This window comes from Hydrogenophaga sp. PML113 (assembly GCF_001777155.1).
Lineage (GTDB): Bacteria > Pseudomonadota > Gammaproteobacteria > Burkholderiales > Burkholderiaceae_C > Hydrogenophaga > Hydrogenophaga borbori.
This window is the reverse complement of the sequence record NZ_MIYM01000002.1, coordinates 501,187-556,835: the sequence shown is the minus strand read 5'-3', so window position 1 is coordinate 556,835 and position 55,649 is coordinate 501,187. Positions and strand designations below refer to the sequence as shown.

Genomic DNA, 55,649 nt, shown 5'->3' with positions numbered 1-55,649 from the left:
CGCTGGGCCACCGCGAGGTCGGCGTCGCTCAGGGAGACGTCGGTGTCTTCGTCGATTGGCGTCGCTTCTTCCACGGCCTTGGCCGCGGAGCGGGCCAGGGGCGCGCGTTTCTGGGTCGGTGTCTGGGCGGCGGAAGCGAGCTTGGCCGCGGGTTGGGGCGCGGGGGCCTGTGCCCGCGCGGCGGGCGCCAAGGCCACGGCGCTCAGGGAGACCAGGAGGGGGAGGGGCTTCATGGGTCGCGTCAGGTGGTGGGGGGCAGCGCGCAGTCTGCGCGCAGCGCCGGCGAAAGGGTGTTCGCAGATGTTTCCGCGGGGGCCGCGCCCCTGTCAGCGCCCCTGGACGCGAGCGCCATCCGGGTTTATATAATTCGTATATGTTTCATATATACACTGATCCATGGGCATCGTGAAAATCTCGGACCGGATGCACGAGAACCTGCGCGTGGCGAGCAACGCCCTCGGCCGCTCCATCAACGCGCAAGCCGAACACTGGATGCGCGTGGGCATGTTGGCCGAGCTGCACCCGGACCTGGACCACCAGGCGATTGCGCAGTTGTTGGTCCGGGCCGAACTCGAGGGGGGGCTGGACATCGCGGTGGCGGTCACGCCCGAGGGCAAGGGCCGCCATTCCCGCGCGCCATCGAACGGAAAACGCGGATGACCCGGGGCGTCACCATCCAGTCCGCCGAGGGCATCGAGAAGGCGCGGCGCGCCGGCCAACTGGCGGCCGAGGTGCTGAGCGCTGTTGCGCCCCACGTGGTGCCGGGCGTGAGCACCGAGGCGCTCGACCGCATCTGTCACGAGCACATCGTGAACGTGCAAGGCGCCATCCCCGCGAACCTGGGCTACCACGGTTACCCCAAGACCATCCTCACCTCCGTCAACCAGGTGGTCTGCCACGGCATTCCCTCGCCCGACAAGATCCTGAGGAAGGGCGACATCGTCAACATCGACGTCGCCGTCAATCAGGACGGCTGGTTCGGTGACACCAGCCGCATGTATTTCGTCGGCGAGCCCGGCATCCTGGCCCGCCGTCTGGTGGACGCGACCTACGAGGCCATGGTGGCCGGCATCCGCCAGGTCCGGCCCGGTGCGACGCTGGGCGATATCGGTCATGCCATCCAGTCGGTCGCGCACCGCGAGCGCTTCAGCGTCGTGCGCGAGTACTGCGGGCATGGCATCGGGCGGGTCTACCACGACAAGCCGGATGTGCTGCACCACGGCCAGCGCGGGGAAGGGCTGCGGCTGGAAGCGGGCATGGTGTTCACCATCGAACCGATGCTCAACGCCGGCCGGCGCGAGACGCGCACCCTGGCCGATGGCTGGACCGTCGTGACCAAGGACCGCTCGCTGTCGGCGCAGTGGGAGCACATGGTGGCGGTGACGCCCGAGGGATATGAGGTGCTGACGCGTTGGCCGGACGGCACGGGGGCGTACGCGCCGGTGTGAGCGCCACGCGGGCCGGGTGCCGGCAAGCTCGCTAAGCTGCGCGCCCATGGACTCCCTCATCGCCGCCGCCGCCCGCGCGCTCGCCGCCGGCGATCCGCTGGGCGCGCTGCAGCGCGTGGCGCTGCGCGAGGACCCGCCCGCGCTGGCCCTGCGCGGCACCGCGATGGCGCAGCTGGGCGAGTACCCGCGCGCCCGCGAACTGCTGCGGCGCGCGGGCAAGGGGTTCGGACCGCACGAGGCCCTGGCCCGCGCGCGCTGCGTGGTGGCCGAGGCCGAAGTGGCGCTGGCCCAGCGCGAGCTGGGGGGCTCGCCGCGCGCGCTGTTGGCCGCCGCGAAGGCCCTGGCCGCGCGCGGTGACAGGGCCAATGCCTGGCGGGCGCAGCTGATCGCCGCGCGCTGGCCGCTGCTGATGGGGCGGCTGGACGAGGCCGCCGCGCAGCTGGCGCCGCTGAATGGCCAGGCCCTGCCGCCGCCACTGGCCGCCCTGGCCCACCTCACGGCGGCGGAGCTCGCGCTGCGCTCGCTGCGCACCGGCCCGGCGCGCCAGGCGCTGGCGCGCGCGGCGCAGGCGGCCGAGCGCGCGGGCGTGCCCGCGCTGCGGGCCGAGGTGGACGAGGCCCGCGCGGCCCTGGACCGCCCGGCCGCGCGCCGCGTGGGTGGTGGTGGTGAGCAGGTGCTGCGCCTGCAGGACGTGGAGGCGCTGCTCGCGTCGCGCGCCCTGGTGGTGGACGCCTGCCGGCGCGGCCTCAGCGCGGGCGCGGCATGGCAGTCGCTCGCCAGCCGCCCGGTGCTGTTCGCGCTGGCGTTCGCGCTGGCGCAGGCCTGGCCCGGCGACGTGGACCGGCAAGCGCTCATCGCGCGCGCCTTTCGAACGAAGCACCCCGACGAGACGCACCGCGCGCGGCTGCGCGTGGAGATCGGTCGCCTGCGCGCCATGGCGGCGGGCGTGGCCGACATCACGGCCACGCCGCGCGGTTTTCGGCTCGTGCCCCGGGACGAGCGGCCCGTGATCGTGCTGGCGCCGCCGATCGAGGGCGAGCAGGCCGCGCTGCAGGCGCTGCTGTCCGATGGCGCGGCCTGGTCCACGTCGGCCCTGGCCCTGGCGCTGGGCGCCAGCCAGCGCACGGTGCAGCGCGCCCTGGCGGAACTCCAGGACCAGGGCCGTGCGCGCGCCATCGGGCAGGCCCGCGCGCGCCGATGGCTGGCGCCGCCGCTGGCGGGATTCACGACGATCTTGTTACTCCCCGCTTCGCTGCCGCTTGACTAGAGTGCACCTCAAGGCGCCGCGTGTGGCGCCCTCAAGGAGCAACCGATGAAGAGCAAGCCATCGATCCAGCCCGCCGAGGTCGTGCGCGAGTACGGCCCCTTCGACGGCGCCACCCAGGTCCACGGCGTGAGCTACGACGGCCGCCACGTGTGGGCCGCCACCGGCCCGCGCATCGTGGCCTTCGATCCCGCCAGCGGCGAGACCGTGCGCCGCATCGAGCAGCCGTGCGACGCGGGCACCGCCTTCGACGGCACGCACCTCTACCAGATCGCCGAGTCGCGCATCGACAAGATCGACCCGGCCACGGGGAAGGTGCTGTCGTCGATTCCCGCGCCGGGCCAGGGGTACGACTCGGGCCTGACCTGGGCCGAGGGCAGCCTGTGGGTGGGCCAGTACCGCGACCGCAAGATTCATCAGATCGACCCCGAGACCGGCGCGATCCGCCGCACCATCGAATCGAACCGCTTCGTCACCGGCGTCACCTGGGTCGACGGCCAGCTGTGGCACGGCACCTGGGAGGCCGACGACAGCGAGCTGCGCCGCCTCGACCCCGCCAGCGGCGAGGTGCTGCAGCGCCTGCGCATGCCGGCGGGCGAGGGCGTGAGCGGGCTGGAGTCCGACGGCGCCGAGCTGTTCTATTGCGGTGGCGGCGCCAGCGGCAAGGTGCGTGCCGTGCGCCGGCCCAAGTCCCTTCAATCCTGAGACAGGAGCGTCACATGAACCCGACCACCACCACCGACCGAGAGCAATGGCTGGCGCAGCGCCTCGCGCTGCTCGCCCGCGAGAAGGAGCTGAGCCGCCTGGGCGACGAACTCGCCGAGGCGCGCCGCGCGCTGCCCTGGGTGCGCATGGACAAGCGCTACGTGTTCGACACGCCCGAGGGCCCGCGCGGACTCGCCGACCTGTTCGACGGACGCAGCCAGCTGCTGGTGCAGCACTTCATGCTCGGTCCGGACTGGGAGGAGGGCTGCAAGAGCTGCTCGTTCATGGCCGACCACACCGACGGCATGCTGGCGCACCTGGCCGCGCGCGACGTGGGTTTCGTGGCGATCTCGCGCGCGCCGCTGGAGAAGATCGAGCGCTTCCGCCGCCGCATGGGCTGGAACTTCCGCTGGGTGTCCTCGCACGGCAGCGATTTCAACCGCGACTTCGGCGTGAGCTTCACGCCCGCCGAGGTGGCCGCGCAATCCATGCACTACAACTTCGCGCAACGGCCCTTCGCCAACGACGAGATGCCCGGCGTGAGCGTGTTCGCGAAGAACGGCGCCGGCGAGGTCTTCCACACCTACTCCACCTACGGACGCGGGGTGGAGGTGATGATGGGCACCTACCGGCTGTTGGACCTCACGCCGCGCGGGCGCCACGAAGACGGCCTGGACAACACCATGGGTTGGGTGCGGCACCACGACCGCTACGAGAGCGCACCGGCGGCCAAGGCGGGTGGATCATGCTGCGGCTCGCGCGCCTGATGGTGCTGCTGGCGCTCGGGCACATGCCCTGCGCGGGTCCAATGGTGGCGGCCGCCGTCTGGGTGCCGCTGCTGGAGCCGCTGTGTTCAGCTGCGGTCTTGTAGCGCGTCCACGCCCGACTCGCGCGCGCAATGCGCGCAGCAGAAGATGCGCTCGCCATCCTGCACGCCGTGGCCAATGACCTTGCAGCCGCAGTGCGCGCACGCGGGCGCGCAGGCGTGGATGCCGCATTCGAAGCTGTCGACGGTGACGGTCCGGTCTTGGGTGACGATCTGGAAGGAGCGGTCGTAGTCGTTGCCGCAAACGTCGCATCGGGCCATGTGATACCTCCTTGAAATGGGGGAAAGCCGCGCGGCGGCAAGCCGCGTGCCCAGCCTATCCGGAACGGATTGCGCCGACCCGGCCGAAATTGCGCGGAAGCTGGGCCGCGCGCTCCGGTGATGCCCACCAGCACCGCTGGCCTGACATACCTTCGCTCCCCGTTCGACCCGCCCGGGTCTTGTGGCAACGACGAGGAGACTTCCCATGAACCTGAACCGCCGCGCCTTCACCGGCTCCCTGGCCTCCGGCCTGCTGGCCGCTCCGCTCGCGGGCCTGTCTTCCCTGGCGCGTGCCCAGGGCAATGAGATCGTCATCGGCAGCATCCAGGACATGTCCGGTCCGCTGCAGCCCTTCGGGCGCGGCAAGAGCAACGTGCTCAAGTTCGGCGTGGCCCAGATCAACGCGGCCGGCGGCTTGCTGGGCCGACCGCTGCGCATCGTCGAGTACGACACGCAGTCGAACAACCAGCTTTACGCGCAGTTCGGCCAGCAGCTGGCGCTGCGCGACAAGGCCGTGGTGGCCTTCGGCGGTGTGACCAGCGCCGCGCGCGAGGTGGTGCGCCCCGTGCTGCGCCGCGCCAACGTGCCCTACTTCTACAACATGCCCTACGAGGGCGGCGTGTGCGACCGCAATACCGTGCTCACCGGCGTGACGCCCAGCCACGCGCTGCGCACCATCGTGCCGCACCTGATCAAGAACCACGGCAAGAAGCTCTACGTGCTGGGCGCGGATTACAACTTCGGCCAGCTCTCGGCCAAGTGGATCCGCCGGCTCGCGGCCGAGCACGGCGGCGAGGTGGTGGGTGTGGAGCTGTTCCCCATGGACGCGGCGAACTTCAACACCACCATCGCCAAGATCCAGGCCGCGGCACCCAACGCCATCATCAACAGCTTCGTCGGTCCGGCGCACGGCAGCTTCTACGGCCAGTGGGCGGCCTCGGGCATGAAGGGCAAGGTCGCGTTGGCCTCGCAGACCTTCGGCGACGTGGGCGAGCACCTGCTCATGCCCAAAGAGATCACCAACGGCGTGATCGTCTGCACCAACTACTTCGAGGAGCTGGACATGCCCTCGAACAAGGCCTTCATCAAGGCCTACCGCGACGCGGGCCACAAGGATTACGTGAGCAACACCACGATGAACGAGTACGTGGCGCTGCGGCTGTGGGCCGCCGCCGTGGCCAAGGCCGGCAGCCTGGACCGCAACGCGGTGCTCAAGGCGCTGGAGTCGAACCTGTCGATAGACGCGCCGCATGGCCAGGTGGCGCTGGACCCCGCCACCCACCACTGCACCTACGACATGTACCTGGCCGAGGTGCGCGACGGCGGCTACCGCGTGCTGGACAAGAGCCGCGCGGTCACGGCCATCGACATGGTGGGCCAGTGCGACCTGGTGAAGAACCCGAACACCAACCAGCAGTTCGAGCCGCGCATCTGATGGACTACGCGGTCCTGTCCTTCCACCTCGTCTACGCCATTGCCCTACTGGTGCTCACCAGCCTGGGCCTGGCCATCGTCTTCGGGATGATGCGGGTGGTGAACTTCGCGCACGGCGAGTTCCTCATGATCGGCGGCTACACGTTGGTGCTCAGCGTGCAGGCTGGCCTCAACATCTGGCTGGCCATGTTCGTGGTCGCGCCGGCGGTGGTGGGGCTGGTGGGCTACGCGCTGGAGCGGCTGATCATCCGACACCTCTACGGGCGCATGCTCGACACCATCCTCGCCACCTGGGGCGTGAGCCTGGCGCTCATCGGCCTGGCAACCTGGGCCTTCGGCTTCCAGCAGCGCGGCGTGGTCGCGCCGTTGGGCAGCTTCACGCTCGGCGGCTACCGCGACTCCTGGTACAGCGTGCTGATCATCGCGGTCGCCACCGCGCTGGTGCTGGGCACCTGGTGGGTGCTGCGCCACACGCGCACCGGCCTGCTGGCGCGCGGCACCATGCAGAACGCGCCGATGGCCGAAGCCCTGGGCATGAACACCTCGCGCGTCTACGCCTGGACCTTCGCGGCCGGCGCGGCCATCAGCGGCCTGGCGGGCGCGGTGATGGCGCCGCTGACCGGCGCGGTGCCCACCATCGGCACTGCCTACGTCACGCGCGCCTTCATCACCGTCATCACCGGCGGGGCCAACGCGATCACGGGCACGGTGGTGGCGAGTTCGCTGTTCGGCACGTTGAGCGAGCTGGTCACGCGCTGGGCCACGCCGGTGGCCGGGCACGTGGCGCTGCTGGCGCTGGCCGTGGTGCTGCTGCGCCTCATGCCCTCGGGCATCACCGGCCGTTTCTTCCGGAGGTCGCTGTGAGCGCGCGCATCGCAGGCTTCAAGCCGCTGGCGTGGGCGCTGGCGGTGGTGGCGCTGTTCGGCGTCGCCTGGCTGGTGGACCTGGCCACGCTGGTCACGCTCAACGTCTACGTGATCTTGTCCATCCTGGCGCTGAGCATGGCGCTGGTGTGGGGCGTGGCGGGCATCTTCAGCTTCGGCCAGTCGGTGTTCTTCGGCTTGGGCGCCTACGCCTACGCGGTGCTGGCGCTCAACGGCCAGGGCAGCGCGATCGCCCTGGGCGCCGCCTTGCTGCTGCCGGTGGCGGGCGCGGCGCTGATGGGCTACTTCCTGTTCTACGGCCGCATCAGCGACGTCTACCTGGGCGTGATCACGCTGACCGCTTCGTTGATACTGTTCCACCTGGTCAATACCGTGTCGGGCTCGGATTTCCGCCTCGGCGCGGTGGCGCTGGGCGGCTACAACGGCATCCCAGGCGTGCCGCCGATCGCGCTGTTCGGGCAGGAGCTGGACTTCGCGCAGCTCTATCTGCTGAGCGCGGCGCTGCTGGTCCTGGTCTATGCGGGCCTCAAGGGCCTGGTGCGGTCGCGTTTCGGGCAGGTCGTCGCAGCGATCCGCGAGCACGCGCTGCGTGCCGAGCTGCTGGGTTACGACGCGCGCGCCCACAAGCTCGGCGTGTTCGTGATCGGCGCGGCCATCGCCGGCCTGGCAGGCGCGCTGCACGCAGCCTGGGGCGGCTTCGTCGGACCCGATGTGTTACCAACCTGGTGCTGGGCACGATCTTCGTGCTGTGCGTGCTGCTGCTGCCCAAGGGCCTGTTGCCCTGGCTGCGCGAGCGCGTACCGGGCCGCCACGGGGGCACCGCATGAGCGCCCCGGCATCCCCGCAGGACCTGGCCATCCACACTGAAGACCTGAGCGTGCGCTTCGGCGGCGTGGTGGCGGTGGACCGGGTGAACCTGTCCGTGGCGCGCGGCGAGCTGCGTTGCCTGATCGGCCCCAACGGCGCGGGCAAAAGCACGCTGTTCAAGACGCTCACGGGCCAGCAGGCGCCGAGCGCGGGCCGCGTGCGCATCCTGGGCCGCGAGGTCAATGGCTTCGAGCGCCACGAGATCGCCCGGCTGGGCGTGGGCGTGAAGACCCAGGTGTCCAGCGTGTTCGACGGCCTCACGGTGGACGCCAGCCTGCGCGTGGCCGCCGGCCGCCACCGCGCGCGCCGCCCGGTGGGTTCGGTGGTCGACGAGGTGCTCGATCAGCTGCGCCTGGGCGCGGTGCGCCGGCGCCAGCTGGGCGCGCTCTCGCACGGTCAGCGCCAGTGGGTGGAGCTGGGTATGGTGCTCGCGACCGACCCGCGGCTGGTGCTGCTGGACGAGCCGGTGGCCGGCATGAGCGAGGAGGAGACCGCGCGCACGGCCGAGCTGATCCTGTCCATGCGCGGCGCGGGCCGCGCCATCGTGGTGGTGGAGCACGATATGCGCTTCGTGCGCCGCATCGCCGAGCGTGTGACAGTGCTGCACCGCGGCGCCGTGCTGCGCGACGGGGCCGTGGACGCGGTGCTGGCCGACCCCGTGGTGCGCGACGTCTACCTGGGCCGAGAGGAGCATGTGCGTGCTTGAACTGCAAGGCATCCGTGGCGGCTACGGCCGCATCAACGTGCTCGACGGCGTCTCGCTGTCGGTGGGCGAGGGCGAGTTCCTCGGCGTGCTGGGGCACAACGGCATGGGCAAGACCACGCTCATGCGCGCCATCGTGGGCGAGATCGCGCTGACGGCGGGCACGCTGCGCTGGCGGGGCCAGTCGATCGCGGGCCTGCCCACGCACCGGCGCGTGGCGCTGGGCATCGGCTACGTGCCGCAGGGCCGGCGCATCTTCCCGCTGCTGTCGGTGCGCGAGAACCTGCTGTTCGCGGCCTCGGTGCACGGGCGGCGCGAGGCGGCGCGCGTGGTGGACGAGGTGCTGGCCGACTTCCCCGCGCTGGCGCGCCTGCTGGAGCGCCCCGGCGGCCTGCTGAGCGGCGGCGAGCAGCAGATCCTGGCGCTGGCGCGTTGCCTGTGCACGCGGCCCACGCTGGTGCTGCTGGACGAACCCACCGAGGGCATACAGCCCTCCATCATCGAGGACATGGTGGTGCTGCTGCGCGCGCTGCGCGAGCGCCACCGCCTGTCCATCGTGCTGGTCGAGCAGAACCTCGACTTTCTGCGCGCCCTGTCCGACCGCATCGTGGTGCTGGAGAAGGGCCGCACCGTGCGCGAGGCCCGCGCCAGCGACGCCGCCGCGATGGCGGCGCTGGTCGAGTCGGCCGAGTTCGCGGGCTGAGGCGGCGCGACCAGCGCCCGCCGATCTCCAACAAGACTTTCAAGGGAACACCATGGCATTCCATCTGCCGAACAAGGACCGCCTGCGTTACCTGGGCGAGGAACTGGGCATCGACGTCGACGCCGACTACGCGCAGACCGTGCTGGACATGCTGGCCCCGCTGGTGCCCGAGTTCCGCACCGTCGACCGCCTGCCCGACCAGACCCTGCCCGTGCGCTACCCGCGCGCCGGCGGCACGCGGCCCGAGGCGAAGGACAACCCCTGGGGCGCCTGGTCGGTGCGCTGCGACATCCGTGGCGCGGCCGAGGGTCCGCTGGCGGGCAAGACGGTGGCGATCAAGGACAACGTGCAGATCGCCGGCGTGCCCATGATGAACGGCGCCTCGCTGCTGGAAGGCTATGCACCCGAGGGCGACGCCACGCTGGTCACGCGCATCCTGGACGCGGGCGGCCACATCGTGGGCAAGTCGGCCTGCGAGTACTTCTCCTTCTCGGGCGGAAGCGCCACGAGCGCGGGTGGCCCGGTGAACAGCCCGCGCAATCCGGGCCACACGCCGGGTGGCTCCACCACCGGCAGCGCCGCGCTGCTGGCGGCGGGCGAGGTGGACTTGGCCATCGGCGCCGACCAGGCCGGCTCCATCCGCATCCCGGCCTCGTTCTCGGGCATCGTGGGCCTCAAGCCCACCTATGGCCTCGTGCCCTACACCGGCGTCATGGGCCTGGACCACAGCATCGACCACGTGGGGCCTATGGCGCGCGACGTGGCCGGCGTGGCCTTGCTGCTGGAGGCGATCGCGGGCGAGGACGGCATCGACGGCCGCCAGCGCGGCGTGCGGGTGGAGCGCTACACCCAGGGCCTGGACCGTGGCGTGAAGGGGCTGCGCATCGGCGTGGTGAAGGAGTCCTTCGGCTGGCCCGAGTCGCACCCGGGCACCGACAGCGCCGTGCGCGCGGCCGTCGAGGCGCTGCGCGCGGCGGGCGCGGTGGTCGACGAGGTCTCGGTGCCCTGGCACCGCCATGGCTTCGCGATCTGGAGCGCCATCGCCAACGAAGGCACTTACCACACGCTCTACGGCGGGCAGGGTGCGGGTCACCTCACCACGGGCGCGTACCCACTGTCGCTGATGACCGCGCTGGGCGGCCTGCGCGCGCGTGCCAACGAGATGCCGCACACGCTGAAGATCGGCATGCTGCTCGGCGCTTACCTGCACCAGCAGTACCAGGGCCGTTTCTACGCCAAGGCGCAGAACCTGCGCCGGCGCCTGCGCGCGGCCTACGACGAGGCGCTGGCCGGCCGCGAGCTGTTGCTCATGCCCACCACGCCCTTCCCCACGCTGCCCATTCCATCCGACGATGCGCCGGTGGCCGAGGTGATCCAGCACAGCTGGACCATGCTGGCCAACACCAGCCCCTTCGATCTCACCGGCCACCCCGCGGTCAGCGTGCCCTGCGGCGAGGCGGACGGCAAACCGGTGGGCCTGATGCTGATCGGTCGCCACTTCGACGACGCGCTGGTGCTGCGCGTCGCGGCCGACCACGAGCGCCGCCACGCGGGCTGAGGCTACGCGGACGGCGCCTTCAGTGCTGGCGCCGTCCGCCCACGCCGCCCAGCGCGGTGCGGTAGGCGCGCGGCGACAGGCCCGTGGCCTTGCCGAAGGCGCGCGCCAGGTGATCGGCGCCGGAAAAGCCGCTGTCGCGCGCCACCGTGTCCATGGGCAGGGTGGTGCGCTCCAGCAGGCGGCGCGCGTGCGCCACGCGCAGGTCACCCACGTACTGCAGCGGCGAGCGGCCGGTGGAGGCCTTGAAGCAGCGCAGGAAGTGAAACTTGGAGAAGCCCGTGATGGCAGCGAGCTCGTCCAGGCTCAGGTCCTGCGTGAGGTGTTCCTTGATGTGGTCGATGAGCCGCTTGAGCACGGCCGGCGGCAGCTTGCGCACCGCCGGGCCGGCGCGCCCGCGCGCGCCCCACTGCTGGCCAAGCTCGTTGGCGATCACGGCGCAGTAGCTGTCCACCATCAGCCGCGGGCTGGCGCTGGAGGCGTGCTGCATGAACTGCGTCACCAACTGGTAGATGGTGGGGTTGGCGAAGCCACGCTGCGACAGCTGCCACAGCCCATCGCCGGGGTTGCGGTGGCCCAGTTCGTCGAGCAGGCCATTCAGGTCGTCGGCCGACAGCGCCAGCAGTGTGACGTCGGCATAGCCGTCCTTGCACCAGCGATAGGCGTTGCCGGCGGGAAAGACGTGCAGCGGGTGCGGGTGGCTGCTGAAGTGGTCGCGAAAGCCCCAGCCGAAGTCGAACAGCGCGCGCTTGAGCCGGTACTCGTTGGCGGCCAGCAGCACCACCTCGTCCAGCGGCGGGATCTCCACCGTGTGCGCCTCGAAGGTGCAGTGGATCAAGGTGCCGCGGCAGCGGCCCGCGAGGGGCGTGACCTGGTCGAGGCGGTAGCTGGGCGAGCGCGACAGCACGCTCGCCAGGGGGGTGGCCGGGGCGCCCACGGGCTCAGCCGCGGGCCTTGTTCGCCGCCACGAAGGCGGCGAAGGCCTTCATGTAGTTGCGCAGGAATTCCTCGGTGCTGGCATCGGTGACGCGGCCGTCCTCGGCCACCAGGTCCTTCTTGAACTGGATGTAGGCCTCGGGCTGCATCATCTGCGGCGCGTTGCAAAAGTTGAGCACGGCGCGCAGGTGCGCCTGGGCCAGCGCGGTGCCGATGGCGCCCACCGAGGCGCCGATGACGCCCGAGGGCTTGCCCGTGAACGAGTTCTTGCCCCAGGGGCGCGACCCCCAGTCGATCGCGTTCTTCAGGCCGCCCGGGATGGAGCGGTTGTATTCGGGTGTGACGAAGAGCAGGGCGTCGGCGTCGGCGATGGCCTGCTTGAAGGCCGTGGCCACGGCCGGGTAGCTGGCGTCGTGGTCGTGGCTGTACAGCGGCAGGTCCTTGATCGGGATCTCGTGCATCACCAGTTCCGCCGGCGCGAGCTTGACCAAGGCCTTGGCGAGCTGGCGGTTGATGGAGGCGCTGGCGAGGCTGCCGATGATGTAGCCGACCTTGTGCTGGGCCATGGAGGATCTCCTGCGGGGTGGATGGGCGCGTGGCCCGGGTGGTCGGGGCATTGTTGGTCAGCGCCCAATCCCGACCAAACGATGGGGGCTCGGCGCGCGCCCTCCCGGTCCGGGGATTGCCTACACTGGCCGCTCCGTTCGCGACCCGACGAGGCCTTCCATGCTCCAGCTGCGACCCCCTTGCGAGCGCTGCCGCGCCGACCTGCCACCCGAGGCGCGCCACGAGCGCGTGCTCCAGCCGCGGCGCTGCGCGGCATCCCGTTGACGAAGGGGGCCCGCGTGTTCTCCCACATCCACCTCGGCGTGAGCGACTTCGATCGGGCGCTGGCCTTCTACCGGCAACTGATGCCCGTGCTCGGCATCCGCGAGCGCTTCTGCGAGCCCGAGCGGCCCTGGGCCGGCTGGCAGTCGGCGCCCGGCCTGCGCCCGCTGTTCCTCATCGGTCGCCCGCACGACGCGCAGGCCCACGCGGTGGGCAATGGCCAGATGGTGGCCTTCCTGGCCGAGCGCCGCGCCACCGTGGACCGCGCCCACGCCGTGGCGCTGGCCAGCGGCGGCTCCTGCGAGGGCCCGCCCGGGCCGCGCCCCGAGTACCACGCCCACTACTACGGCGCCTACTTCCGCGACACGGAGGGCAACAAGCTCTGCGTGGCTTGCCACTCGCCGGTTTGAACCTTGCCCCCCGGGAGCCCCCCATGCCCGACTTCCGTCCCCTTTGGCCGCCTCGCTGCGGTTGGCACCCGTATGCCGAGGGCACCGACCCCCAGGGCCATGCCATGGCGGCGATCAACCTGCGCTGCGTGGAGGGCATCGACCTCGCGGCGATTCCGGTGCAGCACTTCGACGGCCGGTCGGCCTGAGTGGGGCGCGCCCGCCGCTCAGGCCAGGGTCTTGAGCCCCAGCCAGGTGAGCAGCAGCGAGCCGAGCAGGTGCAGCGAGGCCACGCCCAGGGCCAGCGCCAGCCGGCCCTGCTGCAGCAGCGTGACCACCTCGACGGAGAAGGTGGAGAAGGTGGTGAGCGCCCCCAGCAAACCGGTGACGATGGCCAGGCGCCAGACCGGGTCGATGTGTGGGTTGGCTTGGAACACGGCCACGACCAGGCCGATGGCGTAGGCGCCGATCCAGTTGGCCGCCAGCGTGCCCCAGGGCAGCAGGCTGTGCGGCTGGCTCAGCCACAGCCCGAGGCGCCAGCGCAGCAGCGCGCCGGCGCAGGCCCCGAGGCAGATGGCGAGCACCGAGGCCATGTTCAGAACGGCGCGTCGTCGCTGGCGCTGGCCGGGGTGGCGTCGGAGGCGGGCGCCGCGCCGGCCGGCGCGGGCTCATGCCCCGGCACCTGGCCGGGTTGCAGCTCGCCGCCCAGCGCCGCGATGAGCGCGTCGAGCACGCCGCGCAGCTCGCCCGTGCCGATGGCGACGTTGCTGTCGAAGCTCTGCTCTTCCTTGCCCTGGTTCTCTTCGAACACGCCTTCGAGGAACTGGATTTTCTTGAGCGCCATGCTTTCGGTGAGCGTGAAGCCGACGCGGCCTTCCCAGTTGAGCGCCAGGCGCGTGGGCAGCTTGCCTTCGCTGATGTGGCGGCGCACCTCGTCGTTGAAGAGGTGGTGGCGGGTGAACTTCACCACCGATTTTTCCTCGTCGCTGGAGCGCAGCTCGCAGTCGCGCTCCACGGCCAGGCCCTCGGGCCATTCCTCGGCGTCGCTGGCGCTGAGCCACTGCGTCATGGCGCTCTGCGGCGTCTGCTGCGTATTGAAGAGCGTGAGCACCAGGCCGTCGAAGGCGCGCACCAGGGCGGTGACCAGGTCGTCGAGCTTGCCCTGGCTGCTGGCGTCGGTGGCGAGCCAGCCGCGCTCGGGGTCGATCCACACCCAGGACGTCTGCTGGCGCGAGAAGGCCTGGGGCAGCAGCGAGAGCAGGGCGTCTTCGCGCAGGGCCTTGGTTTCCTTCTTGCCGGGTTTGCGGCCGGTGGTGGCCTCGATGTGGTCGGCCGCCTCCTGGGCCTTGCGGCGCACCACGGCACCGGGCACCGACTTGGTTTCGATCTGCAGCTTGAGGATGCGCTGGCCGGCGATGGCTTCCACCAGCGGGCCGTGGGCCTCGCCGCGCGGCTCCACCCAGCCGACCGATTTGTCCTGCGTGGCGGGGCAGGGCACGAAGCGCTGGCCGTCCAGGGCCTTCTCCATCGCCTCGGGCGTGGGCGCCCAACCGGGGCCGATGCGGTAGAGCGTGAGGTTCTTGAACACGAAAGGGATCTCCGGAAAAACGAACCCCGCGCACCTGGGCGGTGGCGGGGTGTGCATCTTAGCGGCGGTGGACTAGGGCGGCGTCAGCGGCGCGCGGGTGGTGGCCTCGGCCAGCAGGCGTTCGATCGATGGGCTGTGCAGGCGGGCCAGGTGCCGCGCGAGGCGCTCGACCGAGGCGTACTCGAAGAACAGCGCCATGGACACGTCGGCGCCCAGCCGGGCCGCCAGCGCATGGCAGGTGTGCACGGCGATCAGCGAATCGGCGCCGAGCCGCGCGAACGGCACCGAGCGGTCGGCGCACCGGATGCCGTGCGACGCGAGCTCGGTCTCGATCCAGTGGGCCACGGTGTCTTCGGCCAGCGGGCTGGCGGGTGGTGGGGCGGCCGGGGGGCTGGCGATGGCGGTGACGGTGGTGGTGCCGGGCGCGGTCCGCCGGTTGGCTTCCTCCGCGTTGGCGGCCCGCGCGGGGGCGCAGCGCTGGCCGTCGGGGCCCGCGGCGCTGGCGCCGGGCGGTCCGCCGGCCCGCTCGCGCGCCGCGGGCGCGGGCTGCCCCCGCGTGTCGGGTGAGCTGCCCGGCAACCAGTACGCGCGGCGGGTGAAGGGGTAGGTGGGCAGGGGCACGATGCGCGCGCCGCTGCCGCGAAAGTGCTCGTTCCAGTCGACGGGTTCGCCGCGCAGCCAGCGCTGGCCCAGCGCCACCAGCGCCGCCAGCCCCTCGTCGCCGGGCCATGCCCGCGGTCCGTGCCGCAACTGTTCGATGGCGTCCCGCACGCCGCAGACCACCAGGCATTCGCGCAGCCTGAAGGCTTCGCGCCCCGCGCAGCGGGTGTACGACAGGTCGAGCATCGACAGGTCGGGTTGTTCCAGCAGTTGGTCGAGCAGGCGGGAGCGCACCGCCAGCAGTTCCTCGCGGTTGCGCGCCGACAGGCACAGCAGGTGGTGCGATCGCGTGGTGCGCGCGCGGGCGGCGGGCAGCGGCGCGTCGGACACGATCGCGTGCGCGTTGGTGCCGCCGAAACCAAAGGAGCTGATGCCCGCGTGCCGCGGGGCCACGCCCCGGGGCCAGGGCGCGGCGGACAGCACCGGCCAGAACGGCGTGTGCTCCAGGCGCAGGTTCGGGTGCGGCTTGCGCAGGTTCAAGGTGGGCGGCAGCAGCCCGTGCCGCAGGGACAGCAGCAGCTTGATCAGCCCCGCCACGCCGGCCGCGGCCATGGGATGGCCGATGTTGGCCTTGACCGAGCCGATGCCGCAGTACGGCGCGCCGGTCGGCTCGCCGAAGACGTTGGTGAGCGCGTGCACCTCGATCGCGTCGCCGACCGGCGTGCCGGTGCCATGGGCCTCAACGTAACCGATCTGCGAGGGGTGAAGGCCGGCCTGGGCCAGGGCCTGCCGCAGCATCGCTTCCTGCCCTTCCAGCGTGGGCGCCATGAGGCCGATGGAGTGGCCGTCGTTGGTGACGGCGGTGGCCGAGATCACCGCGTCGATGCGGTCGCCGTCGGCCAGCGCCTGGTCGAGCCGCTTGAGCACCACCAGGCCCAGGCCCTCGCTGGCCACCATGCCGCTGGCGGCCTCGTCGAACACGCGGCAGACGCCTTCGTCCGACAGGGTGCCGGTCTGGCCGAGCAGTTGCATCATGCTCAGCGTGGACAGCAGGCTCACACCGCCGGCCAGCGCGATCTCGCTCTGGCTCGACCGCAGGTCGGTGCAGGCGCAGTGCAGCGCCACCAGCGAGGACGCGCAGGCCGTGTCGATGTGCAGCGCGGGGCCTTTGAGGTCGAGCCGCTGTGACAGGCGCGCGGCGATGATGCTCAACAGGTTGCCCGGCAGCAGCTGCGGGTGCTGCGCGGCAGGGAAGTCGCCCCGGCGGCGCAGTTCGATGAGCGACTCCAGGTAGGCGTTGTGTGTCGCGCCGACGTAGACACCGACCTGGCGCTGCGCCGGCATGCGCGTGCCGGTGTAGCCGGCGTCGTCGAGTGCTTCATAGCCCACCTCGAGCATCAGGCGCTGCTGCGGGTCCATGAGCCGAGCCTCTTCGTCGTCCAGGCCGAAGAAGTCGGCCGCGAACAGTTCGATGCCATCGATGCGCCCCATGTGCAGGCGCTGGCCTTCGGGCATCCAGGGGGGCGCCGGCACTTCGCGGATCGACGACACGCCGTCGCGCAGCTGGCCCCAGAACTGTGCCGGCGAGGCCGCGCCGGGGAAGCGGCAGGCCATGCCGATGACGGCGATGGCCGGCGATGGGGCGGCGGGCGCTTGCGCTGGCGCGCAGGCGCCCGCAGAGGCGGAGACGGAGACGGAGACGGCGGTATCTGCAGAGGCGGCACATGTGGCCTCTGGCGCCAGGTGGCGCTCCAGGCAGGCCACGGTGTCGCGCACTGTTCGACCATCGATCAGCAGCCCCGTGCCGAGGCGGCGGCCCAGGCTTCTTTCGAGCAGTGCCAATGCCTGGATCGCCTGCACCGAGCCGCCGCCCAGGGCGGTGAACGGGGTGTCCAGGCCGATGTCGCCGGGACGCAGGCGCAGGGCCTCGGACCAGGCCTGCACCACCTGGCGCACCAGGCCGTCGTTGGCCGGCGCCGGGGCCGGCGCCTGGGGCGCGTGGGCGTGGAAGGCCTGGAGCAGCTCGGCGAAGGCGCCCAACTGCCATTGCCGCGCGAGCGGGTGGCGCTGCGGCTTGCCGCTGGAGGTGTGCGGGATGCGGCGCACCGGCAAGGCGCCGACCACCGGGTGCGCCAGGTAGGCCTCGGCGGCGGCGCGCAGGCGGTGCAGCAGGCGCCAGCCGTCGTCGTGCGCGCGCGCCACCACGAACAGCACCACGGCCTCGCTGCCATCGGCCTGCGGCACGCCGCAGGCGGCGATGCGCCCGGTCTTGAGCCCGAACAGCTGGCCCAGGTGCTGCTCCACGTCAACCGCCATCACCTGGCGGCCGTGGATGGCGATCACGTCCTTGAGTCGGCCAGTGATGGTGAGGCGGCCGCCGCGCAGGAAGCCGAGGTCGCCGGTGCGCAGCCAGCCCTCGGCGTCGAAGCATTCGCGCGCGGCGCCCTCGGCGCGGGTCTCGTAGCCGCTGGTGACGCTGGCGCCTCGGACCTGGACCTCGCCCAGGCGCTGTTCGCCGAGGTCGCTGCCGTCTTCGCCGACAACGCGCACCTGCGTGGAGGCAAGGGGCAGGCCGACATCGGCGTACTCGATCGCCTCGACGCCCTCGGCGGCGTCCCGCACCAGGCCGTCGCGCAACAGCGCCTGGCGGTCGAGCCGGTGCGTCAGCGCGCGCGTGCCCCGCGGGGAGAGCGACACGACCACCGTGGCCTCGGCCAGGCCGTAGGCCGGCGCCATGGCGTCGGGGCGCAGGCCGGCCGCGGCCATGCGGGACACGAACGCGCGCATCGTCGGCACCCAGATCGGCTCGGCGCCGTTGAACCACAGGCGCACGCAGGACAGGTCCACGCCCTGGGGCGGGCCGCCGTCGAGCTTGTCGAGCACGTGGCGCAGGCCGAAGTTGGGGCCACCCACCACGGCCGAGCGGTGCTGGTGGATTTTGGTGAGCCACAGCAGCGGATCGGCCACGAAGTCGGCGGCATCGAGCTTGACCTGGCCCGCCCCGAGGTAGGCGGGCAGCAGGTGGAACATCACCAGGCCCATGTCGTGGTAGTAAGGCATCCAGTTCAGGAAACCGTGCGCCGGCAGCAGCCCCTGGGCCTGCGCCATGTCGCGCAGGTTGGCGAGCATGTTGGCGTGCGTGAGCCGCACGCCCTTGGGCATGCCGGTGGAGCCGGACGACAGTTGCAGGTAGGCCAGATCGCCGGGCTGGGCCCGGTGCTCGCGCGCCCGCGTGGCGTCGGCCTCGCCGGGGTCGCAGAGCCAGCGCATGCCGCGGGGGAGGGCCGCCGCGCCCGCGGCGTGGTCGGCCCGCTGGTCATCGTCGATCAGCAGCGTGGTGCTGGGCCCGAGCAGCGAGCACACGGCGCGCAGCCGGCGGGAGGCTTCGCTCTCGCGCCGCCAGCTGGCGACCTTGGGCAGCAGCACGGGCACCAGGCCCCCGAGCACGCAGGCCCAGAAGACCTCGAGCTGGCGGGCGCTGGCGCCGACCTGCGACAACACGGCCTGGCCCGGCGACAGGCCCTGCGCCTGCAGCGCGGCCAGCAGGCCCCGCGCGCGGGCCAGCAGGCCGGGGTAGCTCAAAGGGGTCTCGCTGCCGTCGCGGTGCACGGTGACGAGGGCGTGGGGGGAGGGAAGGCTGGCGGCGTTGAGCAAGACGTCGGCCAGCGTCGCGGGTGGCGGGCTGTGCATGGTGGACTCCCTGGTTTGAGCGGGGCACCATGCTGGGCGAACTGGCCGCAGCCGGCGCCGATGCGGCGCAAGCGTGATGCTTTGGTTGGCACTGTTGCGTCGATGGGGCGCGCCCGCCGCCGCGGCGACAAAGAAAAACCCGCTCACCGAACGGTGGCGGGTTGCCGATGGGAAAAGCCCGGGCCTACATCTGGGACGGCAGCCAGTTCACCAGTCCGGGGAACCAGTAGAGCAGCAGCACGGCGAACACCATGATGAGGAAGTAGGGCAGGCAGGCCGTCGCGATCCAGGTGATCTCGCGCCGCGTCATGCCTTGCAGCACGAAGAGGTTGAAGCCCACGGGCGGGGTGATCTGGGCCATCTCCACCACGATGACGATGAAGATGCCGAACCAGATCAGGTCGATGCCGGCGGCCTGCACGGTCGGCAGGATCACGCCCATGGTGAGCACGATCATGGAGATGCCGTCGAGGAAGCAGCCGAGCACGATGTAGAACACGGCCAGCGCGATCAGCAGCATGCCGGGCGTGAGGCCCAGGCCGCCGACCCATTCGGCCAGGTGCCGCGGCAGGCCGATGTAGCCCATGGACAGCGTGAGGAAGGCCGCGCCCGCCAGGATCAAGGCGATCATGCAGTACAGCCGCGTGGCGCCCAGCAGCGAGTCGCGAAAGCTCACCCAGTTGAGCGAGCCCTGCGAGGCCGAGAGGATGAGCGAGCCCACCACGCCGATGGCCGCCGCCTCGGTGGCGGTGGCGATGCCGCTGTAGATGGCGCCGATGACGCTGCCGATGAGCAGCACCACAGGGATCAGGTGGCGCGCCTCATGCAGCTTCTCGGCGAAGCTCAGCCGCGTGTCGGCGCTGGGCACCTTGTCGGGGTTGAGCAGGGCCCAGACCACGATGGCGCCGCTGAACAGGGCCGCCAGCACGATGCCGGGGATGACGCCGGCGACGAAGAGCTTGGCGATGGAGACCTCGGCCGCCACGCCGTACACGATCATGATGATCGAGGGCGGGATCAGCAGGCCCAGCGTGCTGGCGCCGCCAAGCGAGCCCACGATTTTTTCGGGCGGATAGCCGCGCCGCGTGAGTTCGGGGATGGTCATCTTGCCGATGGTGGCGCAGGTGGCCGCCGACGAGCCCGACACCGCCGCGAAGATGGTGCTGCCCAGGATGTTGGTGTGCAGCAGGCGCCCGGGCAGGGCGTTCACCCAGGGCGCCAGGCCTTTGAACATGCTCTCCGACAGCTTGGTGCGGAACAGGATCTCGCCCATCCACACGAACAGCGGCAGCGCGGTCAGTGTCCAGCTGCTGGCCGAGCCCCAGATGGTGAGCGCCATGGCGTCGCCCGCGGGGCGCGAGGAGAACAGCTCCATGCCGATCCAGGCCACGCCGGCGAGCGTGAGGCCGATCCACACGCCGCTGCCCAGCAGCAGGAACAGCGAGAGGATGAGCAGGCTGGTGACGACGAACTCATTCATGGCGCGTGTCCCCCTCGGCGCGCGAGCGCTGGCCGCGCCATTCGAGCACCCAGTCGTCCAGCAGCGCGATGAACAGCACCGTGCATCCCAGGCCCATGAGCACCTGGGGAATCCACAGCGGCGTGGCGTCGGCGGCGGTGGAGATGTCGTGGAAGGTGTTGGACTGCCACACCAGACGCCACGAGTACCAGGCCAGCGCGCCGCTCATGAGCACCGCCACCGACAGCGCCCAGAGCTCCAGGCCGCGCCGCGCGCCGCCGCGCAGCTTGCCGATGATCAGCGTGACGCGGATGTGCTCGTGGCTCTTGAGCGTGTGCGCCAGCGCCAGGAAGCCGGCGCCGGCCATGGCGTAGCCCGCGTAGGCGTCGGTGCCCGGCACGTAGAAGCCGGCGACTCGGCTCACGATGGACAGCAGCACCATCACCAGCACACCGATCATGAAGAGGGCGGCCAGCCAGCCGGCGCCCAGGTAGAGAGAGTCAAGCAGTTTGCGCATGAGGAACGGTGGTGGCGCCGCGAAGCCAGACCCAGGGCACCGAGGATCCGGCCGCGCCGGTCCTCAGGTGCCGCCCCCTCGAGGGGGTCGCGCGAAGCGCGGCGGGGGTGTTACTTCCTGTACGCGTCGATCAGTTGCTGGCCTTCGGGGCCGGCCTTCGACAGCCATTCCTGCAGCATGGTGGCGCCCACCTTCTGCAGGTCGGCCTTGAGCGCGGCCGAGGGCGGCTCCACCGCCATGCCATTGGCCTTGAGGGTGGCGAGCGTGTCGGTGTTGACCTTCTCGGAGGCCGCCCAGCCGCGCGCCTCGGCGTCGGCCGCCGCCTTCATGAGACCGTCGCGCGTGGCCTTGTCGAGCGCGTCGAAGGCCTTCTTGTTGGCGATGACGGCGTTCTTCGGCAACCAGGCCTGCACGTCGTAGTAGTACTTGAGGTGCTCGTAGAGCTTGCTGTCCACGCCGGTGGCGCCCGAGGTCATGTTGTTCTCGACCACGCCGGTGGCCAGGGCCTGCGACAGCTCGGCGGCCTGCACGGTGACGGGCTGCGCGCCCACCAGTTCGGCGATGCGCGAGGTGGCCGGGCTGTAGGCGCGCCACTTGCTGCCCTTGAGGTCGGCCGCGCTGGCCACGGGCTTCTTGCTGTACAGGCCCTGCGGCGGCCAGGCCACGGCATACAGCAGCACCATGCCCTGTTCGGCGAGCTTCTTCTCCAGGATGGGCTTCTGCGCGGCGTAGAGCTTCTTCGAATCGGCGTAGCTGGTGGCCAGGAAGGGGATGCCGTCCACGCCGAAAACCTGCCACTCGTTCTGGAAGGCCGTGAGCAAAATCTCGCCCGCCTGCGCCTGGCCGCCCTGCACGGCGCGCTTGATCTCCGGTGCCTTGAACAGCGAGGCGCCGGGGTGCACGGTGATCTTGAGCTTGCCGCCGGTGGCCTTGTCGACGTCGCTGGCGAAGCTGGCAAGATTGACCGAGTGGAAGTTGGTCGCCGGGTAGGCGGCGGGCAGGTCCCAGGCGGTCTGTGCCTGAGCGCTGGCGCTCAGTGCGAAGGCCGCGCCGGCCAGGGCAAGCTTGAAGTTCATGGTCGCTCCAGAAAGTTGAACGGATGACGAAGACGGGCAGCATAGTTGCAAAAGCCGGGCCAGGCCCGTCCGTATTTCCCCGGAGAAAACCATGAATCTGCGCTTCGTCGAGGCCTTCTATTGGGTGGCCACACTCAAGAGCGTGACGCGCGCGGCCGAGAAGCTTTTCCTGACGCAATCGGCCATGTCCAGCCGAATCGCCGCGCTGGAGGAGGAGCTGGGCGTGCTGCTGCTGGATCGGCGAGACAAGCAGTTCCGGCTGACCATGGCCGGCACGCGCTTCCTGGTCTACGCGCAGCGCTTGCTGGAGCTGCAACGCGAGGCCAAGGCCGAGATGGGCTCGGGCGATGCGTTGGCGGTGTCGCTGCGCATCGGCGCCATCGAGTCCGTGCTGCATGCCTGGCTGATCCCGTGGATGGAGCAGCTGCGCACCGAGAACCCGGCGCTGGAGCTGGAGTTGTCGGTCGAGACCACGCCGGTGCTGATCGAGCAGATGCGCCGCGGCACGCAGGACCTGGTGTTCACGGCGCTGCCGGCCACCACCGATGGCGTGCGCTCGCGCGCGCTGCCGTCGATGGAGATGGTGTTCGTGGGCAGCGCCAGCTTGCACCGGCGGCGCCGCTACTCGCTGCAGGAGCTGGCCGAGCTGGAACTGCTCACTTTCCAGCGCGGCTCGTTGCCGCACGTGGCCCTGCTGGAACTCTTTCGCGCGGCGCGCGTGGAGCCGCGGCGCGTGCACACCATCTCGTCCGTGTCGGCCATGCTGCAGATGGCGCAGGGTGGCTTCGGTGTGGCCACGCTGCCGCGCGAGGCGGTGCGGCACTTGTTCGTGGTGGCCGACCTGCGCGAGCTGCCCTGCGACGCGCGCCTGCAGCCGCTGCCTATCCATGCGAGCTACCGCAGCGACCCGTCCGCGCAAGCGGTGGAGACGGTGATGCGCTCGGCGCAGGCCTTCGTCGATGCCTGGAGCGGGTCGAACGACGGCACCGCATTGGGGCGGCCGCGCACAAAGACGCCGCAGAAAACGCCCCAGTCGAAGGCATCGAAAAAATCGATGAGATAAGCAAGAAAATTTTCGTTTGTGGAGGCCTCTGCCTCTGACCACAATCCGGCCCCAATGTGACGGGCTCGTCACGAACACAAAGGACCGGAGGCAAACGCAGTGGGATTCCTGGACGACCTGGCGACGCGGCGAATCGATGCCGATGCGCAAGCCTTGGCCCGCCGCGTGCGCGGCGCCATTCGCCGCGGCGAATGGACGAACCACACCAGCGGCCTGGCCGACGAACTCGTGCAGGGCAACGTGGTGATCCTGCCGCAGGCGCTGGCGGACGATTTCCTGCTCTTCTGCCAACGCAACCCCAAGCCCTGCCCGCTGCTGGCGGTGGGGCGGCCGGGCGATCCTTCCCTGCCCGGTTTGGGGGAGGGCATCGACATCCGCAGCGACATGCCGCGCTACCGCGTCTGGCGCGACGGCGAACTGGTCGACGAGCCAACAGACATCGCCGACGTCTGGCGGGACGATCTCGTGACTTTCGTGATCGGGTGTTCGTTCTCGTTCGAGCAGGCGCTGATGAACGCTGGCATGCGGCTGCGCCATGTGGACGAAGGCCGCAACGTGGCCATGTACCGAAGCCGTCTGGCCACCGCGCCGGCCGGGCCGTTCGCGGGCCCCATGGTGGTGAGCATGCGCCCGTTCAAGGTGGCCGACGCGGCGCGCGCGGTGGAGATCACCTCGCGCTTTCCCGACGTGCACGGCGCGCCGGTGCATGTGGGCGACCCCGCGGCCATCGGCATCCAGGACCTTTCGCGGCCCGACTACGGCGAGGCCGTGGCGGTGCTGCCCGACGAGGTGCCCGTGTTCTGGGCCTGCGGGGTCACGCCCCAAGCGGCGATCGCCCAGGCCCGCCTCCCGTTCTGCATCACGCACGCCCCGGGCGCGATGCTGATCACCGACCTTCTCAACCAGCAACTCGCGAGCGAACAAGGAGAACGACCATGATCAAGACAACCATCGGCCTGTGCGCCCTGGCCCTGGCTGGCGCGGCGCATGCGCAAACCCGGTGGGATCTGCCCAGCGGCTACGGCGCCAACACCTTCCAGGTGCAGAACCTGCAGCAGTTCGCCAACGACGTGGACAAGGCCACGGGGGGCAAGCTCAAGATCACCCTGCACGCGGGCGGATCGCTCTACAAGGCCAACGAGATCAAACGCGCGGTGCAGACCGCGCAGACGCCGATCGGCGAGTTCATCCTCTCCGGCGCGGCCAACGAGAACCCGCTGTTCGGGGTGGACTCGGTGCCCTTTCTGGCCACGGGCTACGAGCAATCGCGCCGCCTGTACCAGGCGGCCAAAGGCGCTCAGGAGAAGCTGCTGGCCCAGCAGGGCCTGAAGGTGCTGTTCTCGGTGCCTTGGCCCGGCCAGTCGCTGTACTCGATCAAGCCCGTGAACTACGCGTCCGACCTAGAGGGCACCAAGATGCGCGCCTACAACCCGGCCACCACGCGCATCGCCCAGCTGCTCAAGGCGCAGCCCGTGACGATCCAGCTCGCCGAGCTGCCGCAGGCCCTGGCCACGGGCGCGGTGCAGAACTTCCTCACCTCCAGCGCCAGCGGCGTGGAGAGCAAGCTTCACGAGCAGGTGAAGCACTTCTACCCGGTGTCGGCCTGGCTGCCGCGCAATGTGACGGTGGTGAACCTCAAGGACTTCAACGCGCTGGACAAGGCCACGCAGAACGCGCTGACCACGGCGGCGGCGCAGGCGGAGGCGCGCGGCTGGGCCCTGAGCGAGAAGCTCGACAGCGAATACATCGGTCAGTTGAAGGCCGCCGGCATGTCGATCAGCCAGCCGAGCGATGACATGAAGAAGGCGCTGGCGTCGATCGGCGAGACCATGACCGCCGAGTGGATCAAGGCCGCGGGTCCCGAGGGGCAGGCCATCGTCGACGCGTACCGCAAACAGCCCTGAGCCGATTCGCGCACGGCGGGGCCCGGCCCGCGCAGGCCGCCTCGTCCCGCCGACGGCGCTTTCTTCCTTCCTTTCTTTGAACCGATGCCGGAGGGCTCGATGGATGCGTTCGTCCGTACTGTTCATCGCTGGCTGCTTGCGCTCTCGTGTGTGGGCATGCTCGCGGCTTTCGTCTCCGTCTCGCTGGGCATCCTGGCGCGCCTCTTGCGCTGGGACATCGCCGGGCTGGACGCCTACGCGGGCTACGCGATCGCCGCTTCGCTGTTCCTGGCCCTGCCGGCCACGCTGCTGCGCGGCGAGCACATCCGCGTGACGCTGGTGTTGGAGCGTCTGCCCGCCCGGGGGCGCGCCGCCCTGGAGTGGTGGTGCCTGCTCGCGGGCACGGCGCTGTCGCTCTACCTGAGCTGGTACGCGGCGCGCCTGGTGTGGGTCTCTCGCGTGACGCACGACGTCTCGCCTGGCGCCGACGTGACGCCGCTGTGGATCCCGCAGATCGCCATGGCCGTGGGCTGCGTGGGCCTGGCACTGGCGTTCCTGCAGGTGCTGCTGCACCGCTGGCGGGGCGCCGATCTGCTGGCGTCGGGCGCGGCCGCCCGCACCGAATGAATCCACCAAAGGAGCCACTGTCATGGAAGCCGTGATCGCATTGACCCTCATCGTGCTGTTGTTCGCCGTGCTCGGGTCGGGCCTGTGGATCGGCCTGTCGCTGTTGGGCGTGGCCCTGGTGGGCATGGAGCTGTTCACCCAACGCCCGGTGGGCGACAGCATGGCGCTCACCGTGTGGGGTTCCACCTCGAGTTGGACGCTGACCGCCTTGCCGCTGTTTCTGTGGATGGGCGAGATTCTGTTTCGCAGCAAGCTGTCCAACGACATGTTCAAGGGCCTGGCGCCCTGGCTCAACTGGCTGCCCGGCCGCCTGCTGCACACCAATGTGGTGGGGTGCGCGATCTTCGCGGCCATTTCAGGCTCGTCGGCCGCTACCTGCGCCACCATCGGCAAGATCACACTGCCCGAACTGAAGAAGCGAGGCTACCCGGACGCTCAAGCCATTGGCACCCTGGCGGGCGCGGGAACGCTGGGCTTGTTGATCCCGCCCTCGATCATCATGATCGTCTACGGTGTGGCGGCGAACGTGTCGATCGCCAAGCTGTTCCTGGCGGGCGTGGTGCCGGGTGTGGTGCTGGCCCTGCTGTTCAGCGGCTACATCGTGGTCTGGTCTTTGCTCAACCGCGAGCGCCTGCCCGGCAAGGAACCGGCAACCTCTCTGCGGCACAAGCTTCACGCCTCCCGCCATCTGATTCCGGTGGTCACGCTGATCGCGCTGGTGCTGGGCGGCATCTACAGCGGCATCGCCACCGCCACCGAAGCGGCAGCGCTTGGCGTGGCGGGCTCTCTGGTGCTCTCGCGCCTGGAGGGCTCGCTGAACTGGGAGAGCTTTCGCGAAGGCCTGGTGGCGGCCTGCCGCACGTACTGCATGATCGGTTTGATTCTGGCGGGCGCGGCCTTTCTCACGCTGGCCATGGGCTTCATCGGCCTGCCGCGCCAGGTGGCCGAGTTCATTGGCGGCCTGCAGCTGTCTCCCTTCGCGCTGATGCTGCTGCTGGTGCTGTTCTTCATCGTGCTGGGCTGCTTTCTCGATGGCATCTCGATGGTGGTCCTGACCATCGCCGTGCTGCTGCCCACGGTGCAGGCGGCGGGCTTCGACCTCATCTGGTTCGGCATCTTCATCGTGCTGGTGGTGGAGATGGCGCAGATCACACCACCGGTGGGCTTCAACCTCTTCGTTCTGCAGGGGCTGACGCAGCGCGAGGTGACCTGGATCGCGCGCACGGCGCTGCCGCTGTTCACGCTGATGATGGCCGCCGTTCTGCTGACCTACGTGCTGCCCGAGCTGGCGCTCTGGCTGCCCTCGCGCATGCAAGGCTGAGACCCGGCCTGGCACGCGACTCGCTACGATCCGCGGGATGGCTTCCCGCGTGGACGCGGCTTTCCTCCCTGTTTCCCTTTCACGGCGCACGCGCCCCACCGACATGACCTCAACGCAAGACCCCCGCTGGCAGTTCTGGATCGACCGCGGCGGCACCTTCACCGACATCGTGGCCAAGCGGCCCGACGGCACGCTCACCACGCACAAGCTGCTGTCCGAAAACCCCGAGCAATACCGCGACGCGGCGGTCGCGGGCATCCGCCACCTGCTGAACCTCAAGCCCGGCGAGCCGGTGACGCCCCGTCAGGTGGCCTGCGTGAAGATGGGCACGACCGTGGCCACCAACGCGCTGCTGGAGCGCAAGGGCGAGCCCACGCTGCTGGTCACCACGCGCGGCTTCCGCGACGCGCTGCGCATTGCCTACCAGAACCGCCCGCGCCTGTTCGACCGCCACATCGTCCTGCCTGAGCTGCTCTACAGCCGCGTGATCGAGGCACAGGAGCGCGTCGGGGCGCACGGCGAGCTGATCGAGGCGCTGGACGAGGCGCACCTGCGCGAGCGCCTGTGGGCCGCCTTTGATGCCGGCCTGCGCAGCGTGGCCATCGTCTTCATGCACGGCTACCGCTACACCGCCCACGAGGCCGCGGCCGCGCGGCTGGCCAGGGAGATCGGCTTCACGCAGGTCAGCACCTCGCACGAAACCAGCCCGATGATGAAGTTCGTGAGCCGGGGCGACACCACGGTGGTGGACGCCTACCTCTCGCCCATCCTGCGCCGCTACGTGGACCAGGTGGCGAGCGAGATGCCCGGCGTGCCGCTGTTCTTCATGCAGAGCAGCGGCGGCCTGACCGACGCGCACCGCTTCCAGGGCAAGGACGCCATCCTCTCGGGCCCGGCGGGCGGCATCGTGGGCATGGCCCGCACAGCCACCCTGGCTGGACACGACAAGGTGATCGGCTTCGACATGGGCGGTACCTCCACCGACGTGTCGCACTACGCGGGTGCCTTCGAGCGCGAGTTCGAGACCCAGGTGGCTGGCGTGCGCATGCGCGCGCCCATGATGAGCATCCACACCGTGGCGGCCGGCGGTGGCTCCATCCTCAGCTTCGACGGCTCGCGCTTTCGCGTCGGCCCCGAGAGCGCAGGCGCCAACCCCGGCCCCGCGAGCTACCGCCGCGGCGGTCCGCTGGCCGTGACGGACGCCAACGTGATGCTCGGCAAGATCCAGCCCGCCCACTTTCCGAAGGTCTTCGGTCCGCAGGCCAACGAGGCCCTGAGCGCCGAGGCCGTGCGCGAGAAGTTCGACGCGCTCGCGCGCGACACCGGCCGCACGGCCGAGGACGTGGCCGAGGGTTTCATCCGCATCGCCGTGCAGCAGATGGCCAACGCGATCAAGAAGATCTCGGTGGCGCGCGGCTACGACGTGACGCGCTACACCCTGCAGTGCTTCGGTGGCGCGGGCGGCCAGCACGCCTGCCTGGTGGCCGACGCGCTCGGCATGGGCCGCGTGTTCGTGCACCCGCTGGCGGGCGTGCTGAGCGCCTATGGCATGGGCCTGGCCGATCAGAACGTGATCAAGGAGCAGGCGGTGGAGCGCGTGCTGGAGGCCGGCGCGCTCGACGCCATCGCCGGGCAGCTCGAGGCGCTGGCCCAGGCGGCGGGCGAGGAGCTGCGCGCCCAGCAGGTGAGCCAGGGCGAGGTGCAAATGCACCGCCGCGTGCACGTGCGCTACGAGGGCAGCGACGCCGCGCTCATCGTGCCCTTCGGCGAGCTGGCCGCCATCGAGTCGGCCTTCGAGGCGGCCTACCGCCAGCGCTTCGCCTTCCTCATGCCGGGCAAGCGCCTGATCGCCGAGGCGGTGTCGGTGGAGGCCGTGGTGGCGGGCGACGCGCCCGCCGAGCCGCGCCACGCCCTGCACGAGCCGCGCGAGGTGCCGCGCCGCGACACGGTCAGGCTGTACGCCGAGGGCCAGTGGCAGGACGCCGCCCTGGTGGTGCGCGAGGACCTGCGCCCGGGCGACGTCATCCCCGGCCCGGCCATCATCGCCGAGAAGAACGCCACCACCGTGGTGGAGCCGGGCTGGGAGGCCCAGCTCACCGCGCTGGACCACCTCGTGCTGGAGCGGCGCGTGCCGCGCGCGGCGCGCCACGCCGTGGGCACCACGGTAGACCCGGTGCTGCTGGAGGTATTCAACAACCTGTTCATGAACATCGCCGAGCAGATGGGTCTGCAGCTGCAGAACACCGCCTACTCGGTGAACATCAAGGAGCGGCTGGACTTCTCCTGCGCGCTGTTCGACGCCGAGGGCAACCTGATCGCCAACGCGCCGCACATGCCGGTGCACCTGGGCTCGATGGGTGAGAGCATCAAGACCGTGATCCGAAAGAACGCGGGCCGCATGCAACCGGGTGACGTGTACGTGCTCAACGACCCGTACCACGGCGGCACCCACCTGCCCGACGTGACGGTGATCACGCCGGTCTACATCGGCGGCGCCGACCAGCCGACCTTCTATGTGGGCTCGCGCGGCCACCACGCCGACATCGGCGGCACCACGCCGGGCTCCATGCCGCCGTTCTCCACGCGCATCGAGGAAGAGGGCGTGCAGATCGACAACGTGAAGCTGGTGGAGGGCGGGCGCCTGCGCGAGGCCGAGATGGTCGCGCTGCTGCAGAGCGGCGAGTACCCCAGCCGCAACCCGCAGCAGAATATGGCGGACCTGAAGGCGCAGATCGCCGCCAACGAGAAGGGCGTGCAGGAGCTGCGCAAGATGGTCGAGCAGTTCGGCCTGGACGTGGTGCAGGCCTACATGCGCCACGTGCAGGACAACGCCGAGGAATCGGTGCGCCGCGTGATCACGCGCCTGAAGAACGGCCAGTTCACCCTGCCGCTGGACAACGGCGCGCAGATCCAGGTGGCGGTGCGCGTGAACGCGGCGCAGCGCAGCGCGTGCATCGACTTCACCGGCACCAGCCCGCAGCAGACCAACAACTTCAACGCGCCCACGGCGGTGTGCATGGCGGCGGTGCTGTACGTGTTCCGCACGCTGGTGGACGACGACATTCCGCTCAACGCGGGCTGCCTCAAGCCCCTTGAAGTCATCATCCCGCCGGGTTGCATGCTCAACCCAAACCCCCCAGCCTCGGTGGTGGCCGGCAACGTAGAGACCTCCACCTGCATCACCAACGCGCTGTACGGCGCGCTGGGGGCGATGGCGGCGAGCCAGTGCACGATGAACAACTTCACCTTCGGCAATGCGCGCCACCAGTACTACGAGACGATCTCCGGCGGCAGCGGCGCGGGCGGCGTGACGGACGAAGCGGGCCGGCTGGTGGATGGGTTCAACGGCACGTCGGTGGTGCAGACGCACATGACCAACTCGCGCATGACGGACCCCGAGGTGCTGGAGTTCCGCTTCCCGGTGCGGCTGGAGAGCTACCAGATCCGCCAGGGCTCGGGTGGTGCGGGGCGCTGGCATGGCGGCGACGGGGGCGTGCGCCGCGTGCGCTTCCTGGAGCCCATGACGGCGAGCATCCTGTCCAACGGGCGCGTTCACCCCTCGTTCGGCATGGCCGGTGGCCAGCCGGGGGCGCTGGGCATCAACCGCGTGGTGCGCGCCGACGGGCGCACGGAAGAGCTCAAGCACATCGGCCAGGCCGAGATGGCCGCGGGCGACATCTTCGAGATCCACACGCCGGGTGGCGGCGGGTACGGGCAGGCCTAGAGCTCTTCCACGCGGCGCGCCGGGTAGCTGTCCCAGGCCTGGCAGCCCGGGCACTGCCAGAAGTGCTGGCGCGCCTCGAAGCCGCAGGCCGCGCAGCGGTAGCGCCGCAGCGGGCCGCTGGCGTGCTCCAGCGCGCGCTGCACGCTGGACTGGGCCTGCGGGTTGGAGAGGGTCTCGCCCGCCAGCCACTGGCTGGCGATCACGAGCGAGGGCTCGGCTTCCAGGTGGCGCAGGTACATGCCGCGCGCGCCCTCGGGCTGCGGCGCCAAGCGGGCCAGGGCCTCGGTCACATCGATGGAGGGCGCGCGCGCCTGGGCGTTGCCCAGGGCGCGCAGCACGGGGTCGGTGCGGCCGGTCTGCTGGGCCAGCTCGGCCATGGCGCGCGCGGCCAGCGGCAGGGCGGCGGGCGCCTGCTCGGCCAGGGCCAGCAGGTCGTCCAGGGCGCCGGCCGCGTCGCCCTGCTGGCTGCGCAGGGCCGAGCGCGCCATCCAGCCGCGCGCCAGCGTGGGCGCGCGCCGCACGGCCTCATCGAGCAGGGCACGCACGCGCTCGGCCTGGCCCTCGCGGTGCGCGAGCTCGGCCAGTTCGCACAGGTAGTGCGCCACGCGCGTGGTGAAGGCGCCGTGCTCCGCCGAGTCGAGCTTTTCGGCAATGGCGCGGGCCTGCGCCCAGTCGCGCGAGCGTTCGTAGATGCCCAGCAGCGCCAGGCGCGCCTCGTTCTCGAAGGCCGTGCCTTCCAGTTTGCTCAGCGCCGACTCGGCGCGGTCGAGCAGGCCGGCCTTGAGGAAATCGAGCGCCAGCGCGTGCTGGGCGCGGTCGCGCTCCTTGCGGTTGAGGTCGGCCCGCGAGAGCAGGTGTTCGTGCACGCGCACGGCGCGGTCGTAGTCGCCGCGGCGGCGGAACAGGTTGCCCAGGGCGAAGTGCAGCTCGGTGGTGTCGGGGTCGCCCTGCACGGCCTCGATGAAGGCGTCGATGGCCTGGTCCTGCTGTTCGTTGAGCAGGTGGTTCAGGCCGCGGAAATAGGCCTTGGGCGCCTGCCGGCCTTCGATGCGCCACTGGCGCAGGTCCAGGCGCGAGGCCACCCAGCCCAGCGCGAAAGCCACCGGCAGGCCCCAGAGCAGCCAGGTCAGGTCAAAGTCCATGCCGGCGATCGACGGGGTCTTGTGGCATCAGCGTGGTTTCGCTGCCGAACAGGGTGGTGTTGCCGCGCTGGCGGTGCCGGCGGGCGCGCAGCCACAGCGGCAGCATCACGATGACACCGAGGAACACGCCGATGAGCAGCACCAGCAGCAGCACCAGCACCAGCGGTGCCTCCCAGCTGTGGCCGAAGAACAGCTTGAGCGTGACGCTGTCCTGGTTGTTCAGCGCGAAGGCGAAGAGGACAAAAAAAATGGCCGCGTTGAGCAGCCACATGAGGTACTTCAAAACATCCCCTCAAGTGGTGGGGGACGATTGTAGCGAGGGGGTATCAGCCGGTGCGTCGCTGGTCCTCGTGCTGCTGCATGAGGGCGGTGCGTTCGTCGACCTGCTCGCGCAAGGCCTTGCCGGGCTTGAAGTGGGGCACGCGCTTCTCGGGAATCATCACGCTCTCGCCCGAACGCGGGTTGCGTCCGATGCGAGGCGAGCGGCGATTGACCGAGAAACTGCCGAAGCCCCGGATCTCGATGCGGTGGCCCTTCACCAGGGCATCGCCCATGGCGTCGAGGATCGCCTTGACGGCGAACTCGGCATCGCGGTGGGTGAGCTGGCCGAACCGGGCGGCCAGGGCTTCGACAAGATCGCTGCGGGTCATTGGACGCGGATCAGCGGCCGTTGCTGCTGTTGTCCAGCTTGGCGCGCAGCAGGGCGCCCAGGCTGGTGGTGCCGGCATTGCCCGCGCTCTGGCTCAGGTTGGCCATGGCTTCCTGCGCGTCGGCGTTGTCCTTGGCTTTGATCGACAGCTGGATGTTGCGCGTCTTGCGGTCGACGTTGACCACCACGGCCGAGACCTCGTCGCCTTCCTTGAGCACGTTGCGGGCGTCTTCCACGCGGTCGCGGCTGATTTCCGAGGCACGCAGGTAGCCGAGCACGTCTTCGCCGAGGTCGATTTCGGCGCCCTTGGCGTCCACGGTCTTGACCTTGCCGGTCACGACGGAGCCCTTGTCGTTCACCGATACGAAGGTGGTGAACGGGTCGCCGTCGAGCTGCTTGATGCCCAGGCTGATGCGCTCGCGCTCGACGTCGATGGCGAGCACCACGGCCTCGACTTCCTGGCCCTTCTTGTAGTTGCGCACGGCTTGTTCGCCGGCTTCGTTCCAGGACAGGTCGGACAGGTGCACCAGGCCGTCGATGCCGGCGGCCAGGCCGACGAACACGCCGAAGTCGGTGATCGACTTGATCGGGCCCTTGACGCGGTCGCCGCGCTTGGTCTGCTCGGCGAATTCGTGCCAGGGGTTGGCGCGGCACTGCTTCATGCCCAGGGAGATGCGGCGCTTGTCTTCGTCGATGTCGAGGACCATGACCTCGACCTCGTCACCCAGCGACACCAGCTTGGACGGGGCCACGTTCTTGTTGGTCCAGTCCATTTCGGAGACGTGCACCAGGCCTTCGATGCCCGGCTCGAGTTCCACGAACGCGCCGTAGTCGGCGATGTTCGTGACCTTGCCGAACATGCGGGTGCCCTGCGGGTAGCGGCGGCTCACGCCCAGCCAGGGGTCGTCGCCCATCTGCTTGAGGCCCAGCGAGACGCGCTGCTTCTCGGTGTCGAACTTGAGGATCTTGGCCGTGATTTCCTGGCCGGCCTGCACCACCTCGCTGGGGTGGCGCACGCGGCGCCAGGCCATGTCGGTGATGTGCAGCAGGCCGTCGATGCCGCCGAGGTCGACGAACGCACCGTACTCGGTGATGTTCTTGACCACGCCGTGCACGATGGCGCCTTCCTTCAGGGTTTCCATCAGCTTGGCGCGCTCTTCGCCCATGGAGGCTTCCACCACGGCGCGGCGGCTCAGCACCACGTTGTTGCGCTTGCGGTCGAGCTTGATGACCTTGAATTCCAGGGTCTTGTTCTCGTAGGGGGTGAGGTCCTTGGTGGGACGGCTGTCGACCAGCGAGCCCGGCAGGAAGGCGCTGATGCCGTTGACCATGACCTTGAGGCCGCCCTTGACCTTGCTGGTGGTGGTGCCGGTGACGAATTCGCCCGACTCCAGGGCCTTTTCCAGGGCCATCCACGAGGCCAGGCGCTTGGCCTTGTCGCGCGACAGCAGGGTGTCGCCGAAGCCGTTCTCGACGGAGTCGATGGCGACGGACACGAAGTCGCCGACCTGCACTTCGAGTTCGCCTTGGTCGTTCTTGAATTCGGACAGCGGGACGTAGGCTTCCGACTTCAGACCGGCGTTGACCACCACGTGGTTGTGTTCGATGCGAACGACCTCGGCGGTGATGACTTCGCCCGCGCGCATTTCGGCGCGCTTGAGGGACTCTTCAAAGAGGGCGGCAAAAGATTCAGACATTGGGTTTTCCTGAAACCGCTTGGTGTCGGCGCACGGAGGCCCGCAGGGGGCGGCGCGGGTGACGACGGGTGGGCGGTGTAGCGTTGTGCCGTGTGGAACACGGCGGGTTGGTTGACGATCCCTGGGACCTGCGGACGGGGAACATCCGGCGGGGTCTTCGGGGCCTGGGGGTGGCTTGCTCAGCGGACCGGGAAAGCCTGTTGGCCGTGCCAGCGTTTCAACACGAATTGCACCGATTGCTCGATGTCCAGTTCGGAGTTGTCCAGCAGCACCGCGTCTTCGGCCGGCTTCAGGGGAGCGTGCGCGCGGTTCATGTCGCGAGCGTCGCGCGCCTTGAGGTCGGCCAGAAGGTCGTCGAGTATAGCCGGTATTCCCTTTGAAATCAATTGCTTATGGCGGCGCTGGGCGCGCTGCTCGGCGCTGGCCGTGAGGTAGATCTTCAGCGGGGCGCCGGGGAAGATGACGGTGCCCATGTCGCGGCCGTCGGCCACCAGGCCGGGCAGGTGGCGCATCTGCAGTTGCAGGTCGACCAGGGCGGCGCGCACCTGGGGCACGGCCGAGACGCGCGAGGCCGCCATGCCGGCGGGTTCGGCGCGCAGGGCTTCGGTGACGTCCTCGCCTTCCAGCCAGGTCTTGCCGGGGGTGAAGCGCACGTCCAGGCCGGCGGCCAGGCGGCCCAGGCGCTCGGCATGGGCGGGCTCGCGCAGGTCGGCTTCGGTGGTGGACAGGCCCTCGCGCTCGGCCGCCAGGCCCACCAGGCGGTACAGGGCGCCGGAGTCGAGCAGGTGGTAGCCCAGGCGCGAGGCCAGCTCGGCCGCCAGCGTGCCCTTGCCGGAGGCGGTGGGGCCGTCGATGCAGATGACGGGGATGCGCTCGGCCGGCGTGTGGCAGACGCCGAACAGGGTTTCGAAGTAGTCGGGGAAGGTCTTGCCCACGCACTTGGGGTCTTCGATGCGCACCGGCAGGCCGGCCGGGTTGAAGGCCGCGAGCGAGAAGCACATGGCGACGCGGTGGTCGTCGTAGGTGTGGATGCTGGCCCGCCGCCATCCGTAGGCCCCCACGCTCCCCACTGCGTGTGGTTCGCTACCCTCCGAGGGCGCTGCCCCGCCTTGGGGCGTCCCGGCGGCGGGGCCCGCGGGCGGCGTGACGCGAATGAAGTCCGCGCCTTCTTCGATGGTGGCGCCGAGCTTGCGGCCTTCGATGGCCATGGCGGCGATGCGGTCGGTTTCCTTCACGCGCCAGCTGGCGATGTTGCGCAGCGTGGTGGTGCCGTCGGCGTAGAGCGCCATCACGGCCAGGGTCATGGCCGCGTCGGGGATGTGGTTGCAGTCGAGGTCGATGGCCTTGAGCGGCCAGGCGCCGCGGCGCACGCGCAGGCGGTTGCCGTCGCCCTCGACCTCGGCGCCCATGAGCCGCGCGGCCTCGATGAAGCGGATGTCGCCCTGGATGGAGTCCGTGCCCACGCCTTCGATCACGACGCCGTCGGTCCCCGGTGTGGCAGGCGCGATCGCGCCCAGCGCGATGAAGTAGCTGGCCGAGGAGGCGTCGGCCTCGACGGCGATGCGCCCCGGCGAGGCGTAGCGGCTGCCGCGCGGGATGGTGAAACGTTGCCAGCCCTCGCGCCGCACATCCACGCCGAAGCGCTGCAGCAGCTTGAGCGTGATCTCGATGTAGGGCTTGGAAATGAGCTCGGTGGTGACCTCGATCACCGCGTCGCGCTCCTGCGCCACCAGCGGCAGCGCGAGCAGCAGGGCGGTGAGGAACTGGCTGGAGACGTCGCCGCGCACGCGGATGGGCCCGTCCAGGCGCAGCGGGTGCGTGCTGCCGTCGCCCAGGCGCAGCGGTGGGTAGCCTTCGTTCTGCAGGCAGGCCACCGGGCAGCCGAGTTGGCGCAGGGCGTCGACCAGGTCGCCGATGGGGCGCTCGTGCATGCGCGGCACGCCGGACAGCTCGAAGCGTGCGCCCTGGGCCGTGGCCAGGAGCGACAGCGCGGCCGTCAGCGGGCGCATGGCGGTCCCGGCGTTGCCCAGGAAGAGGGCGGCCTCGCGCACCGGCAGCCGCCCGCCCAGGCCCTGCACGCGCACGCTGGCCGGGCCGGTCTCTTCGATGGTGCAGCCCAGCTGGCGCAGGGCCGCGAGCATCACGCGCGTGTCGTCGGAGTCGAGCAGGTCCTCGACCAGGGTGGGGCCGTCGCTGAGCGCGGCCAGCAGCAGCACGCGGTTGGAGATGCTCTTGGAGCCCGGCAGGCGCACGCGGCCGCCGGCGCTGATGAGGGAAGGGAGGTCGAGGCTGGGGATGTCGAACATGCGCGGTCGGCGGCTCAGCCCTGGGGCTTGACGGCCGTCATGCGCCAGCCGGCGCGCGCCTCGCTGGCCTGGTCGATCAGGGTTTCGAGCGCGTCGGGGTCGTTGTTCTTGATCGCCGCCTCCAGCTCTTGCAGGGCGCGCAGGAAATGGCGCGACTGCGAGACCAGCTCTTCCTTGTTGGACAGCAGGATGTCGCGCCAGACGGCGGCGTCGCTGGCCGCGATGCGGGTGAAATCGCGGAAGCCGGGACCCGCCAGGGCCAGGAAGTCCTTGCCCTCGTCCTGCTTCTGGATGGCGTTCATGAGCGCGAAGGCCAGCAGGTGCGGCAGGTGGCTGATGGCCGCGTAGGCGGCGTCGTGCCCCTCGGGCGTCATGCGCTTGACCTGGCAGCCCAGCGCGCGCCAGACCTTCTCGGCCTTGTCCAGGTGCGCGGGCAGGGTGCGCTCGATGGGCGTGAGGATGACCTGGCGGCCGGTGTAGAGGTCGGGGTCGGCGTGGTCCACGCCGGCCAGCTCCTTGCCGGCGATGGGGTGGGCTGGCACGAACACGCCCACCTGCTCGCGCAGCACGCGGCGCGCGGCGTCGATGACCTCGCGCTTGGTGGAGCCCACGTCCATGATGAGCACGTCGTTGCGCACCAGGTGGCGGATGGCCTTGAAGGTGGCCTCGGTGGCGGACACCGGCACGGCCAGCAGCACCAGGTCGGCGCCCGAGACGGCGAGCAGCGCGGACGGCGCTTCCACGTCGATCACGCCGAGCTGGCGCGCGCGTTCGGTGGTGGACGGCGACTTGCTGTAGCCCACCACGCGCTTGACCAGCCCGGCGCGCTTGAGCGCGAGCGCGAAGGAGCCGCCCATGAGGCCGCAGCCGATCAGTCCGAGTTGCTCAAACATCATTCCGTCACCGGGTAGGCGCCCAGCACCTTGTAGAAGGCGCACAGGCGTTGCAGTTCTTCGAGCGCGGCCGCGACGTGCGGCTGCGAGGGGTGGCCGGCGAGATCGATGTAGAAGTAGTACTCCCATTGACCGGACTTGGCGGGGCGCGATTCGAAGCGCGTCATGGATACGCCGTGCTGCTTGAGCGGTACCAGCAGGTCGTGCACGGCGCCGGGGCGGTTGGGCACCGACACCACGAGGCTGGTGCAGTCGCGCCCGCTGGCGGGCGGCATGGCCAGGGTCTGCGGCAGGCAGATGATGGCGAAGCGCGTGCGGTTGTAGGCCTCGTCCTGTACCGCGTGCGCGACGATGTGCAGGCCGAACTGCGCGGCGGCGCGCTCGCTGGCCAGGGCGGCGAAGCGCGGGTCCTCGGCGGCCAGGCGCGCGCCCTCGGCGTTGCTGGAGACGGCGCGGCGCTCGGCGTTCGGCAGGTGCTGCGACAGCCAGCCCTGGCACTGCGCGAGCGCCTGGGGGTGGGCCATCACAACCTCGATGCCCTCGAGCGAGGCCTCGCGGCACAGCAGGTTGTGGCGCACCAGCAGGCTCACCTCGCCCACCACGTGCACGGGCGAGCGCAGGAACAGGTCGAGCGAGCGCGCGACCACGCCTTCGGTGGTGTTCTCGACGCCGACCACGCCGAACTGGGCCGTGCCGGCGGCGGTGGCGTGGAAGACCTCGTCGAAGCTGGCGCAGTGGATCAGGTTGGCGGCGCTGCCGAAGAACTCGATGGCCGCCTGCTCGCAGAAGGTGCCCTGCGGCCCCAGCACGGCCACGCGCTGCGGCGTCTCCAGCGCGAGGCAGGCCGACATGATCTCGCGCCAGATGGCGCCCACGTGCTGGTTGAGCAGCGGGCCGGGGTTGGCGGTCTGGATCTTCTCGATGACCTGGGCCACGCGGTCCGGGCGGAAGAAGGGCGAGCCTTCCTGGCGTTTGAGCTCGCCGACCTTCTCGGCCACCAGCGCGCGCTGGTTCAGCAGTGTCAGCAGTTGCTGGTCGATCGCGTCGATCTGAACGCGCAGTTCGCCCAGGGCTTCGGATTGTTGCGGTGAAGCTGCCATCGGATCAGGCCATTTCCTTTTCGAAGTCGCGCAGGTAGTCCACCAGGGCCTGGACGCCTTCGATGGGGATCGCGTTGTAGATGCTGGCGCGCATGCCGCCGACCGATTTGTGCCCCTTGAGCTGCAGCAAGCCGCGCGCCTGTGCGCCGGCCAGGAAGGCCTCGTTGCGCGACTCGTCCTTCAGGAAGAAGGGCACGTTCATGCGCGAGCGGCAGTCGGGCGCAACGCGGTTTTCGTAGAAGGGCGACTGGTCGAGGAAGTCGTACAGCAGCTTGGCCTTGGCGATGTTGCGCGCCTCCATGGCCGCCACGCCGCCCTGGCGCTTGAGCCATTGGAAGGTCAGGCCCGCGATGTAGATCGCGTAGGTGGGCGGCGTGTTGTACATCGAGGCGTTGTCCGCCACGGTCTTGTAGTTGAAGGCGCTGGGGCAGATGGGCAGGGCGTGGCCGAGCAGGTCCTCGCGCACCACCACCAGCGTGAGACCGGCCGGCCCCAGGTTCTTCTGCGCACCGCCAAAGGCCAGGCCGACGCGCGTCCAGTCCACGGGGCGCGAGGCCACATGCGAAGAGAAGTCGACCACCAGCGGGGCATGGCTGCCCAGGGCCTTGAGGTCGGGCAGCGCCTGGAACTCCACCCCATGGATGGTTTCGTTGCTGCAGATGTGCACGTACTGCGCGTCGGGAGAGAGTTGCCAGCTGGCCGGGTCGGGCAGGGTGGTGTGGCGGCTGTCGGCGTTGCTCGCGGCCAGATGGGTCCGCGCGTAGCGCCCGGCCTCTTTCAGCGAGTTCTGGCTCCAGCCGCCCGTGACCACGAAGTCGACCACGCCGCCGTGCGACAGGTTCATCGGCACGATGGCGTTTTCGGCCAGGCCGCCGCCTTGCATGAACAGGATCTTGAAGTGCGAGGGCACGGCCAGCAGTTCGCGCAGGTCGGCCTCGGCTTGGGCGGCGATCTCGCCGAAGGCCTTGCCGCGGTGGCTCATTTCCATCACGCCCATGCCGGTGCCGTGCCAGTCGAGCATCTCGCGCGCGGCGATCTCCAGCACCTCGGCCGGCATCGCGGCCGGACCGGCGGAGAAGTTGTAGGGCCGCGCCATCACGCGGCCGGCGCGGCGTCGCCGCTGTCGGGTTCACCACCCTCGGGAACGTTGGCGTCGTTTTCGACGATGCGCTGCAGGCCGGAGAGTTCGTCGCCATCGTCCAGCGAGATCAGCGTCACGCCCTGCGTGGCGCGGCCCATTTCGCGGATCTCGGCGACGCGGGTGCGCACCAGCACGCCCTTGTCGGTGATCAGCATGATCTGGTCGTCGGTGTGCACCAGCGTGGCGGCCACGACCTTGCCGTTGCGCTCGCTCTGCTGGATGGCGATCATGCCTTTGGTGCCTCGGCCATGGCGCGTGTACTCGCCGATCGGGGTGCGTTTGCCGTAGCCGTTGACGGTGGCGGTGAGCACGCTCTGCGTCTCGTCCTCGGCCACCAGCATGGCGATCACGCTCTGGCCGTCCTCCAGCATCATGCCGCGCACGCCGCGCGCGTTGCGGCCCATGGGGCGCACGTCGTTCTCGTCGAAGCGCACGGCCTTGCCGCCGTCGGAGAACAGCATCACGTCGTGACGGCCGTCGGTGAGCGCGGCGCCGATGAGGTAGTCGCCTTCGTCCAGGTCGACGGCGATGATGCCGGCCTTGCGCGGGTTGCTGAATTCGTCGAGCGCGGTCTTCTTGACCGTGCCGCCCGCCGTGGCCATGAACACGTAGTGGTCGGCGGGGAAGCTGCGGAACTCCCCGGTGAGCGCCAGCACCACGTTGATCTTCTCGCCCTCGGCCAGCGGGAACATGTTCACGATGGGCTTGCCGCGCGAGCCGCGCGAGCCGCTGGGCACCTCCCAGACCTTGAGCCAGTACAGGCGGCCGCGGTTGGAGAAGCACAGGATCCAGTCGTGCGTATTGGCGATGAAGAGCTGGTCGACCCAGTCGTCTTCCTTGGTGGCCGTGGCCTGCTTGCCGCGCCCGCCGCGCTTTTGCGAGCGGTATTCGTTGAGCGGCTGGCTCTTGATGTAGCCCGAGTGGCTCAGCGTGACGACCATGTCGGTCGGCGTGATCAGGTCCTCGGTGGCCAGGTCCTGGGCGTTGTGCTCGATCTCGCTGCGGCGCGCGCCCAGCTTGGTCTGGCCGAACTCCTGCTTCACCGCGACCAGTTCTTCGCTGATGATGATCGAAACGCGCTCGGGCTTGGCCAGGATGTCGAGCAGGTCGTCGATCTCGGCCATCACGTCCTTGTACTCGGCGACGATCTTGTCCTGCTCCAGGCCGGTCAGGCGCTGCAGGCGCATTTGCAGGATTTCCTGGGCCTGCGTGTCCGACAGGCGATACAGGCCGTCGCCCTGCATGCCGTAGCCGCGGTCCAGGCCCTCGGGTCGGTAGTCGTCGGCGTTGATCGTGCCGCCGTCGGCCTTGGCGCGCGTGAGCATCTCGCGCACCAGCTGGCTGTCCCAACTGCGGGTCATCAGCTCGGCCTTGGCCACCGGCGGCGTGGGCGATTCTCGGATGATGCGGATGAACTCGTCGATGTTGGCCAGGGCCACGGCCAGGCCTTCGAGCACGTGGCCGCGCTCGCGCGCCTTGCGTAGGTTGAAGATGGTGCGCCGCGTCACCACCTCGCGGCGGTGTTCCAGGAAGACCGTGACCAGGTCCTTCAGGTTGCACAGTCGCGGCTGGCCATCCACCAGCGCGACCATGTTGATGCCGAAGGTGTCCTGCAGCTGCGTCTGCTTGTAGAGGTTGTTCAGAACAACCTCGGGCACCTCGCCGCGCTTGAGCTCGATCACCAGGCGCATGCCGGACTTGTCCGACTCGTCCTGGATGTGGCTGATGCCCTCGATCTTTTTCTCGTGCACCAGCTCGGCCATGCGCTCCTGCAGCGTCTTCTTGTTGACCTGGTAGGGCAGCTCGTCAACGATGATGGCCTGGCGCTGGCCGCGGTCGATGTCCTCGAAGTGGCACTTGGCGCGCATCACCACGCGGCCGCGGCCGGTGCGGTAGCCGTCCTTCACGCCCTGCACGCCATAGATGATCCCGGCGGTGGGGAAGTCGGGCGCCGGGATCATCTCCATGAGTTCGTCGATGGAGGCCTCGGGGTTCTTCAGCAGGTGCAGGCAGGCGTCCACCACCTCGTTGAGGTTGTGCGGCGGGATGTTGGTGGCCATGCCCACGGCAATGCCCGCGCTGCCGTTGACCAGCAGGTTGGGCAGGCGCGTCGGCAGCACCAGCGGCTCCTTCTCGCTGCCGTCGTAGTTGGGGCCATAGTCGACCGTCTCCTTGTCGATGTCGGCCAGCATCTCGTGGGCGATCTTCGACAGGCGGATCTCGGTGTATCGCATGGCCGCAGCGTTGTCGCCATCGACCGAGCCGAAGTTGCCCTGACCGTCCACCAGCATGTGCCGCAGGGAAAAGTCCTGGGCCATGCGCACGATGGTGTCGTACACCGCCGAGTCGCCGTGCGGGTGGTACTTACCGATCACATCGCCGACGATACGGGCCGATTTTTTGTAGGGCCGGTTCCAGTCGTTGTTGAGCTCGTGCATCGCATAGAGCACGCGCCGGTGCACCGGCTTGAGACCGTCGCGGGCGTCTGGCAGGGCGCGGCCCACGATCACGCTCATGGCGTAATCGAGGTAGCTCCTGCGCATCTCCTCTTCCAGACTGATGGGCAGTGTTTCTTTGGCGAATGAGGTCATGGAAGAAGGGCGCGTGATGGGTCTCTGCAAGGCAACGGAAGATTTTAATCGGCGCCAATCGGGCGCTTGCCTGGGCGGTCATGTTGTACCTGGGCAACGGATGTCGCGTCAGGCCCGTAGGCGTTGTCTGATCTTGGCGCCCCGGGATTGGCGCGATGATCCTTGTGGCACAATGACTTGAGCGTTTTGGAGTGCTCACATCCAGGCGCCTCTATATCTAAATACGTCACGCAGGTCGTCTGCGGCTTACCTAGAGGAAAACCATGAAGAAACTCAACCGAGTGGCAATGCTGTTTGCAACCGCCGCCATGGCAACGGCTGCTGGCGCCCAGACCATCGACAACTGGCGCAATGGCACCAGCGAGCTGGTGTGGAAAAACGGCACCAACGAACTCTGCTGGCGTGACGCCTCCTGGACCCCCGCGACCGCTGCCAAGGGCTGCGACGGCGCCATCGTGCCGGCGGCCGCTCCGGCCCCCGCACCGGCCCCGGCTCCGGCACCCGCCGCCGCTCCGGCCCCGAAGCCCGCGCCTGCCGCCGCCCCCGTGGCCCCCGCCGCCACCAAGGTGACCTACGCCGCCGACGCCTTCTTCGATTTCGACAAGGCCGTGCTCAAGCCCGAAGGCAAAGCCAAGCTGGACGACCTGGCTGGCAAGGTTAAAGGCATCAACCTCGAGGTGGTGATCGCCGTGGGCCACACCGACTCGACCGGTAAGGCCGCCTACAACCAGACCCTGTCGGTTCGTCGCGCCGAAGCCGTCAAGGCCTACCTGGTGAGCAAGGGCATCGAAAGCAACCGCATCTACACCGAGGGCAAGGGCCTGACCCAGCCGGTGGCCGACAACGCCACCCGCGAAGGCCGCGCCAAGAACCGCCGCGTGGAAGTCGAAGTGGTCGGTACCCGCAAGAACTGATCGATTCGATCGTTCTCAAAGAACCGCGCCTCGGCGCGGTTTTTTGTTGTCTTCTCGATAATTGCCCAATGACTGCGCAAACGAATGCCGATCCGGCCGAACTGGCCAAATTTTCCGACCTCGCCCACCGCTGGTGGGATCCCGATGGTGAATTCAGGCCCTTGCACCAGATCAATCCGTTGCGCATGGCGTGGATTGATGGCATTGCGCCCTTGAAGGGCCAACGGGTGCTTGATGTGGGGTGCGGCGGAGGCATCTTGTCCGATGGCATGGCGCGGCTGGGTGCGGACGTGCTCGGCATCGACCTGGCGTCCAAGGCCTTGCGCGTGGCCCAGCTCCATGCCCTGGAGGCGGGTACGTCCGGCGTGCGCTACCAGGAGATCAGCGTCGAGGAACTGGCGCGCGAGCGGCCGGAGAGTTTCGATGTGGTGACGTGCATGGAGATGCTGGAGCACGTGCCCGATCCATCCTCCGTGGTCCGCGCCTGCGCCGCGCTGGTGAAGCCGGGTGGGCACGTGTTTTTCTCCACGCTCAACCGCAACCCCAAGGCCTTCCTGTTCGCGATCCTGGGGGCCGAGTACGTGCTGGGCCTGCTGCCGCGGGGCACGCATGAGTACGCGCGCTTCATTCGGCCGAGTGAGCTCGCGGCCCATTGCCGCGGCGCCGGCCTGGCGCTGGAGCACACGCGCGGCATGGAATACAACCCGCTCACGCGGCGCTATTGGCTCAGCGGTGACACCAGCGTGAATTACCTGTTCGGCACGCGCAAGGTCTGAGCGATGGGTCAGCGCTTCAATGGCCTGCAGGCCGTGCTGTTCGATCTGGACGGCACGCTGCTCGACAGCGCGCCCGATCTCGGCGGTGCGGCCGATAGCCTGCGCGAGGCGCGCGGCTTGCCAGCGCTGCCGATCGGCTCGTACCGCGCCCATGCCGGCGCGGGCGCGCGTGGCATGTTGCGCGTGGCGTTCGACATGGCGCCCGATCACCCAGAGTACGCCGCCCTGCGTTTGGCCTTCCTCGACGCCTATGAGGCGCGCATGCTGCAACTCACGAGGCCCTTCGACGGCGTGCCAACGCTGCTGGAGGCCTTGAGTGGCGCGGACATGCGCTGGGGCGTGGTGACAAACAAGGCCGAGCGGCTCACCCACCCCATTGCCCGGTCGCTGCGGCTGTTCGACGCGGCGGGGGCCATCGTCTGCGGCGACACCACGCCGCACGCCAAGCCCCACCCCGCACCGCTGCTGGAGGCGGCCCGGCGCCTGGGGGTCGACCCAGGGCGCTGCGTCTACGTGGGCGACGACGAACGCGACATCCAAGCGGGGCGTGCCGCCGGCATGCGCACGGTGGCCGCGCGCTACGGTTACCTGGGTCCTGGCGCGGACGTCGCGGCCTGGGGCGCCGATGCGCAGATCGATGCGCCACTCGAGGTCTTGAATCTGATCGAACTGCCCTAAAATCCCATTCTCCTGGGGCTGCACCGGTTTCGACGTGGGTTCGGACGCGCAGCAGGGCATGCCGAGGTTCTGTCACCTCGTAAAACCGCAGAAACAAACCAACTGCCAATACTGAAGCAGCAAACGACAAAGCTTTCGCCCTCCAGGCCTAAGTAGAGTCGTTCGGGGCTTAACCTCCCCGATCCTCGCAACAGCTCGTCGATGGGCTGCGCCGAGGGCCGCAAGGCCTGAAGCCGCGAGGTCATTCACATCGACTGGTTCCGCGCCGGGCAGCTTGGCGCGGGATGAGATCCAAGGCTGCTGGTTGACCGGGTAGCGTGCCACTGCGCGATCCGGCCGGCGAGACCCAAAACAGACGGCTACGCATGTAGAACTGCTCGAAGAAGGCTTGCGGACGGGGGTTCAATTCCCCCCAGCTCCACCACCTTTTCCGCCCGTGGGTCGCTGGCCCGCGGGCTCGCGCTGTTTCAGGCGCCGACGCCTGTCCCAGCGCACGCGCAAGCGCCACGCCGCATGCGCGATGGCGTACGCCACCAGGCCGCAAGCGACGGCCAGGACCGCCAATCCCACGAACAGCGGTTTGCCGACCTGGCCGATCTGCGCCAGCCAGCGCTTGAGCCGGTCGACCAGGCCCAGCCGCTCGGCCTCTGGGTCGGGCGCGGCGGTGAGTTCTTCCACCAGGCGCTCTTCGCTCATGGCCGGCGGCTGAACGGCTTCATCCTCGCCCAGCATGGCCTTGCCGAGCCGGTAGGCCACGTAGTACACGGGCCCGAAAGTGACGGGGTTGGTGACGAACGTGCTGGCCATGGCCACCGGCACGTTGGCGCGCAGCACCACGGCCAGGGTGGCCGCCACGGGCATCTGGGCGATCGGGATCAGCAGGCCGAAGAAAACGCCCAGCGCCACGCCCAGGGCCACGCCCTTGCGGCTCAGGTGCCACAGACGCGGATGGGCCATGAACGGTGCCAGCCAGCGCAGCCAGCGGTTGCCAAGGATGGTCTCGGGCGTGGGCAGCCAGGCCTTGAGTTTTTGTGAAAAACGGGATGTCACGGGGAAAGGCGGCAGATGGGGTGGCGGCGGTCTCTCACCGATCCGGCCGGGCGCAGCGAGTTCGCGCGGAGCGCTTGGCGCCATTGTCGCGGCCTGCCGCCTCAGTAGACTCGCGGCCCATGAAACGCTTGGAAGAACTGCTTTTCTCCCAGGGCTTCGGCACCCGCCGCGTGTGCCGTGGCCTGGTGCAGCAGGGTCGCGTGCGCGTCGGTTCGCCGCCGCAGCCTTGCCTGGACCCCGACGCGCTGTTCGAGCCGCAGGGCTTCGTGTTCGAGGTGGAAGGGGTGCCCTGGACCTGGCACGAGCGCGCCTACCTGGCGCTGCACAAGCCCGCTGGCTTCGAGTGTTCCCAGCGTCCCGGCGCGCACCCCAGCATCTACACCCTGCTCCCCGCGCCGCTGCGCCAGCGCGGCGGTGGCGCGGCCGCCGGGGTGCAGGCCGTCGGCCGGCTCGACCACGACACGACGGGGCTGCTGCTGCTGTCCGACGACGGCGCGTTCATCCACCGCCTCACTTCGCCCCGCCACCACGTGCCCAAGGTGTACGAGGTCAGCTTGCGCCACGCCATGGACGGTCTCGCCTGTCAGCGGCTGCTCGATGGGGTGGTGCTCGACGACGATCCCCGGCCGGTGCGGGCGGCTGGCGCGACCTTGGTGGACGCTCACCACCTGCGGTTGGTGCTCACCGAGGGCAAATACCACCAGGTCAAGCGCATGGTGGCCGCGGTGGGCAACCGCGTGGACGCGTTGCACCGTTCGGCCATTGGCGCCTTGAGCCTGCCGCCGGATATGGCCCCGGGCCATTGGCGCTGGCTCACGCCAGAGGAAGTGCAGGGTTTGCGCGGGCGCTGAGCGGCGCACCGCGCGGGCCGTTCAGAGCAGGTCGCCCTTGCGGCTGTCCAGCGGCATCAGGAAGGAATTGTTGTCCTGCCACTGCGAGTGGTAGTCGCTGCTGCGCGCGTCGGGCACGCTGTTGGGCCAGCTGGACAAGGGGTTGAAGTCGCTGTGCGAGCGCGTGCTCCGCTGGCGGTTGAGCGCGCTGCGCAGGTTGGTCTGGGCCGCGATGATGGCGCGCTCTTCCATCTCGCGTTCGCGCATGGCGCGGTTGAGTTCGGACTCGCCCAGGAACTCGGCGCGGATCTCGGCCACCGTGGGCAGGCTGTTGGAGCGCACCACCCAGTACGGCAGGCCGATCTGGCTCAGCAGGGAGTGCTTGAGCGCGCGCGTGCTGCGCGGAATGCCCGCGGGACCCGGCACGTCCAGGCAGCCGATGACGCGGCCATCGGACTTGCAGACGGTGAAGGTGCAGTACACACCGCCCAGAAGCCGGTACCACTCCATGCCTTCCTCGCGCTGGCGAGGCAGGGTGAAGCGCGTCACCGGCAGCTTGATCATGACGTGGTGGTCGTAGAAGGCCCGCGCCAGCCAATGCCAGACGCGGGCTTCCTCGCTGTTGGCCAGCGGGCGCCCGGTCAGCGGCCAATGCTTGGGCAGGCGGCGCTTCTGCCGCGCCTGGCGCTCCGCCCAGGCCCGATGCGCCAGCGCGCCCACCGCCAGCAGGGCGGGTACGAGGGCGGCGATCAGCCAGGGGTGGGTCCAGATGCTCATGCGTTGGGGTCAGGGGCGACCAAGATGTATCAAAGTGTATAGAGGTGCCGGACGCACCGGGTATTCGCCTTGGGGCAAAGCCGGGCCGCTCGTGATTTGTTTGGTGATTTGGCGGCCAGGCTGTGGTCTGCAGGCTGCGGGGCGGGGGTGGGAACGGGGCGCGCGAGGCGATTGTGGGGTGGGATGGGGCGCACTCCGTCCCTCAGGGAAGGGAATCCCCGCTCAGGCCGTGATGGAAGACCGGAACCAGTGTTCAAGTTCCTCGGTGAGTTCGTGTGGTTTGTCACGGTGCGGGCTGTGTCCGCAATCCTGCAGGGTCAGGACGTCGGCGTGGCGCGCTTGTTCCCGCACGCGATGTAACTGTTGCAGCGTGCCGTATTCGTCCTGCTCGCCCTGCACCAGGAGCAGCGGGGCGCGGATGTCCGCGCAGGCGCCCAGGATGTCGAAGTCGCGAAAGGCCGGGCTGAGCCAGATGTCGTTCCACTGCCAGAAGGCGTTGTCCACGTCGCGGTGGTAACGGGCCAGGCGCTGGCGCAGGCCGCGCGGGTCGTCGTGCGTGGCCAGGTACTGGTCGCGCGCCTGGGCGATGGAACGAATGGACACGTCCTCGACGAAGGCGTGCGGCGCGATGGCGATGCAGCCCGCCACCGGGTGCCGGCTGGCGTGCAGCAGGGCGATGGTGGCCCCGTCGGAATGGCCCACGAGCACCGGTTCGCGCAGGCCCAGGCGGGACAGCAGCAAGGGCAGCACCTCGAAGGCCTCGCGGTGCATGTAGTCGGGCTCGTGGCGGCCGACATGCCAGAAGCCGTCCTGGCGCGGCGTGCCGCGCACGTCGGCCACCGGGTCCGACTGGCCGTAGCCGCGACGCGAGAACAGCCAGCCGGCGCGCCCGCTGGCGCGGCACAGCGCCTCGGGCCAGAACAGGTTGCGCTGGGTCCACATGGCGACGCTGCCCAGGCCTTCGTGCAGGAACACCAGGGGGGCGGGGCCGGACGGACCGGGAATGTGGGCGGCCTCCAGCCGCACGCCGTGAATGTCGATGCGATCCATGGGCGACATCCTAGCGGCCGGTTTGTCGGCGCTTGCGGGTATTCTTCGCGCCATGCGAGCGATGTTCGATGCCTTCTGGCGGGCGGTGGCCTACTGCCTGCACCCGCGCGTGATCGCGCTGTCCTTCCTGCCTCTGGTGCTCATGGTGGCCTTGTCGTTCGCCCTGGGCTATTTCTTCTGGGATGGGGCGGTGGCCTCCGTCATGGCCTGGTTCGAAGCCTTCGACCTGGTGCAAGCCTTCCTGGGCTGGCTGGAGCGCATGGGCATGGGGTCGCTGCGCGCGGTGTTCGCGCCGCTCATCGTGCTGGTGCTGGCCACGCCGGTGATCGTGCTGCTGTGCCTGCTGCTGGTGGCGGTGTTCATGACGCCCGCGATGGTCGATCTCGTGGGGCAGCGCCGCTTCCCCCAGCTCGAGAAGCGGCGCGGCGGCTCGTTCATCGTGAGCGTGTTCTGGTCGCTGGGCTCCACGCTGCTGGCGGTGGTGGTGCTGGTGCTGTCCATGCCGCTGTGGCTGGTGCCGCCCCTGGTGCTGATCCTGCCGCCGCTGATCTGGGGCTGGCTCACCTACCGCGTGTTCGCGTTCGATGCCCTGGCCACGCACGCCAGTGGCGACGAGCGCCGGCGCATCATGCGCGAGCACCGCGGCACACTGCTGTTGATGGGGGTGCTCTGCGGCTACCTGGGCGCCGCGCCCAGCCTGCTGTGGGCCTCGGGTGCCATGTTCATCGCCCTGGCGCCGCTGCTGGTGCCGGTGGCGATCTGGGTCTACACGCTGGTGTTCGCGTTCGCGTCGCTGTGGTTCGCGCACTATGCGCTGGCCGTGCTGGAGCACCTGCGCGCCGTGGTACCGGTCGAGGTGGTACCGGTCGAGCCCACGCTGGAGCCCCCAGCGCCGCCGCCCAGCCCCGATCCGCTGCCCCTGCCGCCCACCGCACCCGCGCCATGAGCACCGGTTTCGGTCTGATCATCGTCGGCGACGAGATCCTGTCGGGCAAGCGGCAGGACAAGCACCTGCCCAAGGTGGCCGAATTGCTCGCCGAGCGCGGGCTGGCGCTGTCCTGGGCGCAGGTGGTGGGCGACGAGCGCGCGCGCATCACCGACGTGCTGCGGGCGGCCTTCGAGGGCCGCGAGCCGGTCTTCTGCTGCGGCGGCATCGGTGCCACGCCCGACGACCACACCCGCCAATGCGCGGCCGCGGCTCTGGGCGTGGAGCTCGCTCTGCACCCCGAGGCGGCGCGGCTGATCGAAGAGCGCATGCGCGACGTGGCGGCAGAGCAGGGCGTGCCCTTCGAACCCGAGCGGCCGGACAACGTGCACCGCTACAACATGGGCGTGTTCCCGGTGGGCGCCAGCCTCATTCCCAACCCGTACAACAAGATCCCCGGCTTCAGCTGCCGCGGCCCTGGCGGCGCCGACGTGCACTTCGTGCCCGGCTTCCCGGTGATGGCCTGGCCCATGCTGGCCTGGGTACTCGACCAGCGCTACAGCCACCTGCACCGACAAGGCGCTTGGCGCGAGCGCTCGGTGATCGTCATGGGGGCCATGGAAGCGGCGCTGACCCCGCTGATGGAACAGATCGAAGCCGCGCACGCCGTCAAGGTGTTCAGCCTGCCCAGCGTGGACCATCCCACCTACGGCCGCCACATCGAGCTGGGCGTCAAGGGCGCCGCGCCCGACGTCGAACCCGCCTTTGCCGAGCTGCTGGCCGGCCTGCGCGCGTGCAAGGCCGAAATGGGCCCCGAGTTGGTGCGTCCTTAAAAATCTCCAAATCAGTGCATGAGTGCACCAATACGGCGACAAATAGGCCGGCCAGGCGGTCCCAAGGCGGTGCGCGTGCACCCGAGGGCGCCGTTGCATGGCATGGAAACTGCATGTCACGCCCCCGTAGTCGCTTTTCAACCCACCCTTCCAGATACAGGAGCAATTGATGGCCAAGACCGTCGCAGACGTGATGCAGATGGTGAAGGACAACGAAGTCAAGTTCGTCGACTTCCGCTTCACCGACACCCGCGGCAAGGAGCAGCACGTCACCGTGCCGATTTCGGCTTTCGACGAGGACAAGTTCACCTCGGGCCACGCCTTCGACGGCTCGTCCATCGCCGGCTGGAAGGGCATCGAGGCCTCGGACATGCAGCTCATGCCCGACCCGAACACCGCCAACATCGACCCCTTTTTCGAAGAGACGACCCTGTTCCTGCAGTGCGACGTGGTCGAGCCCAGCGACGGCAAGGCCTATGACCGCGACCCGCGCTCCATCGCCCGCCGCGCCGAGGCCTACCTGAAGGCCTCCGGCCTGGGCGACACCGCCTTCTTCGGGCCGGAACCCGAGTTCTTCATCTTCGACGGCGTGCGCTGGAGCAACGAGCCCGGCCGCGTGATGTTCGAGATCGAAGAGTACGAAGCGCCTTGGAACAGCGGCGCCAAGCTGGAAGGCGGCAACCGCGGCCACCGCCCCACCGTCAAGGGCGGCTACTTCCCGGTGCCCCCGGTCGACAGCACGCAGGACATGCGCGCCGAGATGTCCCTGATCCTCGAATCGCTGGGCATTCCTGTCGAGGTGTTCCACCACGAGGTGGCGGGTGCTGGCCAGAACGAGATCGGCACCAAGTTCAGCACGCTGGTCGAGCGCGCCGACTGGACCCAGGTGCTGAAGTACGTGGTCTGGAACGTGGCCAACGCCTATGGCAAGACCGCGACCTTCATGCCCAAGCCCTATGCCGGTGACAACGGCTCGGGCATGCACGTGCACCAGTCCATCTGGAAGGACGGCAAGAACCTGTTCGCTGGCGACGGCTATGCCGGCCTGAGCGACTTCGCGCTGTACTACATCGGCGGCATCATCAAGCACGCCCGCGCGCTCAACGCCATCACGAACCCCGGCACCAACAGCTACAAGCGCCTGGTGCCTGGCTTCGAAGCCCCGGTGAAGCTGGCCTACAGCTCGCGCAACCGCTCGGCCTCCATCCGCATCCCGCATGTGGCGAATCCCAAGGGCCGCCGTATCGAGGCGCGTTTCCCCGATCCTTCGGCCAACCCCTATCTGTGCTTCTCGGCACTGATGATGGCCGGCCTGGACGGCGTGGAGAACAAGATCCACCCGGGAGAGGCCGCCACCAAGGACCTGTACCACCTGCCGCCCGAGGAGGACAAGCTGGTCCCCACCGTGTGCCACAGCCTGGACCAGGCCCTGGACTACCTCGACAAGGACCGCGCCTTCCTGACCAAGGGTGGCGTGTTCACCGACTCCATGCTGGACGCCTACATCGAGCTCAAGATGGCCGAGGTGACGCGCTTTCGCATGGCGCCTCACCCGGTCGAGTACGACATGTACTACAGCCTGTGATGGCCGGCCCGCGCGAGCGGGCCCGCATCCGCAGAAGGGACGGCTCCGGCCGTCCCTTTTTCTTGGGCGCACGTCGCTGCGGGTTCGCCCCCGGCACTTTCGCCGGGCAATTGCGTCATACTGCCCCGCGCTCACCCTTGCTGGAGGTTCCGTGTCCGTTGTCCCGTCCCGTCCGATGCCCCGCCTGCCGCTGGTCCTGGCGGCCTTGCTGGCCACGCCGGCCATGGCGCAGGACACCATCTACCGCTGTGGCAACGAATACACCAACAACGCCGCCGTGGCCAAGCAGCGTGGTTGCACGCCGCTGCAAGGGGGCAATGTCACTGTTATCGAAGGCACGCGCCCCAGCCCGGCCGCCGCGCCGCGCAATCCCAGCGCCAGTGGCGGCAGCGGCAGCGCGCCGCGTGTGGACAACGCCGCGCAGCGCGCCCGCGACGCAGACGCTCGCGCCATTCTCGAGACCGAGCTGCGGCGGGCCGAAGAACGGCTCGCCGAGGCGCAGAAGGCCTATGCCAACGGGGAGCCCGAGAAGCAGGGCATCGAGAGCCGGAACTACCAGCGCTACCTTGACCGGGTGGCCGAACTGAAGGCCGCCGTCGCGCGCGCCGAGAGCGACGTGGCCGGCCTGCGGCGCGAACTGCAGCGCCTGGGACCCGCCGCCAACTGAGCCCTGCCGGCAGGGCGCTGGCGCCGCGGCTTCTGCCGCACAATGGGTGGCTTGAAAACGCCTGACGCCACTTCCCTCATCCACCTCGTCGCGCGGCGCGGCGCGGCGCCCAAGGAGCCCGCCGCCCATCCGCGCTTCCAGGCGCTCGATCTGCTGGCCACCCTCGTGGCGGTGGTGGACCACCAGGGCCGCGTGCTCTTCGCCAATGCCGTGCTGGAAGACGCGCTGGGCCTGTCCCGGCGCAGCATCACCGGTGCCCAGCTGCAAGACTGCTTCACCGAACCCGTGTTGCTCGACAACGCCCTGAAGGGCGCGCGCGACAACGAGTTCGCGGCCCTGCGCTACGACGCCCACCTGCGCCGCCTCAACCACGACTCGCTGTCCGTGCACGTCGTCGTGGCCCAGACCGAGGGCACGGGCGAGGTGGTGGTGGAGATGCTGCCCCTGGAGCAGCAGACGCGGCAGGAGCGCGAGGCGCGCCTGCTCGACCAGGCCCAGGCCAACAAGGAGCTCATCCGCAACCTGGCGCACGAGATCAAGAACCCGCTGGGCGGCATCCGCGGCGCGGCGCAGCTGTTGCAGATGGAGCTGCAGGCCAAGGAGCTGATCGAGTACACCCAGGTCATCGTTCACGAGGCCGACCGCCTGCAATCGCTGGTCGATCGGCTGCTGGCGCCGCACCGCCGCCCGCACGTGGTGGGCGACGTCAACATCCACGAGGTCTGCGAGCGCGTGCGCGCGCTCATCCTGGCCGAGTTTCCCAAGGGCTTGCGGGTGGTGCGCGACTACGACACCTCCATCCCCGAGTTCCGCGGCGACCGCGAGCAGTTGATACAGGCGGTGCTCAACATCGCGCACAACGCGGCCCAGGCGCTGGCCGAGCGCATCGAGGCGGGCGATGCGCGCATCACCTTCCGCACCCGCGTGGGCCGCCAGCTCACCTTTGGCAAGCAGCGCTACCGGCTGGCACTGGAATTGCATGTCATCGACAACGGGCCCGGTGTGCCGGACTCGATCAAGGACCGCATCTTTTTCCCGCTGGTGTCGGGACGCGAGGGCGGCTCCGGCCTCGGGCTGACGCTGGCGCAGACATTCGTGCAGCAGCACCATGGGCTGATCGAGTGCGAGAGCGCGCCGGGGGAGACGGATTTCAAGATCCTGATCCCTTTGCCCTGACCGATTCGACACGCACGCACTTGCGCGACTGAAGGGACGACCGATACATGAAGCCGATCTGGATAGTGGATGACGACCAGTCCATCCGCTTCGTTCTCGAGAAGGCTTTGCTCCGCGAGAACCTGCCCACCCGCAGTTTCACGAGCGCGCCAGAAGTGCTCAAGGCCCTGAGCGACCCGGGCGACACCGACGGCCCGCAGATCCTGGTGAGCGACATCCGCATGCCGGGGGGCTCCGGCCTGGACCTGCTGGAGAAGGTCAAGGCGCGTTTCCCTCTGCTGCCCGTCATCATCATGACGGCCTTCTCCGACCTCGACAGCGCGGTCGCGGCCTTCCAGGGCGGCGCCTTCGAGTACCTGCCCAAACCCTTCGATCTGACCAAGGCGGTCGAATTGATCCGCCGCGCCGTCGACGAAAGCCTGCGCGAGGAGGTGTCCGAGGAGCGACTGAGCGCGGCACCCGAGATGCTGGGCCAGGCCCCGGCCATGCAGGACGTCTTCCGCGCCATCGGCCGCCTCAGCCAGAGCCAGGTCACGGTGCTGATCACGGGTGAGTCGGGCTCGGGCAAGGAGCTGGTGGCGCGCGCGCTGCACAAGCACTCGCCGCGCGCCAACGGCCCCTTCGTTGCGATCAACACCGCCGCCATTCCCAAGGATCTGCTGGAGAGCGAGCTGTTCGGCCACGAGCGCGGCGCCTTCACCGGCGCGCAGACCATGCGCCGCGGCCGCTTCGAGCAGGCCGACGGTGGCACGCTGTTCCTCGACGAGATCGGCGACATGCCCTTCGATCTGCAGACGCGCCTGCTGCGCGTGCTGTCCGACGGGCACTTCTACCGTGTGGGGGGGCACAGCGCGGTGCGCGCCAACGTGCGGGTCATCGCCGCCACGCACCAGAACCTCGAGCAGCGGGTGAAGGAGGGCGTGTTCCGCGAGGACCTGTTCCACCGCCTCAATGTCATCCGCCTGCGCCTGCCCGCGCTGCGCGAGCGGCGGGAAGACATCCCGATGCTCACGCGCTTCTTCCTGCAGCAAAGCGCCAAACAGCTCGGCGTGGAGCCCAAGCGCATCGCCGAGCCGGCGCTCAAGCTGCTCAGCGGTTTCGATTTCCCGGGCAACGTGCGCCAACTCGAGAACGTCTGCCACTGGCTGACCGTGATGGCGCCGGCCCAGGTGATCGAGGTCAAGGACCTGCCGCCCGAGGTGCTCCATGCCGTCGGTGCGACCGACGTGTCGGGTGGGGTGGTCAGCGCGCCGGTGCCGGTCACGCGGCCGGCGGAAGCGGTGGCCGTGAACGGGCCCGCGATGGTGGCGCCTGGGGCGCCGGCGCCTCAGGCCACCCCCGCCCCCGTGGACGCGCCGCCAGCGGAGAGCGCGCCGGCCGCCTGGGAGGCCGGCCTTCAGGCCGAGGCCCTGGCCTTGCTGGAAAACGGCCGCACCGATGTGTGGGACGTGCTCACGCGGCGCTTCGAAACCCGGCTGATCCAGACCGCGCTCGCGAACACGCGCGGGCGGCGCATCGAGGCCGCCCACAAGCTGGGCATCGGCCGCAACACCATCACGCGAAAGATCCAGGAACTGGGGATGGAGTGATCCATCCCTTGGGGCTCAACCGAGCGTGAGCACCACCGGGGCGTGGTCGCTGGGCTGCGGGTTTTTCCGCGGCAGCCGGTCGATCTGGCAGGCCGTCACGCGGCCGCGCAGGGTCTCGCTCACCAGGATGTGGTCGATGCGCAGCCCCCGGTTCTTCTGGAAGCCGAGCATGCGGTAGTCCCACCACGAATAGCTCTTCTCGGGCTGTTCGAACAGGCGGAAGGCGTCCGTCAACCCCAGTTGGAGCAAGGCCTGGAAGTGCTGGCGCTCTTCCACCGTGTGGTGGATCGTGTCCTTCAGGCCCACGGGGTCGTAGGAGTCGCGGTCTTCGGGCGCGACATTGAAGTCGCCGAGCAGCACCAGGCGGGGGTGCACCTTCAACTCCTCCTGCAGCCAGCGGTGCAGGGCCTCCAGCCAGCGCATCTTGTAGGCGAACTTTTCGGTGCCAGGCGCCTGGCCGTTGACGAAGTAGCAGTTGACCAGGCGCAGGGGCCCGTCAGGTGTGTCCAGGGTCCCCGCGATCACGCGCGACTGGTCGTCGGTGTGCTGGGGGATGTTGCGCACCACATCCGTGATCGGCGTGCGGCTCAGGATCGCCACCCCGTTGTACGTCTTCTGGCCGAAGGCCGCGGCGTGGTAGCCAGCCTCCTTCAAGGCGTTGAACGGAAACTTCTCGTCCACCAGCTTGAGCTCTTGCAGGCCGAGCGCGTCAACGGGGTTGGCGGCGAGCCAGTCCAGCACCTGGGGCAGGCGCACGGCGAGGGAGTTGATGTTCCAGGTGGCGAGCTTCATGGTTCTTGCCTTTGCGTATCGGGTCGAGCGACCGCACGGTCGTGGCAGACGAAGGCGAAGGGCAGGCCATTCGCGGCGGTGTGGGCCTCACGCGCCGTTTCGCGCCACTCGGGGCCCAGCGCGGGCATGAAGGCGTC

General features: G+C 69.6%; 52 protein-coding genes, 1 other RNA gene and 1 pseudogene (2 of these 54 only partly in view). 30 read left to right on the top strand and 24 right to left on the bottom strand.

Annotated features, from left to right (window positions below):
* On the bottom strand, nt 1-233 hold the beginning of the coding sequence (locus BHU06_RS06000; protein WP_070398220.1) for a hypothetical protein. It extends 334 nt beyond the left edge of the window; 233 of the gene's 567 nt are visible here — the first part of the coding sequence; its start codon is at nt 231-233; the stop codon falls past the left edge of the window.
* Nucleotides 234-396: 163 nt separating this feature from the next.
* On the opposite strand from BHU06_RS06000, the gene BHU06_RS05995 reads away from it, so the two are divergent.
* From BHU06_RS05995 to BHU06_RS05975, 5 genes are read left to right on the top strand one after another with little or no spacing between them, the layout of a single operon-like run.
* Nucleotides 397-660 (top strand): ParD-like family protein, encoded by a 264-nt coding sequence (locus tag BHU06_RS05995; protein ID WP_070398219.1) that lies wholly within the window; start codon nt 397-399, stop codon nt 658-660.
* Nucleotides 657-1,448 carry a type I methionyl aminopeptidase gene (gene map / locus BHU06_RS05990; RefSeq protein WP_070398218.1) on the top strand — a complete coding sequence of 264 codons (792 nt, stop codon included), beginning with the start codon at nt 657-659 and terminating at the stop codon, nt 1,446-1,448. Before BHU06_RS05995 ends, map begins: the two co-directional genes overlap by 4 nt.
* A 46-nt stretch (nt 1,449-1,494) precedes the next feature.
* Nucleotides 1,495-2,715 carry a DNA-binding protein gene (locus tag BHU06_RS05985; protein ID WP_070398217.1) on the top strand — a complete coding sequence of 407 codons (1,221 nt, stop codon included), beginning with the start codon at nt 1,495-1,497 and terminating at the stop codon, nt 2,713-2,715.
* Nucleotides 2,716-2,760: 45 nt separating this feature from the next.
* Nucleotides 2,761-3,417, top strand: a complete 657-nt coding sequence (locus BHU06_RS05980; RefSeq protein WP_070398216.1) for a PQQ-binding-like beta-propeller repeat protein — start codon at nt 2,761-2,763, stop codon at nt 3,415-3,417.
* Between the two features lie 14 nt (nt 3,418-3,431).
* Entirely contained in the window at nt 3,432-4,184 is a 753-nt protein-coding gene (locus tag BHU06_RS05975; protein WP_070398215.1) for a DUF899 domain-containing protein, read from the top strand.
* Between the two features lie 86 nt (nt 4,185-4,270).
* Here the strand turns inward: BHU06_RS05975 and BHU06_RS05970 are convergent, their stop codons facing one another.
* The gene (locus BHU06_RS05970) at nt 4,271-4,504 is read right to left on the bottom strand and encodes a hypothetical protein (RefSeq protein ID WP_070398214.1); all 234 of its coding nucleotides are present in this window, start codon (nt 4,502-4,504) and stop codon (nt 4,271-4,273) included.
* A gap of 205 nt (nt 4,505-4,709) precedes the next feature.
* On the opposite strand from BHU06_RS05970, the gene BHU06_RS05965 reads away from it, so the two are divergent.
* Genes BHU06_RS05965 through BHU06_RS05940 form a run of 6 tightly spaced genes read left to right on the top strand, consistent with a single transcriptional unit; the run spans nt 4,710 to nt 10,653 of the window.
* Nucleotides 4,710-5,939, top strand: coding sequence for an ABC transporter substrate-binding protein (locus BHU06_RS05965; RefSeq protein WP_070398213.1), 1,230 nt, complete (start codon nt 4,710-4,712; stop codon nt 5,937-5,939).
* Nucleotides 5,939-6,802, top strand: coding sequence for a branched-chain amino acid ABC transporter permease (locus BHU06_RS05960; RefSeq protein ID WP_070398212.1), 864 nt, complete (start codon nt 5,939-5,941; stop codon nt 6,800-6,802). Before BHU06_RS05965 ends, BHU06_RS05960 begins: the two co-directional genes overlap by 1 nt.
* Nucleotides 6,799-7,689 (top strand): hypothetical protein, encoded by an 891-nt coding sequence (locus BHU06_RS05955; protein ID WP_070398211.1) that lies wholly within the window; start codon nt 6,799-6,801, stop codon nt 7,687-7,689. Before BHU06_RS05960 ends, BHU06_RS05955 begins: the two co-directional genes overlap by 4 nt.
* Nucleotides 7,646-8,395, top strand: coding sequence for an ATP-binding cassette domain-containing protein (locus tag BHU06_RS05950; protein ID WP_070398210.1), 750 nt, complete (start codon nt 7,646-7,648; stop codon nt 8,393-8,395). The genes BHU06_RS05955 and BHU06_RS05950 overlap by 44 nt, the downstream gene beginning before the upstream one ends.
* Nucleotides 8,388-9,095, top strand: coding sequence for an ABC transporter ATP-binding protein (locus BHU06_RS05945; protein ID WP_175442802.1), 708 nt, complete (start codon nt 8,388-8,390; stop codon nt 9,093-9,095). Before BHU06_RS05950 ends, BHU06_RS05945 begins: the two co-directional genes overlap by 8 nt.
* Before the next feature lie 52 nt (nt 9,096-9,147).
* Complete coding sequence (locus tag BHU06_RS05940) at nt 9,148-10,653, top strand: amidase (RefSeq protein WP_070398208.1); 1,506 nt, start codon at nt 9,148-9,150, stop codon at nt 10,651-10,653.
* Between the two features lie 19 nt (nt 10,654-10,672).
* On the opposite strand, the gene BHU06_RS05935 is transcribed toward BHU06_RS05940, so the two are convergent.
* The gene (locus BHU06_RS05935) at nt 10,673-11,587 is read right to left on the bottom strand and encodes an AraC family transcriptional regulator (protein WP_070398207.1); all 915 of its coding nucleotides are present in this window, start codon (nt 11,585-11,587) and stop codon (nt 10,673-10,675) included.
* Between the two features lie 4 nt (nt 11,588-11,591).
* Nucleotides 11,592-12,152: an NADPH-dependent FMN reductase gene (locus BHU06_RS05930; RefSeq protein ID WP_070398206.1), complete on the bottom strand. Its 561-nt coding sequence runs from the start codon at nt 12,150-12,152 to the stop codon at nt 11,592-11,594.
* 279 nt (nt 12,153-12,431) lie between these two features.
* Here BHU06_RS05930 and BHU06_RS05925 point away from each other — a divergent pair, with 279 nt between their 5' ends.
* Both BHU06_RS05925 and BHU06_RS05920 read left to right on the top strand, forming a co-directional pair.
* Nucleotides 12,432-12,824, top strand: coding sequence for a VOC family protein (locus tag BHU06_RS05925; RefSeq protein WP_070398205.1), 393 nt, complete (start codon nt 12,432-12,434; stop codon nt 12,822-12,824).
* Nucleotides 12,825-12,868: 44 nt separating this feature from the next.
* Nucleotides 12,869-13,012 (top strand): annotated as a pseudogene (locus BHU06_RS05920) (GFA family protein); the annotation flags it as partial.
* Nucleotides 13,013-13,030: 18 nt separating this feature from the next.
* Here BHU06_RS05920 and crcB read toward each other — a convergent pair.
* The 6 genes from crcB to BHU06_RS05890 all read right to left on the bottom strand — a co-directional run bounded on the left by crcB (nt 13,031) and on the right by BHU06_RS05890 (nt 21,733).
* Nucleotides 13,031-13,396: a fluoride efflux transporter CrcB gene (crcB, locus tag BHU06_RS05915; RefSeq protein WP_070398204.1), complete on the bottom strand. Its 366-nt coding sequence runs from the start codon at nt 13,394-13,396 to the stop codon at nt 13,031-13,033.
* Nucleotides 13,397-13,398: 2 nt separating this feature from the next.
* Nucleotides 13,399-14,391 (bottom strand): recombination-associated protein RdgC, encoded by a 993-nt coding sequence (locus BHU06_RS05910; protein ID WP_070398203.1) that lies wholly within the window; start codon nt 14,389-14,391, stop codon nt 13,399-13,401.
* Between the two features lie 72 nt (nt 14,392-14,463).
* Nucleotides 14,464-18,681 (bottom strand): beta-ketoacyl synthase N-terminal-like domain-containing protein, encoded by a 4,218-nt coding sequence (locus BHU06_RS05905; RefSeq protein ID WP_070398202.1) that lies wholly within the window; start codon nt 18,679-18,681, stop codon nt 14,464-14,466.
* Between the two features lie 184 nt (nt 18,682-18,865).
* Nucleotides 18,866-20,161: a TRAP transporter large permease gene (locus BHU06_RS05900; protein WP_070398201.1), complete on the bottom strand. Its 1,296-nt coding sequence runs from the start codon at nt 20,159-20,161 to the stop codon at nt 18,866-18,868.
* Nucleotides 20,154-20,657 (bottom strand): TRAP transporter small permease, encoded by a 504-nt coding sequence (locus BHU06_RS05895; protein ID WP_070398200.1) that lies wholly within the window; start codon nt 20,655-20,657, stop codon nt 20,154-20,156. The genes BHU06_RS05900 and BHU06_RS05895 overlap by 8 nt, the downstream gene beginning before the upstream one ends.
* A 110-nt stretch (nt 20,658-20,767) precedes the next feature.
* Nucleotides 20,768-21,733 (bottom strand): TRAP transporter substrate-binding protein, encoded by a 966-nt coding sequence (locus BHU06_RS05890; protein WP_070398199.1) that lies wholly within the window; start codon nt 21,731-21,733, stop codon nt 20,768-20,770.
* A gap of 91 nt (nt 21,734-21,824) precedes the next feature.
* Here BHU06_RS05890 and BHU06_RS05885 point away from each other — a divergent pair, with 91 nt between their 5' ends.
* The 6 genes from BHU06_RS05885 to BHU06_RS05860 all read left to right on the top strand — a co-directional run bounded on the left by BHU06_RS05885 (nt 21,825) and on the right by BHU06_RS05860 (nt 30,351).
* Nucleotides 21,825-22,796, top strand: coding sequence for a LysR family transcriptional regulator (locus BHU06_RS05885; protein ID WP_070398198.1), 972 nt, complete (start codon nt 21,825-21,827; stop codon nt 22,794-22,796).
* Between the two features lie 153 nt (nt 22,797-22,949).
* Entirely contained in the window at nt 22,950-23,735 is a 786-nt protein-coding gene (locus BHU06_RS05880) for a putative hydro-lyase (RefSeq protein ID WP_254668124.1), read from the top strand.
* Nucleotides 23,732-24,700, top strand: a complete 969-nt coding sequence (locus tag BHU06_RS05875) for a TRAP transporter substrate-binding protein (RefSeq protein WP_070398197.1) — start codon at nt 23,732-23,734, stop codon at nt 24,698-24,700. Before BHU06_RS05880 ends, BHU06_RS05875 begins: the two co-directional genes overlap by 4 nt.
* A gap of 99 nt (nt 24,701-24,799) precedes the next feature.
* Nucleotides 24,800-25,306 (top strand): TRAP transporter small permease, encoded by a 507-nt coding sequence (locus BHU06_RS05870; RefSeq protein ID WP_070398196.1) that lies wholly within the window; start codon nt 24,800-24,802, stop codon nt 25,304-25,306.
* A gap of 22 nt (nt 25,307-25,328) precedes the next feature.
* Entirely contained in the window at nt 25,329-26,627 is a 1,299-nt protein-coding gene (locus tag BHU06_RS05865; RefSeq protein WP_070398195.1) for a TRAP transporter large permease, read from the top strand.
* Between the two features lie 103 nt (nt 26,628-26,730).
* Nucleotides 26,731-30,351 (top strand): hydantoinase B/oxoprolinase family protein, encoded by a 3,621-nt coding sequence (locus BHU06_RS05860; protein WP_070398194.1) that lies wholly within the window; start codon nt 26,731-26,733, stop codon nt 30,349-30,351.
* On the opposite strand, the gene lapB is transcribed toward BHU06_RS05860, so the two are convergent.
* From lapB to gyrA, 9 genes are all read right to left on the bottom strand, one after another.
* Nucleotides 30,348-31,493, bottom strand: coding sequence for a lipopolysaccharide assembly protein LapB (lapB, locus tag BHU06_RS05855; protein ID WP_070398193.1), 1,146 nt, complete (start codon nt 31,491-31,493; stop codon nt 30,348-30,350). The two genes, BHU06_RS05860 and lapB, sit on opposite strands and share 4 nt — an antisense overlap.
* A complete protein-coding gene (locus BHU06_RS05850; RefSeq protein WP_070398192.1) occupies nt 31,483-31,776 on the bottom strand; it encodes a lipopolysaccharide assembly LapA domain-containing protein in 294 nt (97 codons plus the stop codon). The genes lapB and BHU06_RS05850 overlap by 11 nt, the downstream gene beginning before the upstream one ends.
* 43 nt (nt 31,777-31,819) lie before the next feature.
* A complete protein-coding gene (locus BHU06_RS05845) occupies nt 31,820-32,143 on the bottom strand; it encodes an integration host factor subunit beta (RefSeq protein WP_070398191.1) in 324 nt (107 codons plus the stop codon).
* 10 nt (nt 32,144-32,153) lie between these two features.
* Complete coding sequence (rpsA, locus tag BHU06_RS05840) at nt 32,154-33,839, bottom strand: 30S ribosomal protein S1 (RefSeq protein WP_070398190.1); 1,686 nt, start codon at nt 33,837-33,839, stop codon at nt 32,154-32,156.
* Nucleotides 33,840-34,018: 179 nt separating this feature from the next.
* Entirely contained in the window at nt 34,019-36,145 is a 2,127-nt protein-coding gene (locus tag BHU06_RS05835) for a bifunctional 3-phosphoshikimate 1-carboxyvinyltransferase/cytidylate kinase (protein ID WP_070398189.1), read from the bottom strand.
* 14 nt (nt 36,146-36,159) lie between these two features.
* Nucleotides 36,160-37,038, bottom strand: a complete 879-nt coding sequence (locus tag BHU06_RS05830) for a prephenate dehydrogenase/arogenate dehydrogenase family protein (protein ID WP_070398188.1) — start codon at nt 37,036-37,038, stop codon at nt 36,160-36,162.
* Entirely contained in the window at nt 37,038-38,138 is a 1,101-nt protein-coding gene (gene pheA / locus BHU06_RS05825; RefSeq protein WP_070398187.1) for a prephenate dehydratase, read from the bottom strand. Before pheA ends, BHU06_RS05830 begins: the two co-directional genes overlap by 1 nt.
* Before the next feature lie 4 nt (nt 38,139-38,142).
* Complete coding sequence (serC, locus tag BHU06_RS05820; protein WP_070398186.1) at nt 38,143-39,234, bottom strand: 3-phosphoserine/phosphohydroxythreonine transaminase; 1,092 nt, start codon at nt 39,232-39,234, stop codon at nt 38,143-38,145.
* Nucleotides 39,234-41,870 carry a DNA gyrase subunit A gene (gyrA, locus tag BHU06_RS05815; protein ID WP_070398185.1) on the bottom strand — a complete coding sequence of 879 codons (2,637 nt, stop codon included), beginning with the start codon at nt 41,868-41,870 and terminating at the stop codon, nt 39,234-39,236. The genes serC and gyrA overlap by 1 nt, the downstream gene beginning before the upstream one ends.
* 263 nt (nt 41,871-42,133) lie before the next feature.
* Here gyrA and ompA point away from each other — a divergent pair, with 263 nt between their 5' ends.
* The 4 genes from ompA to ssrA all read left to right on the top strand — a co-directional run bounded on the left by ompA (nt 42,134) and on the right by ssrA (nt 44,662).
* Nucleotides 42,134-42,784 (top strand): outer membrane protein OmpA, encoded by a 651-nt coding sequence (gene ompA, locus BHU06_RS05810; RefSeq protein WP_070398184.1) that lies wholly within the window; start codon nt 42,134-42,136, stop codon nt 42,782-42,784.
* A 68-nt stretch (nt 42,785-42,852) separates the two neighbouring features.
* Nucleotides 42,853-43,560: a bifunctional 2-polyprenyl-6-hydroxyphenol methylase/3-demethylubiquinol 3-O-methyltransferase UbiG gene (gene ubiG, locus BHU06_RS05805; protein ID WP_070398183.1), complete on the top strand. Its 708-nt coding sequence runs from the start codon at nt 42,853-42,855 to the stop codon at nt 43,558-43,560.
* 3 nt (nt 43,561-43,563) lie between these two features.
* Complete coding sequence (locus BHU06_RS05800) at nt 43,564-44,238, top strand: HAD-IA family hydrolase (RefSeq protein ID WP_070398182.1); 675 nt, start codon at nt 43,564-43,566, stop codon at nt 44,236-44,238.
* Between the two features lie 14 nt (nt 44,239-44,252).
* Nucleotides 44,253-44,662: a transfer-messenger RNA gene (ssrA, locus tag BHU06_RS05795) on the top strand.
* On the opposite strand, the gene BHU06_RS05790 is transcribed toward ssrA, so the two are convergent.
* Complete coding sequence (locus BHU06_RS05790; protein WP_254668120.1) at nt 44,641-45,288, bottom strand: DUF2062 domain-containing protein; 648 nt, start codon at nt 45,286-45,288, stop codon at nt 44,641-44,643. The two genes, ssrA and BHU06_RS05790, sit on opposite strands and share 22 nt — an antisense overlap.
* 119 nt (nt 45,289-45,407) lie before the next feature.
* Here BHU06_RS05790 and BHU06_RS05785 point away from each other — a divergent pair, with 119 nt between their 5' ends.
* On the top strand, nt 45,408-46,139 hold the full coding sequence (locus BHU06_RS05785; protein WP_070398181.1) for a 16S rRNA pseudouridine(516) synthase: 732 nt from the start codon (nt 45,408-45,410) through the stop codon (nt 46,137-46,139).
* Between the two features lie 21 nt (nt 46,140-46,160).
* On the opposite strand, the gene BHU06_RS05780 is transcribed toward BHU06_RS05785, so the two are convergent.
* Together BHU06_RS05780 and BHU06_RS05775 are read right to left on the bottom strand one after the other, a co-directional pair.
* The gene (locus BHU06_RS05780; protein ID WP_070398180.1) at nt 46,161-46,895 is read right to left on the bottom strand and encodes a DUF2726 domain-containing protein; all 735 of its coding nucleotides are present in this window, start codon (nt 46,893-46,895) and stop codon (nt 46,161-46,163) included.
* Between the two features lie 222 nt (nt 46,896-47,117).
* Complete coding sequence (locus BHU06_RS05775) at nt 47,118-47,945, bottom strand: alpha/beta fold hydrolase (RefSeq protein ID WP_083292983.1); 828 nt, start codon at nt 47,943-47,945, stop codon at nt 47,118-47,120.
* Between the two features lie 52 nt (nt 47,946-47,997).
* Here BHU06_RS05775 and BHU06_RS05770 point away from each other — a divergent pair, with 52 nt between their 5' ends.
* The 6 genes from BHU06_RS05770 to ntrC all read left to right on the top strand — a co-directional run bounded on the left by BHU06_RS05770 (nt 47,998) and on the right by ntrC (nt 54,720).
* Entirely contained in the window at nt 47,998-48,891 is an 894-nt protein-coding gene (locus BHU06_RS05770; protein ID WP_083292981.1) for an EI24 domain-containing protein, read from the top strand.
* Complete coding sequence (locus BHU06_RS05765; protein WP_070398177.1) at nt 48,888-49,703, top strand: molybdopterin-binding protein; 816 nt, start codon at nt 48,888-48,890, stop codon at nt 49,701-49,703. Before BHU06_RS05770 ends, BHU06_RS05765 begins: the two co-directional genes overlap by 4 nt.
* A gap of 169 nt (nt 49,704-49,872) precedes the next feature.
* On the top strand, nt 49,873-51,288 hold the full coding sequence (gene glnA, locus BHU06_RS05760; RefSeq protein ID WP_070398176.1) for a type I glutamate--ammonia ligase: 1,416 nt from the start codon (nt 49,873-49,875) through the stop codon (nt 51,286-51,288).
* A 175-nt stretch (nt 51,289-51,463) separates the two neighbouring features.
* Nucleotides 51,464-51,955, top strand: coding sequence for a hypothetical protein (locus BHU06_RS05755; protein ID WP_070398175.1), 492 nt, complete (start codon nt 51,464-51,466; stop codon nt 51,953-51,955).
* A gap of 42 nt (nt 51,956-51,997) precedes the next feature.
* On the top strand, nt 51,998-53,131 hold the full coding sequence (glnL, locus tag BHU06_RS05750) for a nitrogen regulation protein NR(II) (RefSeq protein WP_239478280.1): 1,134 nt from the start codon (nt 51,998-52,000) through the stop codon (nt 53,129-53,131).
* Between the two features lie 47 nt (nt 53,132-53,178).
* On the top strand, nt 53,179-54,720 hold the full coding sequence (ntrC, locus tag BHU06_RS05745; RefSeq protein ID WP_070398174.1) for a nitrogen regulation protein NR(I): 1,542 nt from the start codon (nt 53,179-53,181) through the stop codon (nt 54,718-54,720).
* A gap of 15 nt (nt 54,721-54,735) precedes the next feature.
* Here ntrC and xth read toward each other — a convergent pair whose 3' ends face one another.
* Together xth and BHU06_RS05735 are read right to left on the bottom strand one after the other, a co-directional pair.
* Nucleotides 54,736-55,512: an exodeoxyribonuclease III gene (gene xth, locus BHU06_RS05740; RefSeq protein ID WP_070398173.1), complete on the bottom strand. Its 777-nt coding sequence runs from the start codon at nt 55,510-55,512 to the stop codon at nt 54,736-54,738.
* On the bottom strand, nt 55,509-55,649 hold the 3' end of the coding sequence (locus tag BHU06_RS05735) for a dihydrofolate reductase (RefSeq protein ID WP_070398172.1). Its footprint extends 381 nt past the window's final position; 141 of the gene's 522 nt are visible here — the last part of the coding sequence; its start codon lies beyond the right edge, outside the window — the gene reads right to left on this strand; its stop codon occupies nt 55,509-55,511. The genes xth and BHU06_RS05735 overlap by 4 nt, the downstream gene beginning before the upstream one ends.

Bases quoted from the DNA above. Each gene is read 5' to 3' on its own strand.
- BHU06_RS05995 (WP_070398219.1), top strand. From the start codon at position 397: ATGGGCATCGTGAAAATCTCGGACCGGATGCACGAGAACCTGCGCGTG.
- map (WP_070398218.1), top strand. From the start codon at position 657: ATGACCCGGGGCGTCACCATCCAGTCCGCCGAGGGCATCGAGAAGGCG.
- BHU06_RS05985 (WP_070398217.1), top strand. From the start codon at position 1,495: ATGGACTCCCTCATCGCCGCCGCCGCCCGCGCGCTCGCCGCCGGCGAT.
- BHU06_RS05980 (WP_070398216.1), top strand. From the start codon at position 2,761: ATGAAGAGCAAGCCATCGATCCAGCCCGCCGAGGTCGTGCGCGAGTAC.
- BHU06_RS05975 (WP_070398215.1), top strand. From the start codon at position 3,432: ATGAACCCGACCACCACCACCGACCGAGAGCAATGGCTGGCGCAGCGC.
- BHU06_RS05970 (WP_070398214.1), bottom strand. From the start codon at position 4,504: ATGGCCCGATGCGACGTTTGCGGCAACGACTACGACCGCTCCTTCCAG.
- BHU06_RS05965 (WP_070398213.1), top strand. From the start codon at position 4,710: ATGAACCTGAACCGCCGCGCCTTCACCGGCTCCCTGGCCTCCGGCCTG.
- BHU06_RS05960 (WP_070398212.1), top strand. From the start codon at position 5,939: ATGGACTACGCGGTCCTGTCCTTCCACCTCGTCTACGCCATTGCCCTA.
- BHU06_RS05950 (WP_070398210.1), top strand. From the start codon at position 7,646: ATGAGCGCCCCGGCATCCCCGCAGGACCTGGCCATCCACACTGAAGAC.
- BHU06_RS05940 (WP_070398208.1), top strand. From the start codon at position 9,148: ATGGCATTCCATCTGCCGAACAAGGACCGCCTGCGTTACCTGGGCGAG.
- BHU06_RS05930 (WP_070398206.1), bottom strand. From the start codon at position 12,152: ATGGCCCAGCACAAGGTCGGCTACATCATCGGCAGCCTCGCCAGCGCC.
- crcB (WP_070398204.1), bottom strand. From the start codon at position 13,396: ATGGCCTCGGTGCTCGCCATCTGCCTCGGGGCCTGCGCCGGCGCGCTG.
- BHU06_RS05905 (WP_070398202.1), bottom strand. From the start codon at position 18,681: ATGCACAGCCCGCCACCCGCGACGCTGGCCGACGTCTTGCTCAACGCC.
- BHU06_RS05900 (WP_070398201.1), bottom strand. From the start codon at position 20,161: ATGAATGAGTTCGTCGTCACCAGCCTGCTCATCCTCTCGCTGTTCCTG.
- BHU06_RS05895 (WP_070398200.1), bottom strand. From the start codon at position 20,657: ATGCGCAAACTGCTTGACTCTCTCTACCTGGGCGCCGGCTGGCTGGCC.
- BHU06_RS05890 (WP_070398199.1), bottom strand. From the start codon at position 21,733: ATGAACTTCAAGCTTGCCCTGGCCGGCGCGGCCTTCGCACTGAGCGCC.
- BHU06_RS05885 (WP_070398198.1), top strand. From the start codon at position 21,825: ATGAATCTGCGCTTCGTCGAGGCCTTCTATTGGGTGGCCACACTCAAG.
- BHU06_RS05875 (WP_070398197.1), top strand. From the start codon at position 23,732: ATGATCAAGACAACCATCGGCCTGTGCGCCCTGGCCCTGGCTGGCGCG.
- BHU06_RS05870 (WP_070398196.1), top strand. From the start codon at position 24,800: ATGGATGCGTTCGTCCGTACTGTTCATCGCTGGCTGCTTGCGCTCTCG.
- BHU06_RS05865 (WP_070398195.1), top strand. From the start codon at position 25,329: ATGGAAGCCGTGATCGCATTGACCCTCATCGTGCTGTTGTTCGCCGTG.
- BHU06_RS05860 (WP_070398194.1), top strand. From the start codon at position 26,731: ATGACCTCAACGCAAGACCCCCGCTGGCAGTTCTGGATCGACCGCGGC.
- lapB (WP_070398193.1), bottom strand. From the start codon at position 31,493: ATGGACTTTGACCTGACCTGGCTGCTCTGGGGCCTGCCGGTGGCTTTC.
- BHU06_RS05845 (WP_070398191.1), bottom strand. From the start codon at position 32,143: ATGACCCGCAGCGATCTTGTCGAAGCCCTGGCCGCCCGGTTCGGCCAG.
- rpsA (WP_070398190.1), bottom strand. From the start codon at position 33,839: ATGTCTGAATCTTTTGCCGCCCTCTTTGAAGAGTCCCTCAAGCGCGCC.
- BHU06_RS05835 (WP_070398189.1), bottom strand. From the start codon at position 36,145: ATGTTCGACATCCCCAGCCTCGACCTCCCTTCCCTCATCAGCGCCGGC.
- BHU06_RS05830 (WP_070398188.1), bottom strand. From the start codon at position 37,038: ATGTTTGAGCAACTCGGACTGATCGGCTGCGGCCTCATGGGCGGCTCC.
- pheA (WP_070398187.1), bottom strand. From the start codon at position 38,138: ATGGCAGCTTCACCGCAACAATCCGAAGCCCTGGGCGAACTGCGCGTT.
- serC (WP_070398186.1), bottom strand. From the start codon at position 39,234: ATGGCGCGGCCCTACAACTTCTCCGCCGGTCCGGCCGCGATGCCGGCC.
- gyrA (WP_070398185.1), bottom strand. From the start codon at position 41,870: ATGACCTCATTCGCCAAAGAAACACTGCCCATCAGTCTGGAAGAGGAG.
- ompA (WP_070398184.1), top strand. From the start codon at position 42,134: ATGAAGAAACTCAACCGAGTGGCAATGCTGTTTGCAACCGCCGCCATG.
- ubiG (WP_070398183.1), top strand. From the start codon at position 42,853: ATGACTGCGCAAACGAATGCCGATCCGGCCGAACTGGCCAAATTTTCC.
- BHU06_RS05800 (WP_070398182.1), top strand. From the start codon at position 43,564: ATGGGTCAGCGCTTCAATGGCCTGCAGGCCGTGCTGTTCGATCTGGAC.
- BHU06_RS05785 (WP_070398181.1), top strand. From the start codon at position 45,408: ATGAAACGCTTGGAAGAACTGCTTTTCTCCCAGGGCTTCGGCACCCGC.
- BHU06_RS05780 (WP_070398180.1), bottom strand. From the start codon at position 46,895: ATGAGCATCTGGACCCACCCCTGGCTGATCGCCGCCCTCGTACCCGCC.
- BHU06_RS05775 (WP_083292983.1), bottom strand. From the start codon at position 47,945: ATGGATCGCATCGACATTCACGGCGTGCGGCTGGAGGCCGCCCACATT.
- BHU06_RS05770 (WP_083292981.1), top strand. From the start codon at position 47,998: ATGCGAGCGATGTTCGATGCCTTCTGGCGGGCGGTGGCCTACTGCCTG.
- BHU06_RS05765 (WP_070398177.1), top strand. From the start codon at position 48,888: ATGAGCACCGGTTTCGGTCTGATCATCGTCGGCGACGAGATCCTGTCG.
- glnA (WP_070398176.1), top strand. From the start codon at position 49,873: ATGGCCAAGACCGTCGCAGACGTGATGCAGATGGTGAAGGACAACGAA.
- BHU06_RS05755 (WP_070398175.1), top strand. From the start codon at position 51,464: ATGCCCCGCCTGCCGCTGGTCCTGGCGGCCTTGCTGGCCACGCCGGCC.
- glnL (WP_239478280.1), top strand. From the start codon at position 51,998: ATGGGTGGCTTGAAAACGCCTGACGCCACTTCCCTCATCCACCTCGTC.
- ntrC (WP_070398174.1), top strand. From the start codon at position 53,179: ATGAAGCCGATCTGGATAGTGGATGACGACCAGTCCATCCGCTTCGTT.
- xth (WP_070398173.1), bottom strand. From the start codon at position 55,512: ATGAAGCTCGCCACCTGGAACATCAACTCCCTCGCCGTGCGCCTGCCC.